The sequence below is a fragment of the Pseudomarimonas arenosa genome, assembly GCF_014841215.1.
Lineage (GTDB): Bacteria > Pseudomonadota > Gammaproteobacteria > Xanthomonadales > Xanthomonadaceae > Pseudomarimonas > Pseudomarimonas arenosa.
Window position 1 is genome coordinate 171,694 of sequence record NZ_JACYTR010000001.1, and the last position, 57,671, is coordinate 229,364.

The window sequence follows — 57,671 nt, forward strand, 5'->3', positions numbered from 1 at the left end:
GGTCACTACCGGCTCGGTCCTGGACGATATCGTGCAGGCACTCGAAGGTATTCCGGACTCTCCGGTGGTGCGCCTGCAGCACGGTTTTCGCAGCGAGCACGGCCTGTTGCCGGTATTCATCGCCGCGCAGCAGGGCGATGCCAAAGCCCTGACCCGCGGCGCCGATGATCTGTTCGCGCCGATCAGCCTGCGCAGTTGCGCTGATCTCACGCAACGCGATCAGCGCCTGCACGACTGGGCACTACAGCTGATCGATCAGCTAAGCGGCGCCGTCACCGGACAAGGTGAGCAGGACGCGGCGCGCTTGCTGCAAGCCTGGCAACAACAACAGCTGCTATGCGTGCTCAACGAAGGCCCCTTTGGTGCCAGTGAAGCGGCCTTGCGGATCGAAGCGCGGCTGCGCGAAGCCTGGCGTGTGCTACCGGGCACGGCCAGCTTTGCCGGCCAGGCGATCATGGTTCGACGCAACGACTATGCGCGAGGCCTGTTCAACGGCGATCTTGGCGTGCTGCTGCCTGATACCAGCAGCCGTCTGCGTGCCTGGTTCGCCGACCCGATGAGCAGTCGACTGCGCAGCTTCGCCACCGGCGATCTACCCGAGCACGCATCGGCCTGTGCGCTGACCGTACACAAGAGTCAGGGCTCGGAGTTCCCCCGTGTCGCCCTGCTGTTGCCGCCCGATGCTGAATCGCGAGTGCTTAGCCGGCAGCTGGTCTATACCGCGCTGACCCGCGCCCGCCAGCGCGTCGAAATCTGGGGCGACGAGGCAGTGTTGGGAGCCGCTCTGGCCAGGCGCAGCAGCCGGCTCGGCGGCCTGCGCGACCTGCTGGTTCAGCGCTGCGCAGCACTCCGCGGCTGAACCAGCGCTACACTGCGACTTTGCCAGCGGAAAGCGCCATGCAGATCACCTGGTATTTCGACGTCATCAGTCCTTTCGCCTGGCTGCAATGGCCGGCCATCAAGCAGCTCTGCAGCGAACGGCAGGTCAGCCTGCGACCGATCCTGCTCGCCGGCCTGCTCGATCGCCACGGTCACAAGGGGCCAGCCGAGATTCCGGGCAAGCGCCTGTTTACCTATCGCCATGCCGTGTGGCGAGCACAACAACAGGGTCGAACACTGCGCTTTCCACCCAGCCACCCGTTCAATCCGATCCCGGCCCTGCGCCTGTGCATCGCCGCCGGCTCGACGGTGTCGGCCGTCGATCAGGTACTCAGCTGGATCTGGGACAAAGGCTGCGCTGCCGACAGCGCGGAGGCCTTGCAGCCACTGGCCCGCTCAATGGGCATCCATGACGCGGTGGTCGCCATCGGCCAATCGCAGGTCAAGCTCGACCTGAAGAACAATTTTGAGCGTGCGCTCGCCGCCGGTGTGTTCGGCGTGCCGACTCTGGAAATCGGCAAGGAACTGTTCTGGGGCGAAGACGCCACTGAACTGGCCCTGGCTTATCTGGCCCAGCCCGACCTGTTCCAGCGATCCCCATTCAAAGAGCTGGAAGCCATGCCGGTTGGCATCCAGCGCTCGGTGTAGGCACCCTGACAGGCTGCTGAAACCTCCATCCTGGAGGTTTTCAGCGCAACCCTTCGACAAGCTCAGGGACCGCCCTTCGACAAGCTCAGGGACCGCCCTTCGACAAGCTCAGGGACCGCCCTTCGACAAGCTCAGGGACCGCCCTTCGACAAGCTCAGGGACCGCCGTTCGGCAAGCTCAGGGACCGCCGTTCGGCAGGCTCACGGCAAGCCGGTCGCGGCAAGGCCGCGCCACCCATGCCGGAAATCAACCACTTACGTGTTCGATTTCCGCGCGCCGTCCGTGGCGCGCAAAATCAGGCTGCTGAACCGAGTCTCAGCAGCCTGCCAAGCAGCCGGTCGCGATACACTCGGCTGCGATGATCAAGCGCCTGCTCCACTGCCTGCTCTGCTTCAGCCTGCTGCTCGGCGGCCCGCTGCCAGCGGCCGCAAGCGTGGATCAGGCATCCTCCCTCGACCCGAGCATGTCGCATCACCAAGCCGATGCGCATGACTGTTGTGCACCCGAGCAGAATGACGGTCAAACCCCTCGCTGTGGCGACACCGACTGCCAATGCGCCTGCGTCCTGGTTCCGGGGCTACCTTCGCTGATCGAGTTGTCGGCCCGGCGAGCACCGAGCATCCTGTTCCTGCCAACGGCCTACGGCTCGCCGCCGCTCCGGCCTCACACGCCGCCACTTCGGCCACCCGCAACGTAGCGTGGGCTTGCGACCCACCGCTTTGTAGCACGCCACCGCACCAGGCGATGAGCCAGCGCTCATCCTTGTGCAGCATCTGCGTGGATTCCACGCGCACACCTCAAGCGGAGCCCCCATGTTCCCTCGACTTTCGCGCCTGTCGCTGCTGGCCCTCGCCGCGCTGGGCAGCGGCTGCGCCAGCCTGCCGCCCGAGCGCGGCACCGACCTGCCCACCGAATGGATCACTCAGCGCGGCCTGCCCGCGCCCAGCTGGCCTAGCGATGATGGCACCGTCCCTGAACCTGCCGTTTCATCGAGCATAGAGACGATCGACCTCGATCTGGCGCTCGACTGGGCCTTTGTTCATCACCCGGCCGTGGCTGAAACCTATGCCAGGCTCGGCATCAGCCGCGCCGAACTGGATGAGGCGCGACGCCTGGCCAATCCGCGCTTCGACTTCGCCCGCCTGTCGGCGTCAGAAGGCGAGGCCCAGATTACCCGCGGCCTTTCGTTCGGACTCAGCGACTGGCTGATGCAGCCGCTGCGCAAGCGCTTTGCCGAGGGCGAACTGAAACGCGAACAGTTGCACGCCGCGCAAGCGCTGTGGGCACTGGCCGGTGAGGTGGAAGCGGCCTGGATCGAAGCCGTCGCCGCCCAGCAGGTGGCGCAGATGCGCGCCCTGGTGCTGGAAGCGGCCTCGGCCTCGGCCGAGTTCGCCGAGCGCCTGTTTGCCGCCGGCAATCTCGCGCCACTGCAGCTAGAGCAAGAACGTGCCGAGGCGATCAGCGCTGGCATCGGAGCGGCCGAGGCCGACACCGAGGCACTGACGGCGCGCCATCGACTGGCCCTGCTGACCGGTCTGCCCTTCGATGACAGCTGGCAGCTGCCCGAGCAGCTACCTGCACCACTCAGTGATCTGCCGACGGCCGGGGAATTGGTGGAACGCCTGGTTCAAGAAAGACTGGACCTGCTCGCCGCCAAGGAGGAGGTGCGCCTGCGGGAAGACGCCCTGGGTGTAACTCGACGTTGGCGCTGGCTGGGCGAGCTGGAGTTCGAATACGAGTGGGAAAGCGAAGCCGACGGCGCTGGCCTGCGTGGCCCGGGGCTCAGCCTCGAGCTGCCGCTGTTCAGCCAGGGCCAACCGGCGATTACCCGAGCCAAGGCCGAACTGCTGATCGCCAAGACCGAGCTGAACAAGGCGATTCGCCAGGGCGAGCGAGAAGTGCGAACCGCGCTGGCGGCGATGCAGCTTCAGCAGCGCATCGTCCAGCGTTACCGCGAAGCCCTGCTGCCGGCGCGCGAGGCTATCGTGCGACGCACCCAGGAGGAAGTGAACTTCATGCTGGTCGGCGTGTTTGAGCTCTTGGCTGCCAAGCGGGAGCAGTTCGACGCCTATCAGGCCTATCTGCAGGCCATCCGCGATTACTGGCTGGCACGCGGCGAACTGACCCAGGCAGTGGGCGCACGCTGGGCCGATGAAGGGGAACACGAACCGGTGCTGGGCATCGACAGTGTGCTGCCGCCGCCTTCGGAGGGCGGGCATCAGGGGCATCAGGGGCATCAGGGGCAGCAAGGCCACACCGAACACTCCACACAGCGGTCAAGCGAGCAAGCAGACCACTCGCAGCACAATCCTGCCCACCACGGCCATGAGCATCACGGAGAGACGCAATGACACTATCACGACGCAACTGGTTTCGTTGGGCCGGGCTTGGCGCGCTGGCGCCGGTCACCCTGGGGGCACGACAAGCGCTGGCCGATGTCAGGGCAACGGATCCCACGCCCAACACCGAGGGTTTCACTCCGGTGCGTACCCTCAACGGCTGGACGCTGCCGCATCGCACGGTCGATGGGGTCAAGGAGTTCCACCTGGTCGCCGAAGAGATCGAACATGAATTCGCCCCTGGTTGCCGAGCCAAGTGCTGGGGCTATAACGGATCAACCCCCGGCCCGACCATTGAGGTGGCCGAGGGGGACCGAGTACGGATCTACGTCACCAATCGCCTGCCCGAACACACCACGATCCACTGGCACGGCATCATGCTACCCAGCGGCATGGACGGCGTCGGCGGCCTGTCGCAGCCGCACATTCAGCCGGGCGAGACCTACGTCTATGAGTTCACCCTGAAGCAACACGGCACCCACATGTATCACCCACATGCTGATGAAATGACCCAGATGGCCGTGGGCATGATGGGCATGTTCATCATTCATCCCAAGGCCGGCGAGCCCAAGCGCATCGATCGCGACTACGTCATCCTGCTGCACAACTGGGCCTTGCACCCAGGCACTTATCGCCCCGATCCATCGGTGATGCAGGACTTTGATCTGTGGACCTTCAACAGCAAGGTGTTCCCGGCCATCGATCCCTTGGTGGCGCGCAGCGGCGAGCGCGTGCGCATCCGGGTCGGCAATCTATCGATGTGGAATCATCCGATTCATATGCACGGCCCGCAGTTCAAGGTCACCGGCGGCGACGGCGGGCGCTGGCCAGAGCAGCTCTGGCGCAGTGAAGTCACTGAGATTGTCGGCGTCGGCCAGACCCGCGATCTGGAGTTCATCGCCGAGCCCGGTGACTGGGCCTTTCACTGCCATATGTCGCATCACACCATGAACGCGATGGGCCACGAAGTGCCGAATACGATCGGAGTGGACACTGCCGGGGTAGAAGAAAAGATTCGCCGACTGCTGCCCGATTACATGACCATGGGCCAGAACGGCATGGCCGAGCATCAAGAGCACACCGATTCGGGCCATATGCGCGGCCCGGACAACACCCTGGCGATGATGATGGGCAAGGGCCCGTTCGGAAATCTCGAGATGGGTGGCATGTTCACCGTGATCAAGGTGCGCGACGATCTTGCCGCAGGCGACTACCGCGACCCCGGCTGGTATCCGCACCCCAAGGGTACGGTGGCCAGCTGCATCAGTCGCGATCCAGGTTTCGGCCAGCCGCATCGACGCGCGGCCCCAGAAGGACCGCCCGCCGAGCTGCGCGCCAGGCCCAAGGCGCACGGCAGCCATTGACGCCGATCGGAGCCTGGACATCGATGGGCGGTCTACGAGATCGCCCGGAATGATGCGAGGATGGCAGGGCTTCGCCGGCTGCCCGGCCTGACATGCTCAACCGATGCCTTGCGCGACCATCCGTCCGCGCTTGCTTCACCCCAGGGAGATCGTAAAGTGAAACCTTATGCTATGTGCCTGCTGCTACTCGGCGCGACCAGCGCTACCGCGGCCGAGCGTCTGGACATGTCAGACCCGGATCAGCGGCAGTTCTGTGCCAACCTGACCCTGCTGATCGGCCAGATGGCGATGGAATCGCATGGCAAGGAGCTGCGAGCGCAGGATACCGACACCTACAAGAAGATCGTCGAGGTAGGCCCCGGCACTGAACTGGCCGATGCCCTGGCGCGATTCTCCGACCAGATGCGCGGCCGCATGAAACCCGAACTGGTCGGGCCCTACAGCACCTACTCGCTGTGCCTCGGCATCGCCGAGGAACTGGTCACCGGCCCGGTGGCCGACGAGATCGGCCAGGTCTGTAACTCGGCGCCAGCGGGGGAAGAGCTGACCTGCATGCGACTGTTCTTCGAGGATCTGGCACCCGCTGCAGCCTCCGAATCCGGTACCAAGGCTCAAGCGCAATCCGCAACGAGCGAAGAATAGGCGGGCGATCGCTCGCGATCGCCGTGCACAACCGGCACAATGCCGGGCGCGCGGCGGCCGCCGCGAGATCAGGATCGTTTTGCATGCTCGACTGCGTTGAACTCTCCACCGGGCCCAACCCGACCCATAGCGTCATCTGGCTGCACGGCCTGGGCGCCGATGGTCATGACTTTGAACCGATCGTGCCCGAACTGGTGCGGCCGAACTGGCCGGCCCTGCGCTTTGTGTTCCCGCACGCGCCGATCCGCCCGGTCACCATCAATGGCGGCATGCAGATGCGCGCCTGGTACGACATCACCAGCCTCGATTTCAATTTGCCGCGAGAAGACGCCGCTGGTGTGGAAGCCTCCTGCGCCGAGGTCGAACAACTCATCGCGCGCGAAAACGCACGCGGCATTCCCAGCTCGCGCATCCTGCTGGCCGGTTTCTCGCAAGGCGGCGCCATCACCCTCGCCCTTGGCCTGCGTCGAGCCGAAAGCCTGGCCGGCCTGATTGCGCTATCCACCTATGTGCCGATGGCCGAGCAAACCCTGGCCCAGCTCAGCGAGGCCGGCCGCGCAATGCCGATCTTCATGGCCCACGGCAGCCAGGACCCGGTCATCCCCTGCACGATCGGTGAACGCTCCGCCCAGCGGCTGCGAAACGCCGGGCTCGACCTGCAGTGGCGGCAATATCCGATGCAACATGCAGTTTGTCTGGAGGAGATTCGCGATCTGGCGCAGTGGATGGAACAGCGGGTGCTTGGAGCGTGACGCGAGCTCAGCCGCGAACGCCTACTTAACATATTGATTATTCTTTGCACTATCCGCACGACCCCATAGGGTGCGGCTTGCCGCACCGGGCGAGGCTTGGCCGGCCCTCAACTCCCGCGCAAACTCACCGCTGGATCGACGCGCAGGGCCTGCCAGGCCGGGGCGATGGTGGCAAGCACGGCGGCACTGATCAGCAGTAGCACCACCGCCAGCAGGGTGAGCGGATCGAAGGCGGTGACTTCGAACAGCAGGCTTTGCAGGGCGCGGCCGAGCGGCAAGGCGGCCAGCAGGCCGAGCACGAAACCGGCGGCCAGCAGGCCGGCGACATGGCGACCGACCAACCACAGCAGCTTGGCTGGGGGCGCACCCAGCGCCATGCGCAGGCCGTATTCGCGGCGGCGTTGCTCGACGGTGTAAGCCAATACGCCGAATACGCCGATCATCGCCAGCACCAGCACCAGGGCGGCGAAGCTGCCGACCAGCACGGCACGGAAGCGGTGACGGGCGGTGCCCTCACTGGCGATGTTTTCCAGCGTGTTGACCTCGCGCAAGCTGACCAGTTGCTCGGTGTCGATGCGGCGCACGGCATCGAACACCGGCGGCGCCAGCCAGCCCGCCTCGCCGGAATGCGGACGCACCAGCAGATAGATATCGCCGACCGGGCTTTGTCGCAGCGGCACATAGAGCTGTACGAAGTCCTCCCGTTCGTCCGCTCGCGCCTTGACCTGGCCGGCCACCCCGATCACCTCACGCAGCACCTGTGGCGCATCCGCCGCGGACGAGGTCTGCACCGCGATCCGTCGACCAAGCACACTGTTAAGATCGGCGCCGGACGAGAAGTGCTTGCGCGCAAAGGCCTCGCTGATCACGGCGACCTGCGACGCCTGGGCATCGTCGCGGCGATCGAACCCGCGACCGGCCAGGATTGGCACCTCCACCGTATCGAAATAGCCCTCGCTCACGATCTGGTAGTCGGCCGTGGGCCGCGCCTGCGGGTCGGTCGCCTGCCCGCCTTCCACACTGAAGAAGGCATCACCGAAGCTGGAAGCGCCCATCGGCAAAGTGGTGGCCCAGGCCGCATTGCGCACAGCGGGCACTTCGCGTACCTCGCGACTTACCTCATCGTAAAAACGCAGTATGTCGGCATCGGTGGGATAGCGGCTGCCAAGGGGATCGACCATCAGGGTCAGCACATTGCTGGCGGCATAGCCGCGCTCGACGCTATCCAGCGCCATCAGGGAGCGCAGCAGCAGACCACCGGCGACCAGCAGGGCCACCGCGATCGCCACCTGGCCGATCACCAGGGCACCGCGCAGGCGACCGCCGCCGCTGACCAGGCCGCGACCCTCGGCGCCGATTGCCTGCACTGGCGCCGCCTGGCCGGCCTGCCAGGCCGGTGCCAGGCCGAACAGCAAGCCGGTACCCAAGGCGACCAGCAGACAAAACCCCACCAGGCGCCCGTCCACCTGCAGTTCCACCGCCCGTGGTAACAAATCCTGCGGCAACAGCGAGGGCGCAACGTTCAATATTGCGGCCCCCAGCAATAGTCCGAGGGCGCCACCGAGCGCCGCAAGCAGCACACTCTCGGTCAGTAACTGCCGCATCACCCGGCCACGCGAGGCGCCTAGCGCGGCGCGAATCGCCAGCTCACGCGAGCGCGCACTGGCCCGGGCCAACAGCAGGTTGGCGATATTGGCGCAGCAGACCAATAACACCAAGCCGACCACCGCCAGGAATAACATCGAGGTTCGCCGCAGGTCGCCACCGACCAGGGCCGAGTGCAAGGACTCGACATGCACGCTGCGGCCGCGATTGGTATCTGGATACTGCTGGGCCAGTCCGGCGGCCACGCTGTCGAGGTCGGCACGGGCTGCTTCGATCTCCACACCGGGTTTCATCCGCGCGACCACGTTGAGCACATACGCCCCACGCGCGCGTGGCGGGATGTTGGATAGCGAAACCAGTGCCCAGACATCACTACGCCCGATCAAGGTGGCCGCCTGCGGCATCACGCCGAGCACGGTAAAAGGCTTGCCGTCCAGGCTCAGACTACGGCCGATGACCTGCGGGTCGGCGCCGAACCGGCTGCGCCAGAACGACTCGCTCAGTACCACCACATCGGCATTGCTGCGATCGTCTTCCAACGTGAAGCCCCGTCCTTGCAGCGCCTGCAGACCGAGCGCCGAAAACACCCCGGCGCTGACCCACTGCCGGGCGACATTCTCACCACCGCGCTCGCTGCTCATCACCATGCTGGCAACATTGGGCAGGTAGCCACCCACCGCTTCCAGGGTGCTGCTCTGCCCGGCCCAGTCGCGCATATTCAGCGGCGAAACATTGCTGCGCGGCGCGGCTTCGGTGCGCTCGGCCAGGAACAGCGCCCGCTCCGGCTCGGGCAAGGGCAAGGGGCGCAACACCGTGGCGTCGACCAGGGCGAAGATCGCTGCATTGGCTCCGATACCGAGCGCCAAGGTAAGTATCGCCACCAGAGCAAACCCAGGCTGTCGCCGCAGGGCGAACAGGGCGTAACGCAGATCGTGAAAGATGTCCTGCCACCAGGCCCGCGCCGCCGGCACCAGCTCGGGCGCCTGCGGCTGCCGCGCCTGACGCAGCTCCTGCAAGCGCTCGGGCAATTCTGCCGCGTCGGCCTCCTGCCGCACCTGGCGCTCGGCCTCAGCCGGTTCCAGGCCCTCGGCACATAGCTCGTCGAAGCGCGCATCGAGGTGTTGTGAGAGCTCCTCCAACATCTCGGCATAGCGCTCTGGCCGCAGCCGCAGTGCGCCCAATCGGGCGCTTAACACGGCTTTCCAATCAGGCATGTTGCTCTCCGGTAATCAGGTCCATCGCCTCGACAAAACTGCGCCAGGTGTCACGCTGCCGGGCCAACACCTGCTTGCCCAAGGGCGTCAGCTCATAGAATCGCCGCCGCCGCTCGCCCGGCTTTTCCACCCAGCGACCATGCAACCAGCCACGCTCCTCCAGCCGATACAGCAAGGGATAGAGCGAGGCGATATGAAAACTTAGCCGGCCACCGGAGCGCTGTTCGATCAGCTTGCTGATCTCATAGCCATGGCGGGCGCGGCCCTCGACGATCGAAAGGACGATCAACTCGGCCGAGCCCTTCTTCATCTCACGGTCGAGCAGGCGGGCATCGATATCTGTCATAGCCACATATGGTAATGGCAAACCTTAGGGCTCCATGTGCCGGAGGTCATGGGTGACTGCCCAAGCACCGCCTGAAGCCATGCATGAGCGGGTCGAAGCGAAAGTGTTGCCGCTGTTCTCCGGCTGAGTTCTGGCCTTCGACCTCGCAGCGACGCAGCCCTACATCAACCTGGCATCAAAGGCCAGATCGAATGGGCAGATCATCACCTTGCCTGACGCCTACATCGCGGCAATTGCCCTGGCTCATGGCATGGCGGTTGCCATACGCGACGAGGCACCCTTCAAGACCGCAGGTGTCACGGATATCAATCCCTGGTCGTAGCTCGGTACAACCATCCATCCGCTGAGCACATTGTTTGTCCAACCTCGGCATTGTCGTCCGAGCGTTTGGCTGCGCGCGATCCACACTTGCTCCACATTTGGCCACTAGCCTTCCCATCGTTCCGGGCCAACTCGCTCATTCATGGCCCGACAGCAGAACGTCCCGTCAAGGGCGCATCGGCTCACACTGGGAAGACTCATGACCCGCAAGACTCAGACACTGCAGTCCTTGATCGTCACCGCGCTCGCGCTATTGGGGGCGCAATCGGCTTCAGCCTTTAGTGCTGGCGATGCCTGCGTCTCGCCTTATGTGATTGCCGACGGCGACGTCAGCTCACTGCGCGCAGCGATGCTGTGCGCCAATACCGACGGCAGCGACAGCGTGGTCGAGCTGGCGACCAACGGCCTGTACCTGTTCTCTGAAGCCGATCCCGACGACTCGTCGCGCGCCTTGCGTAGCGTAGGAACCGACGGCCTGTTCACCCTGCGCGGAAACGGTGCCACGCTACAGCGTGATTCGGCGGCGTCGGCAATCTTTGGCATTCTCGACCTCGGACAGTACTCAACTGCCGAGCTTTACGAAGTGACGCTGTCCGGCGGTTCGGTCGATGGCGGATCCCCCGGCGGTGGCCTGCGCGTGCGTGGTAGTGCACAAGCCACCTCGATTCGGGTGCTCGACAATATCTCGGCCGGCCGCGGCGGCGGCATTGCCGTCAGCAACAACGGCACCCTGGTGTTAAGCGACAGCACGGTGTCAGGCAATAGCGCAAGCGGCAATGGCGGCGGCATTCGCGTTGATGGCGGCAGCGCGCTGTGGCTGATCCGCTCGACGCTGCAGGGAAATTCCGTCACCGGCTCCGGTCACGGCGGCGGCATCCAGAGCCAGGGCCTTACCCGCATTCTGAACTCGACCATCATCGAGAACGTCGTTGTCGAGGCCGGCGGTCGCGGTGGCGGCATCGAGCTGAACACGGGCGGTGACCTGACCATGGTCAACTCGACCCTGGTCGACAACGCATCGCCTGCCGCTGGCGAGCAGTTACGGCAAAGTGGCGGCCTGGCCCGTGTCTACAATTCCATCCTTGGCGAGCGCGTGGCCGACACGGTGGAAGACTGTGCTCTGGCAACCCCGCCGAACAACACCCTGGTGTTCGACGGCAGCTGTGACGCGACGCTCTCCGGCGCCATCAGCTTCCTATCGCCTGGCGTCGGCGGCAACGGCACGCTGTTCCTACCCTTGGATAGCAGTGCGACCAGTGCGATGGGTATCGCTGATGAGGACTGGCTCGACGAGCGCGTGCTCAACGTCGACCTCAATGGCGACGGCGACGACGACGACGTCTTCAGCACCGACATCGACCAGTCGGGCAAGCCACGCACGGTCGATCCCGGCATCGACCTGGGCGCCGCCGAGTACGTCTGCGGCATCGGTAGCACCTACCATCCTGCCAGCCCCGCTGAACTGATCACCGCCTTGGACTGTGCCAACGCTGACGGCTCTGACAGCACGCTGGAACTGGTCAGCGAAAGCTACACGCTCAGCAGCACGAACAATACCGACGGCGGCATGGGCGGCAACGGTTTGCCGCGCATCGTCGACGACGGCGACCTCAGCATCAATGGGCATCAGGCCAGCATCGGCCGCGATCCGGCAGCGGAGGACGACTTTCGCCTACTGTTTGTCGACACTGAATTCGACAGCGTAGTGCTCAACGACGTCGCCGTCGAAGGCGGCCAGCTGACCGGTAGCAGCCACCGCGGCGGCGGCATTCTCAATCGCGGCAATCTGCAGCTGCACCGCTCGGTGGTGCGCGGCAACAGTACGCGCGGCTTTGCCGCACGCGGCGGCGGCATCCAGAACGAGGGCAACCTGCTGCTCAGCCGCAGCCTGATCGACCTTAACGCGACGTTCGACGACGGCGCAGCAGGGGCGGGGCTGAACAACGAAAGCAGCGGAAGAGCCATCCTGGTGAACAGTACGGTGACCCGCAATATCGTCGCCAGCAGTACGGCGGGCGGCATACGCTCGGCCGGTGGGGAAACCTTGCTGGTGCTGGTCAACAGCACCATTGCCTACAACGAAACCGATGGCTATGCGAACGAGATCTCGGTATTCGACGGTACTGTGGAGTCCTACAACACCCTGGTCGCCACTGCAGATGGTACCGCCTGCGAGGGCGGCGGCGCCTTGAGCTACCTGGTCGAGAACGGCATGGCCAGCGATGCCAGCTGCGGCGCAACGTTTACTCTCGACCCGCAACTCGCGGCACTCGATCAGAGCGGCTTCGTGGCGTACTACCCGCTTTCTGGCGCCAATGTCGACAGCGTCGACAACGGTCGCAGTCAGTGGCTCGCAGAGCCGGTGCTCGGCCACGACCTTAACGGCGATGGTGACAGCGTTGACGATCTCAGCGGCGCAACCGACCAAGGCGGCGAGGGCCGCGTGCTGTGCACCGAGGTCGATCTGGGCGCCGCGGAGTACCAGGGCTGCGACCGTACCTACACCGTGGGCGGCACCCTGAGTGGGCTTGCCGACGGCAACAGCGTGAACCTGGCACTCAACGGCATCATGGCGGTCGAGTTCAGCGCCAATGGCACGTTCACTTTCCCCGGCGCGATCGGCTACGGTGGCAGCTATTTCGTATCGGTGGACGCCCAGCCCACGACGCCGAATCAGACTTGCACGGTCAGCCAAGGAAGTGGCCGCATCGCCGCATCGAATGTGAGCAATGTGCTCATCACCTGCATAACCAATCAATACAGCATCGGCGGTACGGTGAGCGGGCTGGCCTCCGGCACCAGCGTGGTGCTGCAGAACAACGGCGGCGACGACCTCACGATCACCGCCAATGGCAGTTTCAGCTTTGCCACGCCAATCAGTGATGAAAGCAGCTACGCGGTGACGCTGACGCAGCAGCCCAGCGACCCGCAGCAGCACTGCACGGTCAGCAACGGTGATGGCCTGCTGTCGGGGACGGCCGTCACCGATGTCACCGTCACCTGTGTGAGCCTGTACACCGTTGGTGGCACACTCAGTGGCCTCAATGCCGGTAGCAGTGTCGTGCTGCAGAACAATGACGGCGATGACCTCACCCTGAGCGCTAACGGCGCGTTTGTCTTTCCGACCGCGCTTGAGGATGGCGCCAGCTTCGCGGTGACGGTGCTGCAGCAACCCACTGGCCCCAGCCAGATCTGCACGGTCACCGACGGCGACGGCACGCTCATGGGCGCCGCGGTCTCCGACATCACCATTGATTGCGCCACCCAGCAATTCAGCATCGGTGGCAGCGTCGTCGGCCTGGCCGATGGCAGCAGCCTGGTGTTGCGCAACAACGGCGGCGACGACCTAAGCATCAACGCCAATGGCGCCTTCGTGTTCAACACACCGTTGAACGATGGCAGCAGCTACAGCGTGACGGTGGCGCAACAGCCGAACCAACCACCGCAGCAGTGCACGGTCAGCGATGGCAACGGCGTGCTGTCGGGCGCCGCAGTCAGCGGCATCATCGTCAGCTGCAGTGTCAACGGGGTGGACCTGATCGCCAGCATCAGCGATGGCGTGGAAACCCTCGATGGCTCACCCAGCTTGACCTACACCATTGTGATTGCCAATCAGGGCCCATCGGATGTTGAAGGCGCCGAGGTTCAAAGCGCGTTATCCGGCGCATTGAGCAATGCGACCTGGACCTGCAGCGCCGAGCCGGATGCGGCTTGCCCCGCATCCGGCAGCGGCGATATCGACACCCGCATCGATCTCGCCGCCGGCACTCAGGTCACCTTCACCCTCAGCGCCGAGCTACCCGCTGGCTTTGTCGGGGTGGTGGAAACTGGCGTTGCGGTGCTGCCGCCCTCGGATCGGGTCGAGATTAATGCAGCTGACAACAGCGCCACCGATCGCTCCGCCAGCGGGCGCGTGTTTGGCAGCGGATTCGAGTAGAGACCGCTGCGGTACATAGGCTGCGGCTTGGCGGCCCTTTACGTTTATCCATAACGACGTTATTCTCTCGGCCATAACACCGTTATGGCCGATCCATGTCCGTTCCCCGCCCGCCCAGTACCGACCCCGCCGCCACCCGCCGCGCCATCCTCGATCAGGCCAGCGCCCTGCTGGCGGAGTCCGGCCCGGATGCCTTGTCGATGCGCCGGTTGTCGCAGCGAATTGGCGCCTCGACGATAGTTCTGTACACCCATTTCCGCGATAAACAGGCGATTCTCAACGAGCTCTATGTCGAGGGATTCGAGCGTTTGCGCGATGACCTGCGTCGGGTGCCTGAACATGCCGATCCACTGCAGTATGTGATGGATCTGGGCCGCGCCTATCGAAGATCGGCGGTGGACAATCCCACCTATTACCAGCTGATGTTCAGCCGCTGCGTGCCCGGTTTCGATCCCTCGCCTAGCAGTCGCGAGGTCAGCAAGCAGGCGTTCGGCATTCTGCGCAGCGGTGTGCAGCGCTGCATGGATGCGGGGGTGACGCCTGCCGGGGATGCAGCGGAAGTCGCGCATACCTTGTGGGGCACCTTGCATGGATTGATCAGCCTGGAGCTGTTTGGTTATCTGCCGCCGCAGGTCTGCGGTGAGGCACGCCTGGAACATGCCTTGCGGGTGATGCGTGATGGCCTGTGTCATCCAACCACTCAGGAAACCTCAAGATGATCAACGGCCTTCGCTACAGCGCGGCAATCTCTGCTCAAACGTTCGACTACGTAGTGATTGGTTCGGGCCTCGGCGGCCTGACCACGGCCGCCCTGCTGGCCAAGGCCGGCAAACGTGTGCTGGTGCTGGAGCGCCACTACACCGCAGGCGGTTTCACTCACAGCTTTCGTCGCCGTGGGTACGAATGGGACGTCGGCGTGCACTATATCGGCGATGTGCACAAGCCGCATTCACCGATGCGACGGGTGTTCGATGCCATCACCGACGGCGCGCTGGCCTGGGCGAAGATGGAGGATGTGTATGACAGCATGATCATCGCCGGTGATCGCTACGATTATCACAGCGGCGTACGCCAGTTCCGTGAGGGTCTACTGCGACACTTCCCCAGGGCCGGCGCCGATATCGACGCCTACCTGAAACAGGTGCGTCGCGCCAGCCAGGCAGTGTTGCCGCAGTTCGGCCCACGCCTGTTGCCTGGCCTGCTACAAGGCGCGGCGCTGGCGGCAGGTCGGCGCCTGTCGGGTGACTACTTTGCCCGCTCAACCTTCGACGTGCTGCGCGAATGCACCCGCGACCGCAAGCTGGCCTCGGTGCTGGCCGGGCAATGGGGTGACTATGGCACGCCGCCCAAGCAATCGGGTTTTGCCATGCATGCCCTGGTCGCCCAGCACTATCTCGATGGCGCCAACTTTCCGGTCGGCGGCGCCTCGCAGATCGCTTATCACATCATTCCGACCATCGAAGCTGCCGGCGGCGCCGTCCTGGTTGACGCCGAAGTGGAACGGCTACTGATCGACCGCAGCCGCGTGGTCGGCGTACGCATGGTCAACGGCGACGAGATCCGCTGCGCTCATGTGATCAGCGCCGCCGGCGTACACACCACCTTTGCCAAGCTCGTACCCACGGAGATTTCCGAACAACACGGACTGCTGAGCAAACTGGAGGCATTGCCGCGCTCGGTTTCGCATCTCGGACTGTACGTTGGATTGAAGGGTTCGCGGCAGGATCTGCAACTCGAGCAATCCAATCTCTGGGTTTACCGTGGCTACGACCACGACGCGGAACTGAAGCGATTCCTGGCCGAACCCAACACCGACTTCCCGCTGAAATACATCAGCTTCCCCAGTGCCAAGGATCCGGCCTGGGATGAGCACTATCCCGGCAAGTCCACCATCGATGTGATCGCGCCGGCGCCGTGGCAATGGTTTCAGCGCTGGCAGAACACGCCCTGGGGTCAGCGCGGCCAAGCCTACGACGACTACAAGCAGGAACTTACCGAGGCGCTGCTGGAGGAAGTCTACACGCAGGTACCGCAGACCCGCGGCAAGGTCGACTACGCCGAGCTGTCTACGCCGCTTTCCACCGCCCATTTCAGCAACTACACCGCCGGGGAGCTGTATGGCCTGGAGCACAGCCCGCAACGTTTTGCCACCCGTTGGCTCAGCCCACGCACGCCGATCAAGGGCCTCAGCCTGACCGGCCAGGACATCCTGTTCTGCGGCGTTGGCTCGGCCCTGATGTCCGGCGTGCTGACCGCCGCCAGCCTGATCGGCCCGCGCCTACTGCGCATCGTGCCGGACCTGCTGGGCGGGCGCTCGGTCAGCCGCGGCCAGCGCTTGAAGCGCTGGCTAAGCAGGTCGGTTCCGGCACAGCCGATGGAGGCCGTCGTCGCCGCCCGACAGCGCAGCCATTCGAGCTGGTGGCAGGCACGCTGCATCGGCGTCGAGACCCTGGGCAGCGATAGCAAGGCGTTTCGCTTTGCCTGCGATCGGATCGACATGCGCCATTTCCGCCCCGGCCAATTCGTCACCCTGCGCACTCAGAATGACGGCAGGTCGACTTGCCGGTCGTATACTGTTTCTTCCTGCGCCCAGGACACGGGCGAGTTCGAACTCGCTGTAAAGCGAGTGGCCGAAGGCCCGTTCTCGAACTGGCTCTGCGATGCCCTGAAACCCGGCGACCTGCTTGAGATGAGCGGACCATTCGGCGATTTCAGTTGTGTGCCTGCAACCTCGCAGTTCGGCCCCACTCCCCGCGCGGAGATGGGGTTGCGGAGAGAGAGAAAGGACACAGCAAGCGGCGTCCAGGCAAGGCCACGAAAACTCCTCCTGCTCTCCGCCGGTAGCGGCATCACCCCGATGCTATCGATGGCCCGTTGGCTGAGCGAAACCGGATCGGCAACCGACGTCATCTTCCTGCACACCGCGCGCCGCCAATCCGAGCTGATGTTCAACAGCGAACTTGAACGCTTGGCCAAACACAACCCACGATTCCACCTGTCCATCAGCCTCAGCCAGGAACCGCCGCGTTCGCGCTGGCGCGGCTATCGCGGCCGGCTCAACGCCGACATGTTGGCCGCCAGCGTGCCCGACCTTGCCGAGCGTGAAGTCTTCCTCTGCGGCCCACAGGGCTTTATGGACAGCGCCCGAGCTTTGTTCTCCGCAGCCGGCCTACCCGACGCGCAACTGCATGTAGAGAGCTTCGATGTCTCACCCAGCCTCAATGGCAAGGGTGGCGAAGTGCAGTTCGAAACCAGCGGCCAGACCCTGATCAGCAACGGCGAGCAATCCCTGCTCGAACTGGCCGAATCCGCCGGCATCGCCATCGCCTCGGCCTGCCGCACCGGCCACTGCGGCGAATGCAAGCTGCGCTGTATTGAGGGCGAAGTCAGCATGAGCGAAACCGGAGGACTCTCCGCAGAGGAGATCGACCAGGGCTATGTGCTGGCCTGTGTCGCCGCCGCCAATGGCAAAGTGAAGCTGGCGGCCTGAACCGAAGCGATTAAAGCCCCTCTCCCCTCGCGGGAGAGGGGTTGGGGTGAAGGGGTTCTCACTTCGCCCCCTCTCCCCCGGCCCCTACCCAGGAACCTCGCTATGCGAGGCCCCTGGGCAGACAAAGATCGGCTCCCTAACCCCCCCCTCCCCGAAGATCGGGGAGGGAGTTCCGGGGCACCAGCCGGCGCGCGTTGTCAGTGCGCATCGATCTCTCCCGTGAGGGCAGAGGGGAGCAAAGCGCGGCGTCAGCGAACCAATGGGGTACGACATCGGTTCACGGTTCATAGAATGCGGTCAAAGCCTCGGCTTCGCCGGCGATCGCGTGTCGCCGCTCCATTTCAGCGACAATGACGCCCCGATCGCTGCCGCCGCCTCCGGCTTCACCCATGTTGATGAAACTCAGCACCACCCATCGTCCAGCCACCGACATCGGCTATCTGTTGTCGAAAAGCCCGGAACGGCCGCAATCGAAGTCGCTGTCGTTTGGCACGGCGCATGTGTTCTATCCGGAAGCGTCGGAGGAGTGCTGCTCGGTGGTGCTGCTGGTCGACGTCGACCCGGTCGCCCTGGTGCGTGGTCGCGGCGATGCGGACGGTCCGCTGGCGCAGTATGTCAACGATCGGCCGTACGTCGCTTCGTCATTTCTCGCGGTGGCGATCGCCCAGGTGTTCTCCAGCGCCATGGGTGGCCGTAGCAAGGCGCGCGCCGAACTGGCCGAACAAGCTATACCATTGCAGGTTGAACTGCCTGTTATTCGCTGCCGCGGCGGCGAGGCGCAGATTCGCCGCTGTTTCGAACCGTTGGGCTTTGGCGTGGAAATCGACCGCCTGCCGCTCGACCCTCAGTTTCCCGATTGGGGCGATAGCCCGTACTACAGCTTGCGCCTGTCCTGTACGGCACGGCTGGCCGACCTGCTGACCCAACTGTATGTATTGTTGCCGGCCATGGACGGCGACAAGCATTACTACATCGGCGCCGATGAAGTGCAAAAGGTGGTCGACAAGGGTGGCAGCTGGTTGTCGGCCCATCCCGAGCGCGATTGGATCCTGGCCGGCTACCTCAAGCGCAAGCACTCGCTGGTGGCTGAAGCGTTAGGCAAGCTGCTCAACAGCGACGAACACACGGTGGAACAGGAGGCAGAATCCAAGGATGGCGAAGAAATCAGCCTGGAGCGCAAAATCAGTCTGAACGAGCGACGCATGCAATCGGTGGAATCCTTGCTGGTGCGCCTCGGCGTGCGCTCGGTATTGGACGTCGGCTGCGGCGAGGGCCGCCTGCTGAGCCGGCTGCTGGATAACAAACAGTTTGATCGAATGCTCGGCATCGAAGTGTCGAGCATCACCCTGGAGCGGGCCGCCGAGCGCTTGAAGTTGGATCGACTGCCACCGTTGAAGCGCGCCCGCATCGACTTGCAACAAGGCAGCCTGACCTATCGCGATGCCCGCATGGAAGGATTCCACGCCGCCTGCGCCATCGAAGTCATTGAACACATCGATGCATCGCGCCTACCGGCCTTCGAGCGCACCCTGTTTGAATTCGCCCGTCCCGCCGTAGTGGTCATCACCACGCCCAACATCGAATACAACAGCAAGTTCGAGAGCCTGCCGACCGGACGGCTGCGCCATCGCGACCATCGCTTTGAATGGACCCGTGCCGAATTCGCCGAGTGGGCGCAGGCCGTCGCGCAACGTCATGGCTATAGCGTCGAGTTTCACCCGATTGGCGAGCTCGACCCTGAACTCGGTGCGCCGACGCAGATGGGAGTGTTCAGCCGATGAGCACGATCCGGATTCCCAAGCTCTCCCTGGTCGCCCTGATCGGTGCATCCGGTTCGGGCAAATCAAGCTTTGCGCGACGTCACTTTCTGCCCAGCGAAGTGATCTCTTCGGATTGCTGCCGCGCCTTGGTCAGCGATGATGAGAACGATCAATCGGCCAGCAAAGACGCCTTTGACGTCTTGTACTACATCGCCGGCAAGCGTCTGGCGGCGGGTCGGCTAACGGTGATCGATGCTACCAATGTGCGGCCGGAAGATCGCAAACGACTGGTGGCCCTGGCACGCGAGTATCACGTCCTTCCGGTGGCGATCGTGTTCGATCTGCCCGAACGGGTGTGCCACGAGCGCAATGAGGCACGCAGCGATCGTGATTTCGGCCCGCATGTGATCCGCAATCAAATGCAGAGCTTGCATCGTTCGATGCGCGGGCTGGAGCGTGAGGGTTTTCGCAACCTGACTGTGCTGCGCCGTGTCGACGAAGTCGAGGCGGCATCGATCGAGCGCCAAGGGTTGTGGAACGACAAGCGTGACCAGCACGGGCCATTCGACATCATCGGCGACATTCACGGCTGCCTCGATGAAACGGTGGAACTGCTGGATAAGCTCGGCTATCGCGTGGGCGGTTCGCGCGGGGCGCCGGAGGTGATCGCGCCTGAGGGTCGGCGCGCCATCTTCGTCGGTGATCTGGTCGACCGTGGCCCCGATTCGCCGGGGGTACTGCGCCTGGTGATGCACATGGTGGGCACCGGCGCGGCCTTGTGCGTACCCGGCAACCATGACGTTAAGCTGTTGCGCAAGCTACGCGGCAAGAACGTGCGGATCAGCCATGGCCTGGCCGAGACACTGGAGCAATTGGAACGCGAACCGGCCGAGTTCAGAACGCAGGTGGCAGAGTTCATCGACAAGCTGGTCAGCCACTACGTACTGGACGATGGCAAGCTGGTGGTGGCCCATGCCGGCCTCAAGCAAAGCCTGCAGGGCCGTGCGTCCGGCGCGGTGCGCGCGTTTGCGCTGTACGGAGAAACCACCGGCGAAACCGACGAGTACGGCCTGCCGGTGCGCTATGACTGGGCTTCCGATTATCGCGGCGAAGCGATGGTGGTGTACGGCCACACGCCGGTGCCGCAGCCGGAATGGGTCAACCGGACGATCTGCATCGACACCGGCTGCGTGTTTGGCGGAGAGCTGACCGCGCTGCGCTATCCGGAGCGCGAACTGGTCGCGGTCCCCGCCGCACGTATGTACTACCAACCGGTTCGCCCGCTACAACCCGAATCGCCAGCCCCCCAACGCGATGGACACGTGCTGGATATCGAGGATGTGTTGGGCAAGCGCCTTATTACTCCGCGTCTTGGTCGCAACATCACCATTCGCGAAGAGAACGCCCGCGCCGCGCTGGAAGTGATGAGCCGCTTTGCCGCCGACCCGCGCTGGCTGATCTATCTGCCGCCGACCATGTCGCCGCCCGCCACCGCACCCGATGGCGACCTGCTCGAGCGACCGGAAGAAGCCTTTGCCTACTACCGCAACGAAGGCATCAGCCAGCTGGTCTGTCAGGAAAAACATATGGGCTCGCGTGCGGTGATCGTGCTGTGCCGCGATACCGAGGTGGCGGCCCGACGCTTTGGCATTGGCAATGATGGTCGCGGGGTGATCTATACCCGCACCGGGCGTCGCTTCTTCAACCGCGAAGGCTTCGAGGAACAGCTGCTGGCGCGACTGGATGCGGCGCTTGAACGCGCTGGCCTGTGGCAGGCGCTGGGCAGCGACTGGATTGCCCTCGATACCGAGCTGCTGCCTTGGTCGGCCAAGGCCGAGGAACTGTTGCGCACGCAATACGCGCCGACCGGCGCTGCCGCGATGCGATCGGTCGCCACCGCGGTCGATTGGCTGCGGCAGGCCGAGGCCCGCGGGCTCGAGCTGAACGAGCTTGCCACCTCCTTTCGTAGTCGACAGGCGGCCATCGCACGTTATGTCGACGAATACCGACGCTACTGCTGGCCTGTCGAAAGTGTCGACGATCTGAAAATCGCCCCGTTTCACATCCTGGCCCACGAGGGGGCCGCCACGCTGGGCCGCGATCACCGCTGGCATCTTGAACATATCGATCGACTGGTAGGCGCTGACAGCAGGCTGTTTCGCCCAACGGCACGCCGTTTCGTCGACCTTGACGATGCTCACAGTGTCGCTGCCGCCAGCGATTGGTGGCATACCATCACCGCGGGCGAAAGCGAGGGCATGGTGGTCAAGCCGCTGGAATCAGTGGTGTCGACCACCAAGGGGCTGATCCAACCGGCGATCAAGGTGCGCGGCCGCGAGTACCTGCGCATCATCTACGGCCCCACCTATACCGAGCCGCTTAACCTTGAGCGTCTGCGTCAGCGCGGATTGAATCGCAAGCGCGGCTTGGCCCTGCGCGAATTCGTGCTGGGCTACGAAGCCCTGCACCGGTTTGTCGAACGGGAAGGCCTGTATCGGGTGCACGAATGCGTGTTTGGGGTATTGGCCTTGGAGAGCGAGCCAGTAGATCCGCGGTTGTAAGCTGGTTCTACCGCGTCAATCTTGGCTTATCATCCGGTGCTTCGCGCCCCCATCCGGTTGACTTCATGCCTCGCACCCCCCCCTCGCAAACGTCCTTGTTTGGCGAAGCCGCCGATCCGGCCACCTTGGTGACGCTCGATCTGCCGCGCGCCTCACAGGGCAAGGCACAGCAACAGTTCAACAAGCTTAGCAATCAAATCCGTCGCGAGCGCGAGCGGCTGGCGATCTGGGAGGCGTTTCTGCCGCAGTTGCACTCGCGTCTGGAGCGCGAGCTGGTGCCGGTTGAAAAGGAGATTCGCGAGCGACAGCTGGCCTTGGTGCGGGCGCTCGACGCGCTCATTCAGCGCCCGCCGCCGGGTCTGCGCTTGACTCGCAAACAGCGTGACAAGGTATGCGCGACATTGCTCGACATCGTGCACAACCTGCAATCCTCCGAAGCCGATGCCGAGCTGGACGCGCTGTGCGAGCGCTATACCGAGCGCGACCCGGAAATGCAGGAGCTCGAAATGGCATTCACCGAAGCCATGTTGAGCGATGTATTCGGCGAGGACTTTGTCAACGGTCACACCGCCAGCAATGTCGATGAGCTGCTGCAGCATGCGCGCCAGCAGTTCGAGGATCATTGGGATGAGCAAGTTCATCCAAAGCAGGGTCGATCAAAACGCCGCGCTTCGGCCGGCCCGCAAGCAGGGCAACCATCAGCGGCCGAAGCCAGCACGGCGGTGCGGGAGATTTATCGCAAGCTGGCCAGCGCCTTGCATCCCGACCGCGAACCCGATCTGGCTGAACGTGAACGCAAGACGGGCTTGATGCAGCGGGTCAATCAGGCCTACGAGAAAAAAGATCTACTGAGTCTGCTCGGGCTGCAGATCGAAATCGAGCAAATCGACACCAAGCAGCTGGCCGATCTGCCGGATGCGCGGCTGAAGCACTATAACCAGGTGTTACGCCAGCAATTGGAGGCATTGCGCGATCAGCTGCGAGAACTCGCCTCCCCCTTGCAGAGCTGGCTTGATCTTGAACCTCGGCTCGAAGATACCAGGGCAGTCGAGAGCGCAGTGCACGCCAGGATTCGCAGCGCCAAGCGGCTGGTAATGTCCCTGACCCGCGATCTGGAATGGCTGGCCGACCCTGGCCGGCAGAAGTCCTGGATCAACGCCCTGCCCGATCCCGAGGCATCGCTGGCCGATAGGGATTTTCTCGCCATGCTGATGCCAACCACGGCAGCGCGGCGGAAACCCGGCCGCCGGCCAGGACGGCGGCGACGCTGAACCGGCAGCGAAGCGTATCGCTGCGCCAACTGCACTCCAATCAGCTTCGCTGATTGCAGTTTCTTATCCTGCCGTTTCACCAATGTATCGCTTCGGCAAGGGATCGCGAGATCGCTGTAGTGTTACGCCTTGCTTTGGCGTAGGATGGCCCCCTGGTGAGCCCCTGCCCCTATATGGAGGTGCAGCATGGATTCCCGCGTCTCTCGGCGATTCGCTCTGTGCGAGCCTACGCTCAGCACGTTGATCAATCGAATGCCATTCCTGAAGATTGCCTCGCAACCAACTGAATTGTTGGGGTTTGCGATTACTTGACACGCGCATGCCCAGCGTTCTGCATCCAAGCCACACGACACGGCGTATGCCGCAGGGTCGGGCGGTGATCCATCCAGCATCAAGGCCAGATCAACGACCGATGGCGGTTTGATCGGCTGGCAAGCTGGCTGTTCTTGATCCGACGGCCAGGTCATGCAGCACGGGCGACCAGGAGGGTGGTCGCCTGCAAACTACTGACAGGGGATGTTGTAACCCAGGGGAGATCGTTCCGTGACTACGCATCGTTTTCGTCCGAGCCCGTTGGCGCTCGCACTTCTGTCGTGCTTTTCCGGCTCAGCATCAGCGGCCACGTTCATAGTCAACTCCATCGATGATGGCGCGCCGGTTGCCGACGGCAATTTGACCCTGCGTGAAGCGGTTCAGGCGGCGAGTACCAATTCGGCGTCTGGTGACGCAGGTCCAGGCGATATAAGTGGCGACGTCATCGCATTTGACTCGGGCGTGTTTGGAGGCGCAGGCGCTACCATCGTCCTGAGCAACGGCGCAGGCTTGGGTGACCTGCTGATCAATGATGACCTCATCATCGACGGCATTACCGGCAGTGGCGGCGGCGGCACCATCGTCACCATCAGCGGTGCCGGCGCGAATCGCATCTTCGATATCGAAAACGCCGTAGCGGTCACCATCTCCGGCCTGACTCTGACCGGTGGTGACGGTACTTCCGATGCCAGCGGAAACACCGCCAAAGACGGTCGTGGCGGCGCCATTTTCAACCAGAATACCTACTTGCAACTCAACAACGTCACCATCAGCGGAAACACCGCCTCCGGCGATGCCGCCAATCAAGGCGGTGGCGGCATCTACACCCAGGGCGACACGGTCATCCTCACCAATAGCCAGGTCAACAACAATGTGGCCGATGGAACCCTGGGCAGCGGCGGCGGTGTGCTGATCAACGGCGGCTTGCTGTCGGTCGGGAATTCCAGTTTCGACGGCAACACAGCCAACCGCGCTGGCGGCGCCATCGAATCGCGTGCCACCGACAATGGCGCTTCCGACGTCGCCCTGACCACGGTGACCTTGTCGAACAACAGCGTCGGCATCAACGGCGGCGGCTTCCACATCACCGCACCGTCCGGTCCTTCCTCCTTTATTCAGATCACGGGCGGAAACGTGACCGGCAATACCGCCGGGCAAGAAGGCGGCGGGCTGTGGAACGAAGTACAGGGCACGATGACGGTCAGCGGCACCTTGATCAACAGCAATGTCGCCCTGGTCGGCAATGCGGCCAATGATGCCCAAGGCGGCGGCGGTGTGTTCAATGCGGGTGGCGTGGTGACACTCACCGATGTCACCATATCGCAAAATCAGGTGTCGGGCACGAATCAGGGCGCCGACGACGGCGGCGGCGGGGTGATGAACGATGGTCGCAACGCGCCCAACGCCACCATGACGCTTAGCAACTGCATCATCTCGGAAAACACCGCCAATTCCACCTCCAGCAATGGCGGCGGTGGGCTGAATATCGGCGTGGCCGGCAACGGTGCCGGCTTGTACATCATTGCTGGCTCGCAAATCATCAACAACACTGCGGCCCGCGCTGGCGGCGGCATCGAAACCAACAACGGTACGGTTTCCCTCACCAATGCCACCGTAACAGGTAATTCAACTGGCGTGAACGGTGGTGGCTTCCACAGCACCGGTGCCGATCAAGTCACCGTCAGCAACACCACGTTCAGTGGCAACACCGCCGGACAGGAAGGCGGCGGCCTGTGGAATTCAGCCACCGGCAGCATGTCGCTCACTGGCGGCACGGTGAGCAGCAACACCGCCCTGGCCGGCAATGCGACCAACGATGCGCAAGGCGGCGGTGGTGTATTCAACAACGGCGGGGCACTTAGCCTGAGCAACCTCACCATTTCCGGCAACGAAGTCTCCAGCCCCGACTTGGGCACGGACGACGGCGGCGGCGGCATCTTCAACGATGGTCGCAACACCACGACCGCTACCGTGACACTCAACAACAGCACGGTCTCGCTGAATTCCGCCGCTACCGGCAGCGGTAATGGCGGCGGCATTCTCAATATCGGCAATGCCGGCAACGGCGCGTCGCTGATCATCAACACCGGCAATGTGGTGCAGGGCAATACTGCGGCCCGCGCCGGCGGCGGCATCGAATCCAACAATGGCACGGTCACCCTGACGGCGATGTCGCTGATCAACAACAGCGCCGGCATCAATGGCGGCGGCCTGCATACCAGCGCGGCCGATGTGGTGACCATCGCGGGCGCCAATACCATCAGCGGCAACACGGCCGGCCAGGAAGGTGGTGGCCTATGGAACGCCGCCACCGGCACGATGACAGTGACCGGGGCCACCATCAACAACAACACTGCCCAAGCCGGCAATGCCGGCAATGACGCTCAAGGCGGTGGCGGTGTCTTCAACAACGGCGGCACCATCAGCCTGACCAATACCGGCATCTCGGCCAACCAGGTGACCGGCAGCCTGGGCACCGATGATGGCGGCGGCGGCGTGTTCAACGACGGTCGCAATACCGCGGGCGCGACCATCACACTCGACAACAGCACGATCAACAACAACACCGCAACGGCCGGCACCGGCAATGGCGGCGGCATCCTCAATATCGGTGCGAGCAATGGCACCACCTTGGCGGTGACCAATGGCTCGATGGTCACCAACAATCTGGCCGCCCGCGCTGGCGGTGGCATCGAATCGAACAATGCAACCCTGACCTTGACTGATGCCACCGTGACTGGCAACTCAACCGGCATCAACGGCGGCGGCCTGCACACCAGTGCTGTCGATAGCGTGACCAGCAGCAACACCACCTTCAGCAACAACACCGCTGGCCAGGAAGGCGGAGGGCTGTGGAACTCGTCCGGCGGCACGATGAATGTGTCGGGTGGCAGCATCAGCGGCAACACGGCAACCGCCAGCAATGCGGCCGGCGATGCGCAAGGCGGTGGCGGTGTGTTCAACAACGGCGGCACCATCACCCTGTCCAATGCCACCATCGCCAACAACACCGTCAGTGGAACGCTAGGTGCAGACGATGGCGGTGGCGGAGTGATGAACGACGCCCGCAACAATCCAGGTTCGGTCGACCTGACCAATGTCACCCTCAGCGGCAATGAGGCCAATGCCGGCTCGGGCAGTGGTGGCGGCGTGCTGACCATCGGCGGCAGCTTCTCGGCCAGTGGCGGCTCGATTCAATCCAGTGCTGCCGCGCGCGCCGGCGGCGGGCTGGAAGTCCGGGCAGTCGAATCCAGTGCTCAAGCCACCCTCAGCAATGTCAATTTCACCGGTAACAGCACCGGCCCTTCGCCAGGCAACGGCGGTGCCATCCACATCACCGCCCCTTCCAGCGGCGGCGTCGCCCTGGTCACGGTCAATGGCGGCACCTTCAGCGGCAATGTCGCCGACCAGGAAGGCGGCGGGCTGTGGAACGATCGCAATGGCACTTTGAACGTCACTGGCGCCACCATCAGCGCCAATACCGCGTCCGCTGCCAATGCGGCCTCCGATGTGCAGGGCGGTGGCGGTGTGTTCAACAATGGCGGATCGACCTTGTTGTTCAGTACCACGCTCAACAACAACGCAGTGGCCGGCACCTTGGGCGCCGACGATGGCGGCGGCGGTGTGTTGAATGACGGTCGCAGCGGCTTTGGCTCAGTGCAGCTGGTCAACTCCACGGTATCCAATCACAGCCTGACAACAGGCTCGGCCAGCGGCGCCGGCATCCTGTCGGTGGGTGGCTCGGTGCAGGTGAATGGCGGTTCGATCAGCGGCAATACGGCCGCGCGGGCCGGTGGCGGCATTGAGGTACGGAGTACCGAAACGGCCACCAACCTGACCTTGACCAATGTCAGCGTCAGTGGCAATGGGGCAGGTCCTTCGCCTGGGAATGGTGGCGGGCTGCACATCACAGCGCCCAGCAGTGGCGCCCTGGCGTCGGCCTCAGTAAGCGGCGGAACCTTCAGCTCGAACGGAGCGAGCCAGGAGGGCGGCGGTCTGTGGAACGACGCCAATGGCAACCTGAGCATCAGCGGCACCACCATCACCTTGAATCAAGCCGACGCGGCGAATGCGGCGGCCGATGCCCAGGGTGGTGGCGGCGTGTTCAACAACGGCGGCTTGGTCACCATCGACGGCGCTCAAATCACCAGCAATGTTGCCAGCGGTCCTCTCGGCACCGATGACGGCGGCGGCGGCGTGTTCAACAACGACGGCGTAATGCAGATTCTTAACACCAACATCAATAGCAACACAGCATTGACCGGTAGCGGCAATGGTGGCGCCTTGTTCAATTCGGCCCTGGGCAGCAGCAGCGTGCAAGGCGGCACGACGAATGGCAACAGCGCCGCCCGTGCGGGCGGTGCCATCGAAACCTCAGGTTCAGTGGTGGTGCATGATCTGGCTGCCAGCGGCAACAGTGCCGGGATCAATGGCGGCATGCTGCATATCACCGGCGGCGGCACGGCGTTCTTCAGCCTGGCGGCGATCGCCCAGAACACGGCGGCCAATGAAGGCGGCGGCCTGTGGATTTCCAATGGCGGCAGTCTGACCGTAGTCGATTCGCAAATCGACGACAATGACGCCGAGTTTGGCGGCGGTATTTTCGCCGACGGCACGGCAGGCACACTGAATCTGCTTCGAAGCGCGGTGGTTCGAAATTCAGCCGGTACCGACGGCGGAGGCATCGACGCCGAGGGCGGCACCTTGAACGTGGAGAACTCAACCGTTTCCAGCAACGATGCCGTGACTGGCGGTGGTGTCAATGCCGATGCCGGCACCGCCCTCAGCTTCAACTTCAGCACGGTCGCCGACAATCTGGCCACCGGCACCGGCGGCGGCTTGAACGTTGCCGGTGGAACCTTGCGAAGCAGTCTGATTGGCAATAACAGCGCAGCGAGTGGCAGCGACGTTTCAGGCACACTCGACTCAATTGACAACAGTCTGATTGAAGACAGCGCCGGCGCCACTATCACCGCCCAAACCGATTCATTGCTCGACATCGACCCGCTCATCGATCCATTGGCAGACAATGGCGGCCCCAGTGAAACCCACGCTCTGCAGATGGGTAGCCCGGCGATCGACAATGCCGATCAAGGCCCCTGTTTGAACGTCGACCAACGCGGCGCCGCACGTTTTGGCGGTGACTGCGACATCGGCGCCTTCGAGCTTGACGGTGAGGCTGGCGTGTTCGTGTTCTCGGACGGCTTGGAGTTGTAGCTCGTTCGGACTGCGGCCCAGGGACGGGCCGCTCCCTCACGGCTTGCTGCAAGACGCCCTCCTGCAATTCTCTCGGTGCGACGCTGACCGCCAGTCAGCGCCTTGCGTGCCGCGAATTCGCAAGGTGCGGCAACCCCAACCGACTTTGTCTGTGGCATCGCACACCGCCAGGGGCAAAGAGAAATTCGAACTCAGGCTGCAGCCGGTTGTGCCGTGGTGATACGGCGAGTCCTCGGGCGCGCTCCGCTCAGGCCCAAGGCGCCGAGCAGGGGCGCACTTCCTTGCGATCAATCCTGCAAGGGCAATGAACTTGATCGGGTCGCCCTGAGCGGATTGCGTCTCTGAGGGCAGAACCAGGATGCCCGCAACGAGCCCAGACCATGGGCCGGCCCTTCTCAATCGCTGACCGATCAAGGCACCGCCTCACGGTGCAGCCAGGCAATCGACTACTATGCCCCCTTGCTCACCCAAGTCACCACGCATGCACACGCTTGATGAATCGCCTTGTTCGAGAAGGCTGATTGGCTGGACTGGTCTGTTGGCCCTTGCCTTCCTGGCTCCCGGCCAAGTGCTCGCCGGCGATTATTGCCGCACGGTTGCGATCTCGAACACTGGCTTCAACAGCCTTGAGGCGAAACAGAAAGCGGCCGGCGTACGCTGGCTGGAATTGGGTCATGAGTGGCTCGTGTGCGGCGAGCCCGACCCTGTCGAACACGTCACGGCCGATCTGCAGGTGTTGCGCGAGATCGAGGACGAATTCAACGATCTGGTGCTTATCCAAGGGTTTCGGCGGCAGGCGCACCCTGCAAGCGAAGTGCTGGCCAGTGGCGGGCGCTTCGCAGTCCTCACTCGAAGCGATGCCGAGCGCGTTCTGCGCGAATCTGAGCATACGCATGGCCATAGCCACAGCCAGACGCTCGATATCCCATGGAACACCGTGTTAGTGAGAATGGCGGAGAATCGGCCGCCGCGCGCCAAGCGCGCCGCTTCACCACAGATCGACGCGATGGTCGCAGCGGTCAATGGCAGCCGCTGGCTGGGCGATGTCGCAACCCTGGCCAGCCACGATCGGCACAGTCTGCGCACTGGCATCGCCGGCGCTCGCGATTGGATTCAGGCTCAATTCGAAGCCATGCCTGGAATCAGCGCACAGCTCGATCCTTTCCAGGTCAGTGGCGTGACAGTGCACAACGTGATTGCCACCCTACCCGGCAGCACCCGCGCCGACGAAATCTATATCGTCGGAGGCCACTATGATGCGATCGGCGGTTCCTTCTCACCCGGCGCCGAAGACAACGCCAGCGGCTGCGCCGGGGTATTGGAACTGGCCCGCATATTCGCCGCCAATCCGCCACCACCGACCATGCTGTTCGTCTGCTACGCCGGCGAGGAGCAGGGGCTGCTTGGAAGCCATCACCAGGTTGCCGATCTGCGTGCCGCCGGCGATGACGCGCGCGTAGTGCATATGCTGAACATGGACATGATTGGCTTCAGCGGTGACGCAGATCTCGATTGCTTGCTGGAAACCGAAGACGCATTCGCCGGATTACTCGATGTCTACGCCGATGCCGCCCTGGATCACACCACACTGAGTATCGCCACCTCGCTGCACGCCTTCGGCTCCGATCACGTGCCCTTTATCGGCGCCGGCATGCCAGCCCTGTTGACCATCGAAAACGACTGGGACAGCTACCCGCACTACCACCGCAGCAGCGATATCGCCGCCAATGTCAGCCTGCAGATGGGCGTTCAAATACTGCGAATGAATGTGGCGGCCTTGGCCGGCATGATGGGAATTGAGGGTGGGCCGGTGTTTAGTAATGGATTCGAACAGCTCCAGCCGTAGCCATCGACGGCGCGCAATGGGATTAACCCAGATATTCATGAGGTCGCGCCGAAAGACACCGCCAGCCCAGCAACAGCAACGCTCGCGGACAATTCTCACTAGCCCGGATATTTCATGAGGTCGCGCCGAAAGATCCGGCGATTCCAAGCGGGGCGAGAGTTTCGACCGATGGTGTTGAGATGACAGAGTGTTCGCGATCTTTCGGCGCTGGCACGGCCCTCACCGGTCCTTTGCGCCGATTGCCGCGTTGCTTCTCGCCCAAGTGGGCCCACCACTTGGGCTCGTCGCGCCTTGCACTCGACGCAAAGTCCTCGGTGATCATCCGCGCCCCCTCATGAAATATCCGGGCTAGATCGCGGCCAACCTGAGGCTGGCCGCCATGGGTCGGCATCGCTCGCGAGTCCGTACTCGCGAGCGGTTTAGACTATTTGCCAGTCGGCGCCGAGTTTCCTCCACAGTCGCAAGGATCAAGGGCAACGCCTGCGGCAGCCGAAGCCGCGGCTGCGACACCACCGGTCTGCGAGGGCGTTGCACCCAATTCGCTGCTAATCACTGCCCCGAGAATGTCAGCCCCCACCACCAGCAATTTCTTCAGCCATTTTGGCCAACGCTGCGCATCACCTTCGACGATCGGCTCGTAGCTAACCCAATAGTCCAGAGACTTACGTCCCACCGCCAGAGCAGCCACAATGGTTTGGCCACCGAAGGTGCTGATATCGAGATTTCGCACGGCTTCCATTTCGAGATCGGCGAACATCTGTTCGGCCATTTCCTCGTCCGCAGCGGTCGCCAGCACGTCATCGATACGACCGAAATAGGAGTATTCGTAGTCAGAGTAACGGTCACGGAACGGCAACATTCGTTCTGCCAAAGGCACATTCGGGTCGCCGTTCAAGACGGGCCCAAAGGTGGCCGCGAACTCACGCAAAGGCATGCCTGGACGGAATCCGCATTGCTTTACCAAGGTGACCAGAGGCGAAACCCCCGGCTGGCCGTGCGTATGCAAGCATGCGAGATATTGGTTGTGCTGTTCGCCGACAAATTTGAACGGATTGTTGGCCGCCATAGCCGGCGAGACGACTGCCGCTGCCAGCGCGACAACGAGAAGCTTGGATTTCATTACTTATTCCTTTGAAGATTGTGTTCGGCCAGTCATCGCCTCGAGTGACGCAACTTAGCCAGTTGGTGCTGCCGCGACACGGCGCCGCAGCGGTGACCACCTTAAGTTCGAGGTTTCGGTTCGACGAGGGCGAAGCCGGGGAACGGCGGGAACAAGCCGGGCTCGCAGCCCTGATCCGAACGCCTGGCCTGATTTGTCCGGGCCGCGAAAAGAACGGCTGGGCAGAGAAAAAGTCCATCTGGGCTCAACCACTTGCGACGATTCGTTCCCGGCTTAAGCCCGCCGAGGTCGTGGACGATGGCACCTGCACTGCCTATCCTGCTGCGCCTTGTTCAATCAGGCTTGCACCATGAAACTTTGGATTTCGCTATTCATACTGGTCTCCTTGCCCACCCAGCTCTCGGCCCACGAGACCATCCCCTTGAGGTCGTGCTCGGGGGCGAATACTCAGGTCGAAGTCATTGGCGAGTTCAACTTCAGTCGTGCCGAGTTAATCGCAGCCGCGCGGGCGGTCGAACAGGAGCTCGGCCCCGAAGGCTTGATCGAAGAGGGACTGGCCGAGCGCGGTGCCGACGGTCGTTGTGGAATCGTCGATCGTTGGAACATGGCGGCCTATATCGCCCAACAAACATGCATCGCGAACACCGGCATTGCCACCGCATTCGCTGAGATCACCGCGCCAAATTCGGCCCTGACCGATGACCATCACACGCGATTTGGGTATAGCGCAGGAATGAGCGGAATGTGCGCGGTCTGCCTTGAGATTGAATAGCCTCAGTCGCCAAGCGCGATCCGCCGGGTGAACGCGAGCGCCAGATCGATGCGTTGCTGCAGATCAACGCGCAGCTCATCTGGCATTTTTTCGCCATTGCCTAACACGTAGTAAGCGGTACGCAAGACGTCCCGCCAGCGCGGATTCTTGGGCAACTTCGACAGACTAAGATAACGTTCCATGGCCCGGGCGCGTAGTCGGCCGTCGTCGATGTTGACCCGCCAGATGCGGCTGCGCTCGGCCAATTCGATTCGATTCAGTCCGGTGCATCGTTCCCAGCCTTCCACGGCCAACAGCATCAGTTCGACCAGATGGCGGCGAAATTCCTCTCGGCCTGCAGGCTCATTGGTGGGTTCTGACTGAAGCTCGCTGGCGGGGGTGGGCGAAGTCTGCAGTTCAAGGACGATCAGCCCATCGCCGCCTTCCCAGGGGCGTAACTCCACCGCTTGCGTCGTACGTCCATCGACCGAGAGCAGGAGACTGTGCGAGCCAGCGTCTTCGAGCCGCTCAAGCGCTGCGCGCAGCTCAGCCGCATCGGCGGGCTGCAAGTAGTCCGGAAGTGATTGACCTTCGAGTGATTCGCGCGGCGCGTTGAATGCGCGACAGGCCGCGCGACTAATCGCCGACACTTGGCCCTCCGCATCGAGAAGAGCAACCGCGTCCTCGCGGCTGTCCAGCAATGCCTGCAGCAGCTGTCGATCTTGCGCCAAGGTATTGGCCTCCCGCTGATAGTGCTGCAAGGCTTGTTCGTAGCGCTCGCGCCGCGCCGCTTCCATGACCCGCATGCGCTGCTGCCGATGCCAGAACAGCAAGATCAGCACAGCCAGCAGAGCCGCCGACGACACCAGGATCAACCACAACTGCAAGGTTCGATGGCGCGCCCTCTCTTCCGCCTCAGCGAGCTGACGTCGCGACTCGCTGAGATTGAACCGGGCGTTCGACCACGCCAACCCACGGTCGCGTTGCGCGCGCAGGTCCTCAACTTCGCGCTCATACGCCTCACGCAGCGCCGACAGCGCCTGACCTGGCTGCCCGGCCTGTTCCATGCCGAGCGAGATCTCCCGTAGCATCTGTGCCTGCATGGCCGGCCCCCATGCGCGTGAATCGAGCGCAGTGCGTAGCCGAGTCAGCGCCGCATCGGGCGCCCCGGACAGTCGATCAACACGCGCTGCTTGCAACTCCAGTTCGCCCGGCAAGGGTAGTCGATGCGCATCGGCGAGTGCCAAGGCTTCTGCAACCTGCTCGCGTGCCTGGGTCACATCGCCGCGCGACAGCGAGGCTTGCGCCAGACCTGCCAGCACCAGCAGCTGGTATCGGCGCGCCCCCTCGGCATCGGCACCGCCCTCTACAGCCAGCCTCAAATCGTGTAACGCTGTGTTAAGCAGTTCGCTTGCCATCGTGGCATCGCCACGGTCCAGCGCCAACGCACTCAGGCTATCGTACACATGCATGGCCTGCACATAGTGCCCTTCGCTACGAAACACCGATAACGCCTGCCGATAGTAGCGCTCTGCCTCGTCGGGCTGCTCCAAGTCACGATAGACATCGGCGATGTTGTTAAGCACGGGGCCGATTGCCGCATCACCGATTTCGTGCTGCAAGGTCAACCCACGGGACAACGCGTGCATCGCGCCACTGTAGTCGCCGATGCGGCGCAGGCTGCTACCCACATTTTTCAGCTGTTTGGCAATCGCCGACTTATCACCTAAATGTTCGGCCACACTCAGCGCACACTCGAAACTGGCCAGCGCATCGGTGGGCCGACCATCGGCGTACTCGATCAATCCACGCCGACGCACCAGCTCGTACCGTGAGCGTGAATCCTCTTCGTCCGTGACACGCGCCGCCGCGCAGGCAAGCGCCGCGGCTGCACCTTCGAGCTGGCCGTCGGCACGCTGTTGGTCTGCATGAGACAGCAAGGCCCGGAAAATCGCTGGTGCGGTCGCCTCCGCCAGTTCAAACGTCTGATGGCAGTCGCCGGCTGGCAACGGTTGAGCCGGCATTGACGCACACCGCGTGAGATCCAAGGCGGCATGTCCCGTACTTGGCAGCAAGGTCAGTGCCATACTGCCCAGCATGGCGCACAACCCTAGCCAAGGCGCATTGCAAGAACCTCTGATCTGGAAATTCAGCACGACAGGATGTTCAGTCTTGTTTTGGTTCTGGATGGGAACGGCCATCGGGCTCACTCGATCCACTGATCGACGCAGAGCAGGCCCCCAGAGGGCCGGGGATTGTCCCATCGATATAGCACTTTGTCTGCAAGCACCACGGTCCGACGCGCTTCCCTGCCAAACGAGCTGTGCCGCTATTGATCCGGCGCCCTGAAGGTTGAGCATCCTGTCCAACGTCGATCCAGCGAACCCGTGCAGGCCCCTGTTCGCCGGTGCCTCACCGCCCGGAGCGCCGCTCGCGAGCAACCCATCCACGGACTGCATTCTGAAATATCCGGGCTACTAAGCCGCGCCCTCCTCCGCCAGGCGATTCAGCAGATACTTCACCAGTCCAAACCTGAGGTCGGCCGACCCTGGTTTCAGCGACCGCTTTCGAACAGGCGTACGGACGTGAACATCGCATCGGCCAGACCCCATAGTTAAGTCTTTGAATATTCAAGCCAAACAAGACTGGCACGACGTTTGCTTAAATGCTTCAGCAGCGGCGTCGCCGCAAGACAAGGGTTGCTGGACTATGAGCGCGTTCTTCGAGTGGTTGAACCAGGACATCCGCGACGCCCTGCGCCAGTTTGCCGCGCGTCCGGGCTTCGCCCTGGTCGCTCTGCTCACGCTCAGTCTCGGAATCGGCGCCACCACGGCGATCTACAGCCTGTTGAACGCCACCGTGCTGGCGCCACTGCCCTATCCCGATGCCGAGCGCCTGGTGCGGGTGCAGGAGCGCACGCCCGACGGCATGATGTTTTCGGCATCCGAGCCGAACTATCTCGACTTTCGCCAACGCAGCCGCTCCCTTGAACTGATAGTTGCACTGAAGCAAAGCAGTTTCAGCTTGCGTTCCGGCGGAGAACCGATACCAGCAGAGGGACTGGCCGTCAGCGATGGCTATTTCGACTTGCTGGGTGCGCAGCCCGTGCTTGGCCGCGCCTTCGTTGCCGAGGAGGATCAACCGGGCGCTGCGGCCAAGGTCGTGGTGTTGAGCCATCAGCTCTGGCAGCAACGTTTCAACGGCGACGCACAGATACTCGGACGCGACATTGATCTTGACGGCACACCCTACCGGGTGATCGGCGTGATGCCTGCCGAGTTTCGCTGGTTCGAGGTCAGCTTCTGGCTACCGCTGGCGGCCGATCCAAACAGCGATCGCGGCGATCATTGGCTGTCCCTGATCGGCCGGCTATCGGTGGGCAGCGACATCGATCAGGCGCAGCAAGAGCTGGCATCGATCAGTGCCGACATCGGTCGCCAATTTCCGTCAGTGGCCGGCTGGAGCGTGAGCCTGAAACCGCTGCATGACTGGTTGGTGAGCCCGGAATACCGGCAGGGCATACTCGTGCTGTTTGCGGCGGTGGCCCTGCTGTTGGGCATTGCCTGCCTCAATCTGGCCAACCTCTGGTTCATCCGCAGTCACGCCAGTCGCGCCGAAATCGGTATTCGCAGCGCACTCGGCGCAAGCCGCAGACGCATCCTCTGCCAATGGATGGTCGAGGTGTTGCTGCTTTCGGGCCTCGGCGCGCTATTGGGCGCCGTGCTCGCTGGCGTCGCCATTGATCTGCTCAAGCACCACGCGCCAAGCGGCATACCGCGTCTTGAAACGCTGAGCGTCGATGCCAATGTGCTGCTGTTTGCTGCTGGCACAGCCTTGATCACCGCATTGTTGTTTGGATTGGCGCCAGCCTGGCATGCGGCGCGCACCGAGGCTGCGGTCAGCTTGCAGCTCGAGGGTCGCAGCGGTATGCCACGCGGCCAGGGAAAATTACGCGACCTGTTGGTGGTCGGGCAGATCGCCATCTCCGCCCTGCTACTGGTTGGTGCCGGCATCCTCGGGCGCAGTTTTCTGGAGCTGAAAGCCAGCGACCTTGGCTTCGATCCCGAGCACCTGCTCACGCTGGATCTGCAGCTGGGTGAGCAAAACTATGCCGAGCCCTGGCAGAAGGTGGTGTTCTTTCATCGCCTCACCGAGCGTCTCGATGCAATTCCAGGTGTGGTCGCCAGCGGTGCCAGTGCAGTCCGGCCATTCAGTGGCAACGACATGGTCAACGATGTCACGCCTGTAGAACGCGCCGCGGAAACCGGCAGTGCCGGATACATGCAGCTGCGCTGGCGAGCGGCGACGCCGGGGTTCTTCGCCGCGGCCGGCCTGCCGCTGATGCAGGGACGAACCTTTAGCGCAGAAGACCCCTGGAACGGACCGCGCAACGTGGTGCTCAGTGCAACGGCGGCAGAAAAGCTCTGGCCCGGCCAGTCGGCCGTGGGTCAGCGCCTGTATTGGGGCGGCATCGACGGCGATCCGCTGAACGTGATTGGCGTGGTCGGCGACTTTGAAGACGTCAACCTCGGCCAGCCCGCGTCGGGAGTGATGTTCATTCCCTACAACCAGCTGCCCTGGCCCAGCATGAGTCTGTGGGTGCGCACTCGCGGCGAAGCCAGCAATGTGCCGTCCGAGCTGCGCGAGCTGCTGCGCACGCTCGATGCCGAAATGCCTGCGGCGACCATCGTTTCGCTGCAGGATCGGCTCGACGTCGCGGTAGCCGCACCGCGGCTACGCACGCTGCTGCTGCTCGGCTTTGCTACGTCCGCCTTGTTGTTGGCCGCCTTGGGCGTGTATGCCGTCATGGCGTTCAACTTTGCCAGTCGCCGACGTGAACTCGGACTTCGGCTCGCCCTCGGCGCGACACCAGCCGTCTTGCAACGAATGCTGATGCAAGGCGGAGGCCGACTGATTGCCTGGGGCTCGGTGCTGGGTGGGCTGGGCGCCTGGACGTTAAGCCATACGCTGAGCAGCCTGGTGCAGCACCGCAGTGCAGAAGATCTATGGGCCTATGCTCTGGCTCTGTTGGCATTGGGATCGATCGCGGCGCTGGCGGTGCTCATTCCTGCCCGACGCGTGCTACGGCAATCCCCGCTGGAATCGATCCGGGGCGATTGAGCGATTCAGACTGAGCGACTATTCAGCAGCAGCGACAGCGCCGCCGGTGCTTCGCTTGGCTCCTTCTCGCGCATCTGCAATCCGCTCGTCTTTCTCAGACGCCGCTGCCCGTCGTCGCGTGACCTTGCAGTCCGAAGACCGAAGAGCGCAAACCGGGTTTGACCTGCAAATTGGTGTTCAGGCGCTGGCATGGATAACCCTTGACTCTGGACCATGGTCCAGGGTTGATAGTGGACTCAGTCCGGCGCAGAAGAGGCGGCAATGACTGGATTCACCATCGGCCACTTGGCCAAACAGGCCGGTGTCGGCATCGACACCGTGCGCTTCTACGAACGCAGCGGTCTGCTGCAGCCTGCCGGCCGTGCGGCCTCGGGCTATCGCCGCTATGGCGAAGCCGAGCTGCAGCGGCTCGGCTTCATTCGCCGCGCCAAGGAGCTGGGCTTCTCCCTCGATGAGATCGCTGAGCTGCTGAGCCTGAGCGAGCGCCGCTCGGTGGCCGGCATCAAGAGCGCGGCAGCCGAAAAGCTGGCCGACATCGAGGCCCGGATCAGCGATCTGCGGCGCATAAGGCACGGACTGAAAGCACTGGTCGACGCCTGCCCCGGGCACGGCGAGGTGGCCGCCTGCCCGATCCTCAACGCGCTTGGCCAGCCGGCCAAGGCAAGGAGTTCCCGATGAACACGCAGAACCACCACAGCGATGGACATGGCCACAGCGAGCGGCAGCGCAACGCGTCGGCGCCCGCCAAGTCATCCTGCTGCCAGGGGAAAGCGGAGGACTCCAAGCACGCGCATTCCCAGGGCGATGCGAACACAACGAAAGCGTTCACCGACCCGGTCTGCGGGATGCGCGTGGCGGCGGATGGTCCGCACCAGTACCAGCACCAGGGCGAGACCTACCGCTTCTGCTCGGCGCACTGCCTGCACAAATTCAAGGCCGATCCGGAGCAGTACCTCAAACCACAGCGGGAGCCAGAGGCATCTGAGCAAGATGTTCCACCGGATACCCAGTACACCTGCCCGATGCATCCGGAAGTCGTTCAGGACGGCCCGGGCACCTGCCCAAAATGCGGCATGGCGCTTGAACCGATGATGCCAAGCCTGGACGAAGAGGAGAATCCGGAGCTGACCGATTTTCGCCGCCGTTTCTGGGTCAGTTTGCCGTTCTCGGCAGCGGTGTTCGTACTGGCGATGTTTGGTCATTCGTTGGCGATTACCGATGCCGGCACCCGAACCTGGCTGGAGCTGGCACTGTCGCTGCCGGTGGTGGCCTGGGCTGGCTGGCCATTCTTCCAGCGCTGGTGGCAGTCAATTCGCGGGCTAAGTCCCAACATGTGGACCTTGATCGGCACCGGCGTCGGTGCCGCCTTCGTCTACAGCCTTGCCGCCACCCTGGCGCCGGACTGGTTCCCGGCCTCGTTCCATGAGCATGGTCGCGTTGGGGTGTATTACGAAGCCTCGGTGATCATCATTACCCTGACCCTGCTCGGCCAGCTGCTGGAACTCAAGGCGCGCGCCAGCACCTCCGCGGCAATCAAGACCCTGCTCGGGCTGTCGCCAAAGACGGCACGACGAATCAAAGATGATGGCAGCGAAGAAGACATCGAGCTGAGCCATGTGCATCTCGGCGATCGCCTGCGTGTGCGGCCGGGCGAGAAGATACCGGTCGATGGAGAAGTGCTCGACGGGCGCTCGCATGTCGATGAGTCGATGCTGACCGGCGAGCCGGTGCCGCTGGCCAAACAGGAAGGTGACCGGCTGATCGGTGCCACCATGAATGGCAATGGCAGCCTGATCATGCGCGCCGACAAGGTCGGCGGCGACACCCTGCTCGCTCAGATTGTGCAACTGGTGGCGCAGGCACAGCGTTCGCGCGCGCCCATGCAACGCCTGGCCGACAAAGTGAGCGGCGTATTCGTTCTGGCGGTAATGACGGTCTCCCTGCTGACTCTGCTCGGCTGGGGCCTGTTTGGGCCGGAACCTTCCTGGACCTATGCCATCGTCAATGCCGTGTCGGTGCTGATCATTGCCTGCCCCTGTGCACTCGGTCTCGCCACGCCGATGTCGATCATGGTCGCTACCGGCAAGGGCGCGGAACTCGGTGTGTTGTTTCGCGATGCCGAAGCGATCGAACATCTGCGCAAAGTCGATACCTTGATCGTCGACAAGACCGGCACGCTGACCGAGGGCAAGCCGGCCTTCGATTCGCTGATCGCCGCCGACGGATTCGCCGAGGACGAGGTATTGCGTCTGGCCGCCAGTCTCGATCGCGGCAGCGAACACCCACTGGCCGCCGCCATCGTCGCCGAAGCCGAACGTCGCGAGCTGCAGCTGGACAGGGCGGATGACTTCGAGTCATCGACCGGCATTGGCGTGCGCGGCAAGCTCAGTGGCAAGGCGCTGGCGCTCGGCAACCGTGCCCTTATGGAGGACGAAGCGATCGACATCAGCGAGCTGCAGGAGGACGCCGATGCACTGCGTCGTGAAGGTGCCAGCGTGGTGTACCTGGCACTGGACGGCAAGCTGGCCGGACTGATCGCCGTGGCCGATCCGATCAAGCAAAGCACGCCCGAGGCGCTTCGCCAGCTGCGCGCTGCCGGCATTCGTCTGGTGATGGCCAGCGGCGATGGCGAGATCACCGCGAAATCGGTGGCCAACAAGCTCGGCATCGGCGAGGTGCATGGCGAGGTTAAACCCGCCGACAAGGCGGATCTTGTGGCTAAGCTGAAGAAGGAAGGCTGCCGGGTGGCGATGGCCGGCGATGGCATCAACGACGCCCCCGCCCTGGCCGCCGCCGATGTCGGCATCGCCATGGGCACCGGCACCGATGTGGCGATGTCCTCGGCCCAGGTCACCCTGGTCAAGGGCGATCTCAACGGCATCGTCCGCGCCCGCAGCCTGTCGCAGGCCACCGTGCGCAATATGTGGCAGAACCTCGGGTTTGCCCTCGTCTACAACGGCCTCGGTGTACCGATAGCGGCCGGCCTGCTGTATCCCGCGTTTGGCCTGCTGCTGTCGCCGATGCTGGCCGCGCTGGCGATGAGCCTGTCCTCGGTATCGGTGGTCGGCAATGCACTAAGGCTGCGGTGGGCAATGGTTGCGCAGGGTTGAGCACAGTCGCTACCAGGTCCCTTTGCGACTCGCCCCATGAAGTTCCGAACAAGGACCGGATTCGGCCAGGAGCTGACCGTCAGGGCTGTTCCCTTCTCCCTGCCCGAAGGGCGGATGAGGTATGAATACGCCGTGGGCTCGGTCGCAAACGAACGTCGACGGCACTCAACCCCGGCCCCTCACCCACGGGGAGAAGGGGACCGCTTCGAGTCGCCGCCACGCTGGCTGAGCTTGTCGAAGCCAGCCGACCCAGGATTGCACCCTCAATGCTCGCGTGGGCACCTTCAGGGCTCGCTTCGGTGAGGCACCCTTCGACAAGCTCAGGGTGCGTCAAGGCGATTCCATCGCTACCGCCCTCGGACTCTCATCCGCCCTTCGGGCTGTCTCTCAATGCGAACAGGGCAAGCCATCCGCTTCGGGTGCGAATATGCCGTGGGTGTGGTTGCAAACGAACGTTGACGACCGCTTCGGGTCGCCGCCACGCTGGCTGAGCTTGTCGAAGCCAGCCGACCCAGGATTGCACCCTCAATGCTCGCGTGGGCACCTTCAGGGCTCGCTTCGGTGAGCCACCCTTCGACGGGCTCAGGGTGCGTCAAGGCGATTCCATCCGCCACGCTGGCTGAGCTTGTCGAAGCCAGCCGACCCAGCATTGCAACCTCAATGCTGGCGTGGGCACCTTCCGGGCTCGCTTCGGTGAGGCACCCTTCGACAAGCTCAGGGTGCGTCAAGGCGATTCCATAGCTGCACCAGACCGGCTTCAATGACAGCGAAATGGTCGAGATCCTCGCCCATGTGGCGCTGAATCTGTTCACTAACCACCTCAATGTTGCCTTCGACGTACCGATCGACTTTCCGCAGATCGGCCTTCGCAAGGCAGCCTGAAGTCGGTGCATGGGCGACCGGCAGCGCTGGCGGCGGGCCGCCTGACACCCCTTCAGCGCTTCACACATCGTGCCCGACACGCGATCATGGGCCATCAGCCCATGGCCTCGCCCTTGCAGGCTGAGCCAGAGGAGCTGACGCGGCTTGCCTGCCAGCACTGGCGCTGTTAGAACTCCGGCCAAGAGTTCTTCAGCCACCTGCTATCGAATCGGCCAATTGATGTTTCAATCTGCCGATTCAATAAAGCGGTCCATGGATGGACCGCTCGCTCGCAGCGACGTTGTCGCTGTGAAGCGCCCGCGCGTACGGGCATGCCTGCCGTGAGCCTGTCGAACGGTACCGGACGCGAAGGACGTGAAGTTGAACAGTATGTTCAAGCGTCAAGTTGCCGAATCAACAAGAGCGCTGAATGATGAATCCACCCGACGTAACGATTCGACAGCTTTACGATGCCTTCGCCCAGGCCGATATCGCGGCCGTGCTGGCAGCACTCGATCCCGCGGTCGAATGGACCGAGGCCGAAGGCGGGCCCTACGGCGGCACCTTCATTGGGCCACAGGCGGTGCTGGACAACGTATTCGCCAAGCTGGACAGCGAGTGGCAAGGGTTCACGGCCGCGCCGGCCGAGTTCATCAGCCAGGAGCAGACCGTGGTGGTGCTGGGCGAGTACAGCGGCACCTACAAGCGCACGCGCAAGCCGTTCAAGGCGCCGTTCGCCCATGTCTGGCGACTGCAGGAAGGCAAGGTCATTGGGTTCCGCCAATACACCGACACCCATCTGCATTTGTTGCCGATGCAATCAAACCTGCGACTGCGCGAACGCTTCTGAGCCGTTGCCGGACGAGCAGGGACAACGCCTGGGTGAAATCATCTGTTATGTGCCTTCCAGCCAGCGGCTAGAACGCCCCCCATCGGACTCGATCTGAACCCGGGCAGGAATGCCACAGGGACGGTCGAAAATAGTGCCAGACCGGTAGAAAAACGCTCCCAGGTCGCTGGTTTCCCCGCTCCGCCCCGAGTAAGCTCAGCGGAGGAAGCGATTGTGGTGCTTCCGGGAGCCGCGATGACGAACGATGTCGGCGCTGATCTCAAACTCAACTCGCCGGATATGGCTCCGCGCGCGATTGAGAATTCACGCGCCACTTCCGATTGGTCAAGCTCAGGTGAAGACAGCACCGGCTTCGAATTCCGCTTCGAGTTCGAACGCACCATGGCGGCCCTGGGCAGCGACCCGCAGCTGGCGCGACGCCTGCTGCTGAGTTTCTACTCGCGTCATCAACAGACGCCTCAACAGCTGCGTGACGCGCTCGCCGATGGCGATCTGGCGACGGCGCGCAGCCTGGCACACAGCCTCAAGGGCACCGCCGGCACGATCGGCTTTCGCGCCATTTCAGATGCCGCCAAACAGCTTGAAGGCGCCTTGCAGCCCTGGGATATCGAGGCGTCGCTGCAGTTGTTGGATGCGCTGGATAGCGCCTGCGCCACGGCGTTCGCCGAGTTGGCCGCGGCTGCCGCGGAAACCGAATCGGCCAGCGACAGCGCCACCCGCCCGGTTGCCAAGAATCGCCACGAGTTGCTGCACGCCCTGACCGGCGTACGTGAGCTGTTGCAGCGTTTCGACCCCGACGCCGCGGAACACTTTGAACGACTCAGCACGAGCCTGAGCGGCCAGGGGTTTACAAGCGAAGCTCGGCAGTTGCTCGCCGAATTGCAGGGCTTTGACTATGTCGCCGCCGAGCACAGCCTCAATCAGCTGCAGCAGAAACTGGAGAAACCCGGTGCTTGAGCCGACTTCGAGCCCGGCGCGAGAACGGCGGTGAGCCAGAGCACACTACCGTCAATCGACCCGGCGCAGCTCTGCATCGGCCTGTTCGTATGCCTGGACCTGGGTTGGATGGATCATCCATTCACCTTCAGCAGCTTCAAGATCAAGACCGACGACCAGATCGCCACCCTGCGGCAACTGGGGCTGCAGCGCATTCAGTATGACCCGGCGCGCAGCAGCGTAGCCCCGCTCGATCCGCCCGCCGAGGAGGAAGTCGTCGCTGCAGCCGAAGCGGCATGCGACCTGCCCCCAATTGAGCATCCGGCAGACCCGGGAAGCGATGACGGTGTCGCCGAACTTGATCCGTTGCAGCGCGAGTTCGAGGCCGTCAGGCAGCAGTTCAAGCTCGCGGCCGAGAGCCTGCGAAGCATCAATCGTCACCTGGAGTTCAATCCCAAGCAGGCGCAGCAGGAAGCCAGCGCGATGGTCAATGGCATGATCGAGCAGCTTCTGCAGAGCAACGACGTAAAGGTCCACGCCTTGCAGGAGCGTCTCAGCGAGCAGACATACTTCCACTCACTGAACGTCGCCGTGCTCTGCCTCACACTCGGCAGAGCACTGGAACTATCAGTTGAGGAACTGCAGGCTCTTGGCATGGGCGCGGTGTTCCATGATGCCGGACAAACCCTGCTGCCCAGCCAGCTGCTCAATCGCAGCACCCCGATGAATCGTGCTGAGCAGCGCCTGTTCGAGAGCCATTGTCAGGAGGGCCTCAGACTGGGACAGATCATGGAGCTGCCCGCGGCCGCCATGGATATTCTGCAGCACCATCATGAAATGCTTGATGGCAGTGGTTATCCAGAGGGATTGAAGGGTGAGCAGATCTCCAAGCTGGTGCGCATCGTGGCGATCGTCAATCACTACGACGACCTGTGCAACACCACGCTGGCCGGCGCCGCGGTGTCGCCGTCGGAAGCGCTGTCGCAGATGTTTGCCTTCAAGCGCAATCAGCTCGATGACACCCTGCTGCGGCTGTTCATTCGTTGTCTGGGGGTGTATCCGCCGGGCAGCATCGTGGCGCTGTCCAATGAACGAATCGGCATGGTGCTGGCAGTCAATCAGCAATCCTCACTGAAACCCACCTTGCTGATCTACGACCCATCGGTGCCACCCGAATCGGCGCCGATGCTGGATCTGCGTCAAACGCCGGAGCTGAAGATCGTGCGCGCGGTGAAGATATCACTGCTGCCGCGCGAAGTGTTTCAGTATCTATGCCCGCGCCAGCATGTCACCTACTTCTTTGACCCGCAGCGCACCGAGGCGACGCAATGAGCGACGCATCGGCGCTGTGGCTCGGCGCGGTATTCGATCAGTTACCCGATGCTGCCCTGATCATCGACCCGGGCAGCCTGCGCATCCTTGCCTGCAATCAGCTGGCCGCGAAGATTCTGCGCTATCAGAAGGACTCGCTGCTTAACAAGGAGATCAATGAGATCGAATCATCGATCCAGGCAGTGTTCTACTGGGATCAGGTCAAGGCCGGCGAGTACAACGAAACTGACTCGCAGGACGGCTACTACCAGTGCTGCGATGGCGAAGTCATCGCCATCAGCAAGCGCAGCAAGCCGATTGTTGTCGATGATCGACCCCTGATCCTGGTCGCCTTCCAGGCGGCAGATCAGGCGCACAGTGCGGAACAGGCCTTGTTGCGCACCACCTCGCTGCTGTCCGCCACCCTGGAAGCCACCGCCGATGGCATCCTGGTCACCCGTACCGATGGCGGCATCAGCAATATCAACCATCGGCTGGCCGAGATGTGGCAGATTCCCCCGGCCCTGCTCAACGCCGGGGTCGACAAGGATGTGCTCGACTTCATGCGCGCACAGTTACCCGATGCCAATCGCAGCTTGCTGGATCTCGACGACATTGACGATCAAGCAACGACGCATCCCTGCAATCTCGACCTGCTCGACGGGCGGCATTTCGAATGCCAGATGACCCCGCTGATCGTGCAAGGGCGGGTCAGCGGGCGGGTCTACAGTTTCCACGACGTCACTCGGCGGCGGCTCGATGAAGCCAAGATTCGCGAGAGCGAGGAACGCTTTCGCAACGTCTTCAACAATAGTCCGATGATGATTTGTCTGGTCAGCTTTCCCGACGGCAAGATCATCGACATGAATGAGGCCTGCCGCCGCGCCTATCGGGTCGACCGCTACCACGTACCAGACTGGCCGGCCACCGAACTCGATGTCTGGGCCGATAGCGACGAACGCGACCTGTACATCTACCAGCTGCAGGCCGAGGGCGAGGTACGTAACTTTGAAGCGGTGATGCGCCGTCGTGACGGCAGCCTGTTCCCGGTGCAGTACAGCGCCAACCTGCTCTCTCTGCGCAACGGTCAGTTAAGCCTGCTGTCGATGCAGGATATCTCGACGCGCAAGCAGGCCGAACGCATGCAGCACGTCCAGCACACCATTTCCGAAGCGGCCCACTCGGCCAGCGACATAAACGATTTGTGTCAGCGGCTTCACATGATCGTCAACGAGCAGATTCCGGCGCAGAATCTGTTTGTCGCGCTGGCCGAAGGTGATCGCAGCGCCAGCGCACAGTTCAGCTATCCCTATGTGGTCGATGAACAGCAACAGGGCGAAGCGCCATCCGAACTTACCCGCGCCCTGGCGGCCAGCGTGTACTGCGCCGGTAATCCCCAGCTGTTTACCGAGCACGCGCTCAAGTCGCTGTTTGACGCTGACTTGAGCGAACGGCCGCAGACCTGGCCGAGTGCCTGGCTCGGCGTGCCGCTGATGTCCAATCAGCAATGTATCGGCGTGGTGGGCGTTTCCAGCTATGCGCCAGGAATGCGTTACACCGATCGCGATGAAGCCCTGCTGCAGTTCGTTGCCAACCAGGTCAACATGGTGATGGAACGCAAGCAGGCCGAAGCTCAGCAGCGCCTGCTCGATGAAACCTTGCAGCAGCGCAACGTCGAGTTAGAGAAGGCCAGCCGGGTGAAATCAGAGTTCCTGGCCAATATGTCGCATGAGATTCGCACGCCGATGAATGCCATTATCGGCCTGTCGCGCCTGTGCCTGGGAACCGACCTCAATGCGCAGCAGCGCGACTACGTAGAAAAAGTGTTTCATGCCGGCAGTTCTCTGCTCGGCATCATCAACGACATCCTGGACATCTCCAAGGTCGAGGCCGGCAAACTTGAGCTGGAGGCGATTCCCTTCTCTCTCGACGCGGTGTTCGACAACCTGCGCAATCTGGTCTCAACCCGGGTGCAGGAGAAGGGTCTGCAGCTGGTTATCGAGCGCAATGATGATCGACCGCGTCTGCTTGGCGACCCGCTGCGCCTGGGCCAGGTCCTGCTCAATCTGGTCGGCAATGCAATCAAGTTCACCGAACGGGGTGAGGTTCGGATCGGTGTCAGGCAGGTCGATGCCCAGGATCAGGGCGTAACGCTGGAGTTCTCGGTCAAGGATTCGGGCATCGGTATGAGCGAAGCCCACCGCCAGCGTCTGTTCCAGCCGTTCTCGCAAGCCGATGCCTCGACCACCCGTAAGTACGGCGGCACCGGGCTGGGACTGGCGATCAGCAAGAATCTGGTCGAGTTGATGGGAGGCCAGATCGAGGTCGACAGCGAACTTGGCAGCGGCACCTGCTTTCGCTTCAGCGCGCGCTTTGGCTTGGTGACCGGTGAGCGCCTCGAGGCGGGTGAAGCAAGGCCGGTAGGCGCGCTCAGCTTTGATGTCGAAGCCTGCTTGCGCGGTCGGCACGTGCTACTGGTCGAAGACAATCTGATCAATCAGCAGATTGCTCGCGAATGGCTGGCCAAGGCAGGATTGCAGGTCAGCCTGGCCAGTAATGGTCGCGAGGCATTGGATACCCTCGCCTCTCAAGCGTTCGATTGGGTGTTGATGGATCTGCAGATGCCGGAAATGGATGGCTTCGAAGCCACCCGGCGTATTCGTGAGCAGGCGCACTTCAAGGATCTGCCGGTGATCGCCATGACCGCCAATGCCATGGCCTCCGATCGCCAGGCCTGTCTTGCCGCCGGCATGAATGATCACCTGCCCAAGCCGATCGACCCCGATCAACTGTTCCGCACCTTGGCTCATTGGATGCCGCAACAGCCCGCGATCGAGCCCGGCGACACGATCGCAACAGCTTGTTCAGTTGAGCCCGCTGTCTCCGGCATGGCATTGCCGGCACAACTGCCGGGTATCGATCTCGAGCGGGCACTGTCCAACACCGGCGGCAATGCCAGCCTGTTGCGCTCCTTGCTGCAGATTTTCCTGCGTGATCATGGGGAGGATGAGAAACGCATCCGCCAGGCGCTGGACAGTGGCGATCATGCCTTGGCGCAGCGCTTGGCCCACACCCTCAAGGGCATTGCCGGTTCGCTTGCTGCCGAGCCCCTGCATCTCGCCGCCAAGCAGCTCGACCAGGCGCTGCGGCAGCAAGCGCAGCCGCAGTGCGGCGCCCTGCTCAAGGCGCTGGAGACAGCCCTCGACCCGTTGATCTGTGGCCTGCGCGACGCGCTCGCCGAGTCGGCCAGCGCGCCGGCCCCGGCCGGCAAATCGCTAGACCACGCCGCCCTGCTGGAAATGATCGAAGCCATCGGCCAGCGTGTGGCCGAATTCGACCCTGAAGCCGAGACCATCGCCGCCGAGCTATGCCGGCAGTGCGGCGACCACGCGGCGACAGCATCGGCCGATCTATTGGCCCGGCAGCTGGCGGCCTATGACTTTGAAGCCGCCGGCGCTACCCTGCAACAACTCAGGCAGGCCCTGGAGACCGCTTCATGAGCGAGGTTGACAAGCCGCGCGTGCTGATCGTCGATGACAACAATTTCAATATCGGCTTGATTCGCTCGGCGCTGTATCCCGAGTTCAAGCTGATGGTGGCACATAGCGGCAGGCAGGGGCTGAAGATCGCCATGGAATTCAAACCGGATCTGGTCTTGCTCGATGTCATGATGCCCGACCTCGATGGCTATAAGGTGTGCGCTGCACTGAAGGAGCATGAGGCCACGCGTCATATTCCGGTGGTGTTTCTCAGCAGTCTGGACGAACCTTCCGATGCCGAACGTGGGCTACAGCTCGGGGCCGTCGACTTCCTGCACAAGCCCTTTCGCACCGATGTGGTGCTGGAAACGGTGCGCATGCATGTCGGCAAGCCCAGCTCATCATCGGGGCCTTCGCTGTGAAGCCCATGACCAGCTCCCTGCCGCCCATCACCGAAGAAAAGCAGAAGCTGCTGATCGTCGACGACGAACCGTTCAATCTGAACCTGCTTAACGCCCTGCTCAAGCAGGAGTACAAGATCATGGTGGCGATTGACGGCGAGCAGGCGCTGAAGTGCGCCCTGAGTGCGCGCCCCGACCTGATCCTGCTCGACATCATGATGCCCGGCATCGATGGCCACGAGGTCTGCCGACGCCTGAAGGCGGATGAGCGCACCCGCGATGTGCCGATCATCTTCATCAGCGCCAAGAGCGAGGTGGCTGATGAAGCAATGGGTTTTGATCTGGGCGCCGTCGACTACATCAGCAAGCCATTCAACAGCACCGTGGTGAAGGCGCGGGTGCGCACTCATATGCGCCTGAAGCGCCGCGGCGATCTATTGGAAAAGCTGGTCATGCTCGATGGCCTGACCATGATTCCCAACCGCCGCGCCCTGGATGACATCTGCGCGCGCGAGTGGCGCCGCAGTCTGCGTGGACGCACGCCGCTGTCGGCCCTGATGATCGATATCGATCACTTCAAGAGCTTCAATGATCACTACGGCCATCGGGCCGGTGACGAGTGCCTGATCGCCGTGGCTCAGGCCCTGACCCAGGGAACCCGACGCCCCGGTGATTTCGTCGCTCGCTACGGCGGCGAGGAATTCGCCGCCATCCTGGCCGAAACCGACCAGGACGGCGCCGTGCAGATCGCCGAACGGATGCAGCAGAACGTGCATGACCTGGCCATCGAACACGCGCATTCGGCCGCGGCAGCACGCATCACCATTAGCATCGGCTTGGCCGCAGCCCTGGCCAGCCCGATGAACTCGGTGCAGACGCTGCTGGAGACAGCCGATCGGGCCCTCTATCAGGCCAAGCGAGCTGGGCGCAACCGCGTGTGTGCCGAGCGGCTGTAGCCTTCCTCACCGCCGATCAAACGCAGTGTTGCCAAGACCGAGTTGCAGCCGCACCCGAGTCCGTCGAGAATGCCCCCCTCACGGTAGTAGAGAATGCGTTCCCCGAATGAAAACCCCACTGTTTCGATGCCTGTTGGCCAGTGCGCTGGCGCTTTTGGGATCTCCCTTGGTGGCGCAGGAAGTGCCGCAGTGGCAGGGTCGATTTGGCGCCGGCACCACCCGGGCCCTGGAAGGCGACCGCAGCCTGTCGGTCAGCGTCGGGCTGGAGCGTTCGCTACCTGGCTACCACTGGGCCGGCGGTGACTTCAGCCTGGACCTGGGTCTTTACTCCCTGCGTCAGCGCAACTCTGACGATCCGGAACTGGATGACGATGTGTTCGCTGCAGCGGCCGGTCTACGCTGGCGACGTGGCATCTGGGTGCTTGGTTTCAGTCCCGCCATCGCCACCTCGCGCACCTCTGCCATCAGCGGCGTACTGCAGTTCGTCAGCACCGCCGGCCTGCGCGGCGAACACATCGGCGCGATGCTGCAGCACATCTCTAACGGCAGCCTGCATGGTCGCAACCGCGGCGAGACGATGCTGATGCTGGAACTGTATTTCTGAGACGACGGACCGTGAATCGAGCGCCGCTGTGCCGTCGGCTCAGCGCGCCTGCTTGCCAAGGCCAGCGCTCAGGGTGCCGTCAACCACGGTAACCGCCTGGCCACCGATCCACACCCCATCAGCCTCGATACTGACCTCGACCCGTCCGTCGCGCTGCAGCTCTCGGCCCTGGCTGGCGACGTAGCGATCGCCACGCTTGAGCTGACCGACATCGCGCAGGTAGGCGCCCATCGAGGCATTGGCGCTGCCGGTCACCGGATCTTCCGGAATGCCATCGGCCGGACAGAATGCGCGCACCACCCGCTGGTAGTCCTGCCCGGCATTGGCCGCGGCAAACACCGCCAGACCCACCGCGCCGGTTGTCCGACACAGCGCCGCCACTGCCTGTAGATCAGGCCGCAGTGAGCGCACTGCCTCCTCATCACGTAGTTCCACCAACCACCAATGCGGTCCGTTGTCATACAGCACCGGCGCCAGGTCGCCGATCGGCCAATCGGCCAGGGCCGCCGTCAGCAGGCCCTGATCATCGACCTGCCGCCGCTGCGCCGCAGGCGAGCGCAGCGCGATGGTGCGCTGATCCTTGCTGCCCAGGACCCGCACCGGCAACAGGCCGGCCTCGCATTCCTGCACCAACTCGCCACTGCCCGACGACAACAAGCCGCTCTCGAGCAGCGCGTGGGCCGTGCCGACACTGGGATGACCGGCAAACGGCAGCTCGGACATCGGCGTGAATATGCGCAGCCGGTAGGAGGCCTCGGGCGTTCGTGGCTGCAGGACAAAGGTCGTTTCCGACAGATTGGTCCAACGCGCGATGTGCTGCATCTGCTCGCGGCTCAAGGCATCGGCGGCCAGGATCACCGCCACCGGGTTGCCGCGGAACGGCTGATCGGTGAACACATCCACCTGTTTGAACGGCACCCTGATCATGACGACACTCCAGCTCGCGACGACCCATGGTGCAGATGCCCGCACGGGCTGGCAAGCATCCACGCTAGACAGCGCGCGGCGTAGAATGGAAGACCGCCCCCGATGAGGAGATCAGCATGGCCACCGGATGGGCCGGCGACGGCGCCGTTCAAGATCAGATAGACGCGACGGTGAAAGACGCGATCCAGCGCGCGCGCAGCCAACTGCCCTGCGGCCCTGGCCTGAGCCACTGCGCCGAGTGCGATGCGCCTATCCCCGACGCCCGGCGCAAAGCCCTGCCCGGCGTGCGCCTTTGTGTGACCTGCCAATCCGAGCTCGATCGCGAACACAGCGCGCAAAGCGGCTACAACCGCCGTGGCAGCAAGGATAGCCAGTTGAGGTAAGGCGGGACTTGACCCGCCGTCGTGCGCATCCCCTCGCCACGGTTTCGATTCTGCACCACATTCGTTGCAGTGTGGTTTGGCCGGGTGATGGAGGGTCACGACCCTACGCACGCTCGACACCCATCGATGCAGCAAGCTGGGCCCTCATGGGGTGCGCCTCGGCGCACCGCCGGCGCCGGTCTGCCAGCATCAGCATCGCATCGCCACGGTTTCAATTCCTCACCACATGGCGTTTCGGTGGGCGATGGCGGGCCAAGGGCCCGCCCTACTCGTAGCGCAAGGCCTCGATGGGATCGAGCTTGGCGGCCTTGGCGGCGGGCATCAGGCCGAACACGATGCCGACCAGGGTCGAGAATCCAAAGGCCAGGGCTACCGCCCACCAGGGCACGAAGGCATCGGGGAATCCGGGCAAGAGTTTGGCCGCGCCGAAGCCGATGCCGTAGCCGATCAGGATGCCGACAATGCCACCCAGCAAGGACAGCACGGTGGCCTCGATCAGGAATTGCAGCAGGATGTGGTGCCGCTTGGCGCCGAGTGCCTTGCTGATGCCGATTTCGCGCGTGCGCTCGGTCACCGAGACCAGCATGATGTTCATGATGCCGATGCCGCCGACCAGCAGGGACACGCTGACGATGCCGCCCAAGACAACGGTCACCGTGCCAATCACTGCCTCGAAGGATTCGGTCAGCTGACTGGCGGTCTGTACCTTGAAATCATTGCGCTCGCCAGGCTTCAACTTGTGCAGTTGGCGCAGCAGGGCGGTGACGCGATCCTTGATCGGTTCGATGTCGTCGATATTGCGCACATTGAAACTGATCTGGATATCCTGCCGCAGTGGATCATCCACCATTGCCATGCCGGTGGAGAACGGAATCACCACGAAATCGTCCTGACTGAAGCCGAACATCTCGCCGCGCTCCTCAGTGACGCCGACTACCTTGAACCACTCGCCGCCCATTTCGATGAATTCGCCAATCGGGTCTTCCGGTAGCTTGAGGTTTTCACGCACGGTTTCGCCGATCACAACAACACGTCGCCGCGAGCGCTCGTCATTGTTGGTCACGAAACGGCCTATACCGGCGTAGATCTGGCGACTGTCCTGCCAGCTGGAACGGGTCGCCACCACCTGGGTAAAGGCACTCTGGCCCTGATAACGCAGCATTCGATCGCCGCCGATATTCACTACGAACAGCGGGGTGACATCTTCGATATCGTCGATGTAGTGGGTGATGCGATCGAGGTCGAGCAGGGTCAAGTGGTTGCGCTTGCCTTGCATCGCCTCCTTGAACGAGGTGTCCGAACGCACGGTCAGGCTGTTTCCGCCCAGTCCTTCGAACTGACTGGTGATCGAATGCTCCAGGCCCTGCACCAGGGACACCACGGCAATCACCGAGGCGACGCCGATGATGATGCCGAGCGTGGTCAGAAAGCTGCGCAAGCCATGGGCGCGAATACTGGCCAGCGCCGAGCGCAGACTTTCCAGCAACATGGTCATGCCATGACCTCCTTGCGGGTATCACTGATCACCTTGCCGTCGGCCAGCCGCACCACCCGATCGCAGTGCTCAGCGATGTCCGGCTCGTGGGTGACCAGGATCAGGGTCTGGCCCTCCTTATGCAGCTCATCGAACAGGGCCATGATGTCGGCACTGGTGGAGGAATCGAGGTTGCCGGTCGGCTCGTCGGCCAGCAGAATCGACGGCGTGCCGACCAGGGCACGGGCAATCGCCACACGCTGGCGCTGGCCGCCGGACAGCTGGTTCGGCAGATGATGCATGCGGCCCTGCAAGCCGACCCGCTCCAGGCTTTGCTCGGCCATCTTCTTGCGCAGAGCCGGCTTAACACCACGATAAATCAGCGGGTGCATCACATTGTGCAGGGCGCTGGCGCGCGGCAGCAGGTTGAAACTCTGGAACACAAAGCCGATCTCGCGATTGCGGATATCGGCCAGTTCGTTCTCGTCCATGCTGGCCACATCGCGACCATTCAGCCAGTAGCGACCTGAGGTCGGGCGATCGAGACAGCCGAGAATATTCATCATGGTCGACTTGCCAGAGCCGGAAGCGCCGATGAAGGCAATGCTTTCGTTGCGGACAATATCCAGGCTGACCCCGTGCAGAGCGTGAATGGTCTCACCGCCCATCACATAGCGTTTGGTGATGTCCTCAAGCTTGAGCAGGACTTCACTCACGATTCCGCCTCTTGCTCGACCTCAGACTCCTCGGACTGTTCATCGGATGAGACCAGCTTGGCCTGCAAGGCCTCACCATCCTTGAGGTGACGCAGCACCTTGTAGGGGCCGATCACCACCCGTTCGCGGGCACTCAGGCCCTCGGTGACCTCCTGGTAGCTATCGTCCGACAGCCCCACCTTCACCACACGGCGTTCCGCCTTGCCGTCCTTCTCGACGAATACGAAGTGCTCTTCCTCGATCGGCTCGTCGCTGTCGCCTTTCTTGTCGGCATTGGCCTGATTGGTGCTGAATACGCTTTGCACCGGCACTGCCAGTACATTGTCGGCATTGGCGGTATAGATTTCCGCGCGGCAAGTCATGCCGGGACGCAGGGCCAGCGCGGACGGATCCTTGAGCCGCACCTTGACCGCATAGTTGCGTGCCAGTGAGACCTGTCCGCCGAGCGCCGCTGTGCGCGGCGAAAGCGGGATGCTCTCCACCTCACCCTGCAATGGCGTATCGGGAAATGCGGCAGCAAATACCGCCACCGGCTGGCCAACCGAAATGCGCGCGATATCGGCTTCGTCGACATTGACCTCGGTCATCAGACTATCCGGGTCGGCGACCGTCATCAGCGAAGATCCGGCAATGCCAGTGGCACTTGAAACCGCCGTCTCGCCGACCTTGATATCCACCGCCATCACCGTGCCGGTGATTGGCGAGCGGATCTCCGTCTTAGCCAGACGTTCACGCGCCTGACGCAGGGCGGCTTCGGCCTGTCGCAGCGACTCACGACTGGCACGCAGTTCGACCTCGGCCAGCTCATAGGTGTGACGCGCGGTGTCTGACTGGTTGTCATCGACCAGCTTGCGCTTGTGCAGCTCCTCAATGCGCTGCCACTGGCGCTTACTGTTGGCCACGTTCAGGCGCTGCCGCTCGATATTGATTTGCTGCTGGCGCACCGCCGCCTCGTACTGCGCCACTTCCGCTTCGAATACCTGCTGATCGAGCTGCAGTACCACCTGCCCCTCATCGACACGGTCACCTTCTTCCACCAACACTGCGCGCACCTTGCCGATCACTTCGGGCGACAGCTGCGATTGCTGGCGGAACACCAAATTGCCCGAGGCCAGAATCGATGCCTTCACTTCGCGGGCGCTCACCTCGGCCACCTCGACCGACTTGCTGCTGTCGCCGGATCCGGTACTGATCAGCACCGGCAGCAGTAGGACCGCCGCCACCGCGGCGATCCCGAGCCAACGCTTGTTCATGCGCCACCCTTGGACATGGCGACCAGGGCCCAGATGCCGTAGATCAGCACATAGGGCAGCAGGACCACGGTCCAGGCGGTCGCGCTGCTCTTCCTGGTCCACAGCTTGTAGCCGACGAAAGCCAGGAACAGGCTCCAGAACATCGGCAGATGGATACTGGACAAGAGGCCGGCCCAGGCATCAGAGGCGGGCAAATGGAAGAACAGCTGGTTAAGTGACAGTGGATTGAGCTGTTCCTGGGTCAACTGACCATTGCTGGTCATCAGAATCTTGATGGCACCGGCGGGGATCAGCAGAAGGGCCGGCACCATGCTCCAGGTGGACAGCGCAAACCACTTTCCGAAGCCGATTTCGCTGCCGATCACCTTGGCCGACAGGGTGTAGTAAGTGGCCGAGATCAGCAGAATCAGAGGCATCATGATCACCACGCCGACGGCGGTGAAGACGGTCAGCATGGTCGGGTTCATCATCTTGCGCATGCTTTCTGCCTGCGCTGGTTCCATATCGGGCTGCGCCGCCACCATCTGATCGATCAGCCAATTGACGTCGACCACCTGGTAATACCAGGCCCACAAGGCCAGGGTACCGACGATGGTGAGGATCAGCGGCAAGGCGATCATCGAGCGCTCTTGCACCGCTTCGAACGCCTTGCCGGGCTCGGTAAACATCTGGCCCAAGGTCTTGATTGCAGACATGAAGTCACTCCCCACTAAATATAGATGCCCTGCCTATACGTGGCAGCGCGGGAAGTGTGACAGCTGCGAGCGAAGATTGCCCGCCGGGCCAGCCCTGCTACTCGGCCAGCGGCGCTGGTTTGGCGAACAGATAGCCCTGCCCCAGGCCACAACCCATGGCGATCAGGGCCTCGGCCTGCAGCTCAGTCTCCACGCCTTCGGCGACCGCCTCAAGGCCGAGCGAGTGCGCCAGGGTCAGGATCGAACGGATCACTGCCCGGCTACCGGCATCACCCTGCTGCCCCAGTTCAGAGACGAAACTGCGATCGATCTTCAGGCTGCGCAGCGGAAAGCGATGCACATAGCTCAGCGATGAATAGCCGGTGCCAAAATCATCCACCGCCGCCTGCACACTTTCGGCGCGCAGCCTAGCCAGCATGGTGATCACCGATTCCGGGTTATGCATCAAGGCGCCTTCGGTGATCTCGATGCGGATTCGCGACGGCGCAATGCCGGTTCCACGAATCATGCTGAGCAGGCGTTGATCGAAGTCGTCCTTGCGGAAATAGCGCGCCGAAACATTGATGGTGACATACAGCGCATCGGGCAGACGCTGCACCTGACGACAGGCCGATTCCCAAACCTGCCAATCGATCGCCTCGATACTGCCGTTTTCCTCGGCCACGTCGAGGAAGGCCGCGGGCGCCAGCCAACCACGGGTTTCGTGATTCCAGCGCATCAGCGCCTCATAACCGACCAGGCCGCGATCAACCATCCGCACGATTGGCTGGAACCAGGGATGGAAGCGACGATCGGCGATGCCGTGGCGAATATCGGCCTCCATATCCAGCACCTGGATGGCATGCTGATTGGTTGCCGCATCGAAGATTTCGAAACGCTGCCGCCCCGCGCGCTTGGCGCGGTACATGGCGATATCGGCATCGCGCAACACGTCATCGGCGTGCCGATAACGCCGATCGCCCATCGCCACACCGACACTGCTCGAAGTGCTGATCTCCTTGCCCAGCACAAACATCGGCTCGCTCATCACATTGAGGATGCGCTGCGCGACCCGCACCGGTATCTCCATGCCGGGAATATCTTCGAGCAGGATGGCGAACTCGTCACCGCCCAGACGCGCCACCACATCAGGCTCGCGCACGCAGGAGGCGAAACGCCGCGCGACCTCCTTCAGCACCTCATCTCCGGCCAGATGCCCGAGGCTGTCGTTGATCACCTTGAAGCGATCGACATCGGCATACAGCACGGCGAAATCAGGCCTGTGACCGCGCCGCCGCAAGGCCAATACGCGCTCCAGCCGATCGCGCAGATAGGCGCGGTTGGGCAGGCCGGTGAGCGAGTCGTGCATCACCTCGTGCTTGAGCCGCTCTTCGATCTTTTCTCGCACGGCGATCTGTTCGCGCAATTCGCGCGTACGTTCCTCAACCCGCCGTTCCAGCTCGGCATGGGCCACGCGCAGCTCTTCCGCCGCGCGTCGGCGTTCCACCGTGTAGCCGACCTGCCGCGAGACGAAGGTCAGCAGTTCCAGTTCACGGGCGCCGTAGCGAACCTGCTCGTTATAGCTTTGCGCAACGATCGCTCCCCAGACACGAGTGCCGGTCTTCAGTGGCACACCCATCCACGATTCGCTGGGCGTTCCGCTGCGCTTGATGTCGCCGCGTTCTTGCAGGCCGGATACATCGCGTGCACTGAGCAGCAAGGGCCGAGCCTGATCCATCAGGTATTCGGTCAGGCCACAGCCCTTGGCACGCACGCCGGGCGAACGGCCGGACTCATCGGCATAGTACGGAAACTCGATCTGCTCGGAATCGTCTGACAGCAAGGCGACATAGAAATTGGGCGCCGTGATCAGCCGATCGATCACCCGATGCAGCTGTTGATAGAAGGACTCGACCGAGCCCTCGCCACTGGCCAGCTCGGCGATGTGGAACAGGCTGCGCTGCAGTTTCTCGCCGCGCTGGCGCTCTTCGACCTCTACCGCCAGCTCGCGGGTGCGCTCCTGAACACGCTGCTCCAGCTCTTCCTGGCCCTTCTTGCGCTCCAGCGCCGTGAGGATATGGCTGGCGACGAAGCTCAACAGATTCTGATCGGCCTCGCTGAAGCAATTGGCCTGATGATAGTTCTGCACCACGATCACACCGCGAATCTCGCTGCCGCTGAGCATGGGCACGCCCATCCAGTCCGGGCTATCGACCCCGACCAGGCGCAGCGGGCCGGAG

Annotated in this window: 37 protein-coding genes and 1 pseudogene (2 of these 38 only partly in view); 27 read left to right on the forward strand and 11 right to left on the reverse strand. The window is 63.0% G+C overall.

What is annotated here, in order from left to right:
- Positions 1-859: the final stretch of an exodeoxyribonuclease V subunit alpha gene (gene recD, locus IFO71_RS00760; RefSeq protein WP_192027603.1), read on the forward strand. The gene continues 866 nt to the left of window position 1, outside the view; 859 of the gene's 1,725 nt are visible here — the last part of the coding sequence; the start codon falls outside the window, past its left edge; the stop codon is at positions 857-859.
- Positions 860-897: 38 nt separating this feature from the next.
- Entirely contained in the window at positions 898-1,527 is a 630-nt protein-coding gene (locus IFO71_RS00765; RefSeq protein WP_192027604.1) for a 2-hydroxychromene-2-carboxylate isomerase, read from the forward strand.
- 295 nt (positions 1,528-1,822) lie between these two features.
- On the opposite strand, the gene IFO71_RS00770 is transcribed toward IFO71_RS00765, so the two are convergent.
- On the reverse strand, positions 1,823-2,017 hold the full coding sequence (locus IFO71_RS00770; protein ID WP_192027605.1) for a hypothetical protein: 195 nt from the start codon (positions 2,015-2,017) through the stop codon (positions 1,823-1,825).
- A gap of 322 nt (positions 2,018-2,339) precedes the next feature.
- Between IFO71_RS00770 and IFO71_RS00775 the strand changes: the two genes are divergently transcribed.
- From IFO71_RS00775 to IFO71_RS00790, 4 genes are all read left to right on the forward strand, one after another.
- Positions 2,340-3,878: a TolC family protein gene (locus IFO71_RS00775; RefSeq protein ID WP_192027606.1), complete on the forward strand. Its 1,539-nt coding sequence runs from the start codon at positions 2,340-2,342 to the stop codon at positions 3,876-3,878.
- Complete coding sequence (locus IFO71_RS00780) at positions 3,875-5,230, forward strand: multicopper oxidase family protein (RefSeq protein ID WP_192027607.1); 1,356 nt, start codon at positions 3,875-3,877, stop codon at positions 5,228-5,230. Before IFO71_RS00775 ends, IFO71_RS00780 begins: the two co-directional genes overlap by 4 nt.
- Positions 5,231-5,386: 156 nt before the next feature.
- Positions 5,387-5,872 (forward strand): hypothetical protein, encoded by a 486-nt coding sequence (locus IFO71_RS00785; RefSeq protein WP_192027608.1) that lies wholly within the window; start codon positions 5,387-5,389, stop codon positions 5,870-5,872.
- An 83-nt stretch (positions 5,873-5,955) separates the two neighbouring features.
- Positions 5,956-6,624 (forward strand): alpha/beta hydrolase, encoded by a 669-nt coding sequence (locus tag IFO71_RS00790; RefSeq protein ID WP_192027609.1) that lies wholly within the window; start codon positions 5,956-5,958, stop codon positions 6,622-6,624.
- Positions 6,625-6,731: 107 nt separating this feature from the next.
- On the opposite strand, the gene IFO71_RS00795 is transcribed toward IFO71_RS00790, so the two are convergent.
- Positions 6,732-9,443, reverse strand: coding sequence for an ABC transporter permease (locus tag IFO71_RS00795; protein WP_192027610.1), 2,712 nt, complete (start codon positions 9,441-9,443; stop codon positions 6,732-6,734).
- Complete coding sequence (locus tag IFO71_RS00800; protein ID WP_192027611.1) at positions 9,436-9,789, reverse strand: PadR family transcriptional regulator; 354 nt, start codon at positions 9,787-9,789, stop codon at positions 9,436-9,438. Before IFO71_RS00800 ends, IFO71_RS00795 begins: the two co-directional genes overlap by 8 nt.
- A 520-nt stretch (positions 9,790-10,309) precedes the next feature.
- Here IFO71_RS00800 and IFO71_RS00805 point away from each other — a divergent pair.
- From IFO71_RS00805 to IFO71_RS00840, 8 genes are all read left to right on the forward strand, one after another.
- Positions 10,310-14,047 carry a right-handed parallel beta-helix repeat-containing protein gene (locus IFO71_RS00805; protein WP_192027612.1) on the forward strand — a complete coding sequence of 1,246 codons (3,738 nt, stop codon included), beginning with the start codon at positions 10,310-10,312 and terminating at the stop codon, positions 14,045-14,047.
- A gap of 95 nt (positions 14,048-14,142) precedes the next feature.
- Positions 14,143-14,766: a TetR/AcrR family transcriptional regulator gene (locus tag IFO71_RS00810; protein WP_192027613.1), complete on the forward strand. Its 624-nt coding sequence runs from the start codon at positions 14,143-14,145 to the stop codon at positions 14,764-14,766.
- Positions 14,763-17,537, forward strand: a complete 2,775-nt coding sequence (locus IFO71_RS00815) for an FAD-dependent oxidoreductase (RefSeq protein WP_192027614.1) — start codon at positions 14,763-14,765, stop codon at positions 17,535-17,537. Before IFO71_RS00810 ends, IFO71_RS00815 begins: the two co-directional genes overlap by 4 nt.
- A 389-nt stretch (positions 17,538-17,926) precedes the next feature.
- Positions 17,927-19,318 carry a 3' terminal RNA ribose 2'-O-methyltransferase Hen1 gene (locus tag IFO71_RS00820; protein ID WP_192027615.1) on the forward strand — a complete coding sequence of 464 codons (1,392 nt, stop codon included), beginning with the start codon at positions 17,927-17,929 and terminating at the stop codon, positions 19,316-19,318.
- Positions 19,315-21,858: a polynucleotide kinase-phosphatase gene (locus tag IFO71_RS00825; RefSeq protein WP_192027616.1), complete on the forward strand. Its 2,544-nt coding sequence runs from the start codon at positions 19,315-19,317 to the stop codon at positions 21,856-21,858. The genes IFO71_RS00820 and IFO71_RS00825 overlap by 4 nt, the downstream gene beginning before the upstream one ends.
- Positions 21,859-21,923: 65 nt before the next feature.
- The gene (locus IFO71_RS00830; RefSeq protein ID WP_192027617.1) at positions 21,924-23,129 is read left to right on the forward strand and encodes a J domain-containing protein; all 1,206 of its coding nucleotides are present in this window, start codon (positions 21,924-21,926) and stop codon (positions 23,127-23,129) included.
- Positions 23,130-23,672: 543 nt separating this feature from the next.
- Entirely contained in the window at positions 23,673-28,658 is a 4,986-nt protein-coding gene (locus IFO71_RS00835) for a choice-of-anchor Q domain-containing protein (RefSeq protein WP_192027618.1), read from the forward strand.
- Positions 28,659-29,196: 538 nt separating this feature from the next.
- Positions 29,197-30,504 carry a M28 family metallopeptidase gene (locus tag IFO71_RS00840; RefSeq protein WP_192027619.1) on the forward strand — a complete coding sequence of 436 codons (1,308 nt, stop codon included), beginning with the start codon at positions 29,197-29,199 and terminating at the stop codon, positions 30,502-30,504.
- Positions 30,505-30,928: 424 nt separating this feature from the next.
- Here the strand turns inward: IFO71_RS00840 and IFO71_RS00845 are convergent, their stop codons facing one another.
- Complete coding sequence (locus tag IFO71_RS00845; RefSeq protein ID WP_192027620.1) at positions 30,929-31,624, reverse strand: hypothetical protein; 696 nt, start codon at positions 31,622-31,624, stop codon at positions 30,929-30,931.
- A 349-nt stretch (positions 31,625-31,973) separates the two neighbouring features.
- Between IFO71_RS00845 and IFO71_RS00850 the strand changes: the two genes are divergently transcribed.
- Positions 31,974-32,396 carry a hypothetical protein gene (locus IFO71_RS00850; protein WP_192027621.1) on the forward strand — a complete coding sequence of 141 codons (423 nt, stop codon included), beginning with the start codon at positions 31,974-31,976 and terminating at the stop codon, positions 32,394-32,396.
- 2 nt (positions 32,397-32,398) lie between these two features.
- Here IFO71_RS00850 and IFO71_RS00855 read toward each other — a convergent pair whose 3' ends face one another.
- Positions 32,399-34,399 carry a tetratricopeptide repeat protein gene (locus tag IFO71_RS00855; RefSeq protein WP_192027622.1) on the reverse strand — a complete coding sequence of 667 codons (2,001 nt, stop codon included), beginning with the start codon at positions 34,397-34,399 and terminating at the stop codon, positions 32,399-32,401.
- Positions 34,400-35,084: 685 nt separating this feature from the next.
- On the opposite strand from IFO71_RS00855, the gene IFO71_RS00860 reads away from it, so the two are divergent.
- From IFO71_RS00860 to IFO71_RS00910, 11 genes and pseudogenes are all read left to right on the forward strand, one after another.
- Complete coding sequence (locus IFO71_RS00860) at positions 35,085-37,496, forward strand: ABC transporter permease (protein WP_192027623.1); 2,412 nt, start codon at positions 35,085-35,087, stop codon at positions 37,494-37,496.
- A 261-nt stretch (positions 37,497-37,757) separates the two neighbouring features.
- Positions 37,758-38,174, forward strand: a complete 417-nt coding sequence (locus tag IFO71_RS00865; protein WP_192027624.1) for a MerR family transcriptional regulator — start codon at positions 37,758-37,760, stop codon at positions 38,172-38,174.
- Entirely contained in the window at positions 38,171-40,606 is a 2,436-nt protein-coding gene (locus tag IFO71_RS00870) for a heavy metal translocating P-type ATPase (RefSeq protein WP_192027625.1), read from the forward strand. The genes IFO71_RS00865 and IFO71_RS00870 overlap by 4 nt, the downstream gene beginning before the upstream one ends.
- A 1,291-nt stretch (positions 40,607-41,897) precedes the next feature.
- Positions 41,898-42,317 (forward strand): nuclear transport factor 2 family protein, encoded by a 420-nt coding sequence (locus IFO71_RS00880; RefSeq protein WP_192027626.1) that lies wholly within the window; start codon positions 41,898-41,900, stop codon positions 42,315-42,317.
- 234 nt (positions 42,318-42,551) lie between these two features.
- Positions 42,552-43,274 carry an Hpt domain-containing protein gene (locus IFO71_RS00885; protein WP_192027627.1) on the forward strand — a complete coding sequence of 241 codons (723 nt, stop codon included), beginning with the start codon at positions 42,552-42,554 and terminating at the stop codon, positions 43,272-43,274.
- A gap of 108 nt (positions 43,275-43,382) precedes the next feature.
- Positions 43,383-43,661 (forward strand): annotated as a pseudogene (locus tag IFO71_RS22590) (DUF3391 domain-containing protein); the annotation flags it as partial.
- Positions 43,662-43,748: 87 nt separating this feature from the next.
- Positions 43,749-44,585, forward strand: coding sequence for an HD-GYP domain-containing protein (locus tag IFO71_RS00890; RefSeq protein WP_225444273.1), 837 nt, complete (start codon positions 43,749-43,751; stop codon positions 44,583-44,585).
- On the forward strand, positions 44,582-48,064 hold the full coding sequence (locus tag IFO71_RS00895; protein ID WP_192027629.1) for an ATP-binding protein: 3,483 nt from the start codon (positions 44,582-44,584) through the stop codon (positions 48,062-48,064). The genes IFO71_RS00890 and IFO71_RS00895 overlap by 4 nt, the downstream gene beginning before the upstream one ends.
- Positions 48,061-48,465, forward strand: coding sequence for a response regulator (locus tag IFO71_RS00900; protein WP_192027630.1), 405 nt, complete (start codon positions 48,061-48,063; stop codon positions 48,463-48,465). The genes IFO71_RS00895 and IFO71_RS00900 overlap by 4 nt, the downstream gene beginning before the upstream one ends.
- A gap of 5 nt (positions 48,466-48,470) precedes the next feature.
- The gene (locus IFO71_RS00905) at positions 48,471-49,400 is read left to right on the forward strand and encodes a diguanylate cyclase (protein WP_192027631.1); all 930 of its coding nucleotides are present in this window, start codon (positions 48,471-48,473) and stop codon (positions 49,398-49,400) included.
- 106 nt (positions 49,401-49,506) lie between these two features.
- The gene (locus IFO71_RS00910) at positions 49,507-50,004 is read left to right on the forward strand and encodes a porin family protein (protein WP_192027632.1); all 498 of its coding nucleotides are present in this window, start codon (positions 49,507-49,509) and stop codon (positions 50,002-50,004) included.
- A 39-nt stretch (positions 50,005-50,043) separates the two neighbouring features.
- On the opposite strand, the gene IFO71_RS00915 is transcribed toward IFO71_RS00910, so the two are convergent.
- The gene (locus tag IFO71_RS00915) at positions 50,044-50,931 is read right to left on the reverse strand and encodes a PhzF family phenazine biosynthesis protein (protein WP_192027633.1); all 888 of its coding nucleotides are present in this window, start codon (positions 50,929-50,931) and stop codon (positions 50,044-50,046) included.
- 116 nt (positions 50,932-51,047) lie between these two features.
- On the opposite strand from IFO71_RS00915, the gene IFO71_RS00920 reads away from it, so the two are divergent.
- The gene (locus tag IFO71_RS00920; protein ID WP_192027634.1) at positions 51,048-51,314 is read left to right on the forward strand and encodes a DksA/TraR family C4-type zinc finger protein; all 267 of its coding nucleotides are present in this window, start codon (positions 51,048-51,050) and stop codon (positions 51,312-51,314) included.
- A 265-nt stretch (positions 51,315-51,579) separates the two neighbouring features.
- Here IFO71_RS00920 and IFO71_RS00925 read toward each other — a convergent pair whose 3' ends face one another.
- The 5 genes from IFO71_RS00925 to IFO71_RS00945 form a co-directional block, all read right to left on the reverse strand.
- Positions 51,580-52,809 (reverse strand): ABC transporter permease, encoded by a 1,230-nt coding sequence (locus IFO71_RS00925; protein ID WP_192027635.1) that lies wholly within the window; start codon positions 52,807-52,809, stop codon positions 51,580-51,582.
- Positions 52,806-53,504: an ABC transporter ATP-binding protein gene (locus IFO71_RS00930; protein WP_332309281.1), complete on the reverse strand. Its 699-nt coding sequence runs from the start codon at positions 53,502-53,504 to the stop codon at positions 52,806-52,808. Before IFO71_RS00930 ends, IFO71_RS00925 begins: the two co-directional genes overlap by 4 nt.
- Positions 53,501-54,757 (reverse strand): efflux RND transporter periplasmic adaptor subunit, encoded by a 1,257-nt coding sequence (locus tag IFO71_RS00935; protein ID WP_192027636.1) that lies wholly within the window; start codon positions 54,755-54,757, stop codon positions 53,501-53,503. Before IFO71_RS00935 ends, IFO71_RS00930 begins: the two co-directional genes overlap by 4 nt.
- On the reverse strand, positions 54,754-55,452 hold the full coding sequence (locus IFO71_RS00940; RefSeq protein WP_192027637.1) for a YIP1 family protein: 699 nt from the start codon (positions 55,450-55,452) through the stop codon (positions 54,754-54,756). The genes IFO71_RS00935 and IFO71_RS00940 overlap by 4 nt, the downstream gene beginning before the upstream one ends.
- Positions 55,453-55,549: 97 nt before the next feature.
- Positions 55,550-57,671 carry the 3' portion of a sensor domain-containing phosphodiesterase gene (locus IFO71_RS00945; protein ID WP_192027638.1) on the reverse strand. 782 nt of this gene lie beyond the right edge of the window, so only the last 2,122 of its 2,904 coding nucleotides appear in the window; its start codon lies off the right edge, out of view; the stop codon is at positions 55,550-55,552.

Bases quoted from the DNA above. Each gene is read 5' to 3' on its own strand.
- IFO71_RS00765 (WP_192027604.1), top strand. From the start codon at position 898: ATGCAGATCACCTGGTATTTCGACGTCATCAGTCCTTTCGCCTGGCTG.
- IFO71_RS00770 (WP_192027605.1), bottom strand. From the start codon at position 2,017: ATGCGCATCGGCTTGGTGATGCGACATGCTCGGGTCGAGGGAGGATGC.
- IFO71_RS00775 (WP_192027606.1), top strand. From the start codon at position 2,340: ATGTTCCCTCGACTTTCGCGCCTGTCGCTGCTGGCCCTCGCCGCGCTG.
- IFO71_RS00780 (WP_192027607.1), top strand. From the start codon at position 3,875: ATGACACTATCACGACGCAACTGGTTTCGTTGGGCCGGGCTTGGCGCG.
- IFO71_RS00790 (WP_192027609.1), top strand. From the start codon at position 5,956: ATGCTCGACTGCGTTGAACTCTCCACCGGGCCCAACCCGACCCATAGC.
- IFO71_RS00795 (WP_192027610.1), bottom strand. From the start codon at position 9,443: ATGCCTGATTGGAAAGCCGTGTTAAGCGCCCGATTGGGCGCACTGCGG.
- IFO71_RS00800 (WP_192027611.1), bottom strand. From the start codon at position 9,789: ATGACAGATATCGATGCCCGCCTGCTCGACCGTGAGATGAAGAAGGGC.
- IFO71_RS00805 (WP_192027612.1), top strand. From the start codon at position 10,310: ATGACCCGCAAGACTCAGACACTGCAGTCCTTGATCGTCACCGCGCTC.
- IFO71_RS00810 (WP_192027613.1), top strand. From the start codon at position 14,143: ATGTCCGTTCCCCGCCCGCCCAGTACCGACCCCGCCGCCACCCGCCGC.
- IFO71_RS00815 (WP_192027614.1), top strand. From the start codon at position 14,763: ATGATCAACGGCCTTCGCTACAGCGCGGCAATCTCTGCTCAAACGTTC.
- IFO71_RS00820 (WP_192027615.1), top strand. From the start codon at position 17,927: ATGTTGATGAAACTCAGCACCACCCATCGTCCAGCCACCGACATCGGC.
- IFO71_RS00825 (WP_192027616.1), top strand. From the start codon at position 19,315: ATGAGCACGATCCGGATTCCCAAGCTCTCCCTGGTCGCCCTGATCGGT.
- IFO71_RS00830 (WP_192027617.1), top strand. From the start codon at position 21,924: ATGCCTCGCACCCCCCCCTCGCAAACGTCCTTGTTTGGCGAAGCCGCC.
- IFO71_RS00845 (WP_192027620.1), bottom strand. From the start codon at position 31,624: ATGAAATCCAAGCTTCTCGTTGTCGCGCTGGCAGCGGCAGTCGTCTCG.
- IFO71_RS00850 (WP_192027621.1), top strand. From the start codon at position 31,974: ATGAAACTTTGGATTTCGCTATTCATACTGGTCTCCTTGCCCACCCAG.
- IFO71_RS00855 (WP_192027622.1), bottom strand. From the start codon at position 34,399: ATGCCGGCTCAACCGTTGCCAGCCGGCGACTGCCATCAGACGTTTGAA.
- IFO71_RS00860 (WP_192027623.1), top strand. From the start codon at position 35,085: ATGAGCGCGTTCTTCGAGTGGTTGAACCAGGACATCCGCGACGCCCTG.
- IFO71_RS00865 (WP_192027624.1), top strand. From the start codon at position 37,758: ATGACTGGATTCACCATCGGCCACTTGGCCAAACAGGCCGGTGTCGGC.
- IFO71_RS00870 (WP_192027625.1), top strand. From the start codon at position 38,171: ATGAACACGCAGAACCACCACAGCGATGGACATGGCCACAGCGAGCGG.
- IFO71_RS00880 (WP_192027626.1), top strand. From the start codon at position 41,898: ATGATGAATCCACCCGACGTAACGATTCGACAGCTTTACGATGCCTTC.
- IFO71_RS00885 (WP_192027627.1), top strand. From the start codon at position 42,552: ATGACGAACGATGTCGGCGCTGATCTCAAACTCAACTCGCCGGATATG.
- IFO71_RS00890 (WP_225444273.1), top strand. From the start codon at position 43,749: ATGATCGAGCAGCTTCTGCAGAGCAACGACGTAAAGGTCCACGCCTTG.
- IFO71_RS00895 (WP_192027629.1), top strand. From the start codon at position 44,582: ATGAGCGACGCATCGGCGCTGTGGCTCGGCGCGGTATTCGATCAGTTA.
- IFO71_RS00900 (WP_192027630.1), top strand. From the start codon at position 48,061: ATGAGCGAGGTTGACAAGCCGCGCGTGCTGATCGTCGATGACAACAAT.
- IFO71_RS00905 (WP_192027631.1), top strand. From the start codon at position 48,471: ATGACCAGCTCCCTGCCGCCCATCACCGAAGAAAAGCAGAAGCTGCTG.
- IFO71_RS00910 (WP_192027632.1), top strand. From the start codon at position 49,507: ATGAAAACCCCACTGTTTCGATGCCTGTTGGCCAGTGCGCTGGCGCTT.
- IFO71_RS00915 (WP_192027633.1), bottom strand. From the start codon at position 50,931: ATGATCAGGGTGCCGTTCAAACAGGTGGATGTGTTCACCGATCAGCCG.
- IFO71_RS00920 (WP_192027634.1), top strand. From the start codon at position 51,048: ATGGCCACCGGATGGGCCGGCGACGGCGCCGTTCAAGATCAGATAGAC.
- IFO71_RS00925 (WP_192027635.1), bottom strand. From the start codon at position 52,809: ATGACCATGTTGCTGGAAAGTCTGCGCTCGGCGCTGGCCAGTATTCGC.
- IFO71_RS00935 (WP_192027636.1), bottom strand. From the start codon at position 54,757: ATGAACAAGCGTTGGCTCGGGATCGCCGCGGTGGCGGCGGTCCTACTG.
- IFO71_RS00940 (WP_192027637.1), bottom strand. From the start codon at position 55,452: ATGTCTGCAATCAAGACCTTGGGCCAGATGTTTACCGAGCCCGGCAAG.